Below are 57,671 nucleotides of genomic sequence, written 5' to 3' on the forward strand. Positions count from 1 at the left end.
TCCTCGACCAGCAGTTTGTCGCGCAGTTGGGCGAGCGTGCGGGCCAGCAGGCGCGACACGTGCATCTGGGAGATGCCCACCTCGGCGGCGATCTGAGACTGCGTCATGTTCCGGAAGAACCGCAGGACCAGGATCTTCTGCTCGCGCTGCGGAAGTTGGGCCAGCAGCGGCTTGAGCGACTCGCGGTACTCGACCCCCTCCAGCGCCTCGTCGGTGGCGCCCAGGGTGTCCGCCACGGCCGGCGACTCGTCGTCGCTGTCCGGCACGTCCAGTGAGAGCGTGGAGTAGGCGTTGGCCGACTCCAGGCCCTCCAGCACGTCCTCCTCCGAGATGCCCAGGTGCTCGGCCAGCTCGTGCACCGTGGGGGAGCGGCCGTGCCGCTGGGAGAGCTCACTGGTCGCGGTGGTCAGCGACAGCCGCAGCTCCTGCAGCCGGCGCGGCACCCGCACCGCCCAGCCCTTGTCCCGGAAGTGCCGCTTGATCTCGCCCACGATGGTCGGCGTGGCGTAGGTGGAGAACTCCACCCCGCGCTCGTGGTCGAACCGGTCCACCGACTTGATCAGGCCGATGGTGGCCACCTGGGTCAGGTCGTCCAGCGGCTCGCCCCGGTTGCGGAACCGCCGGGCCAGGTGCTCGACCAGCGGGATGTGCATCCGGACCAGTTGGTTGCGCAGCTCTACCCGCTCCGCGGAGCCCTCGGGCAGCGTGGCCAGCTGGATGAACAGGGCCCGGGCCGCCTCCCGGTCCGGGGCCGCGGTCCGGTGCCGGTCGGCGCCCTGGGCGGGCAGCGCGGCCCGCACCGCCTCGGCCAGCTCCTCGTCCGCGTCCCGCACCGCCCCTCCCGCCTGCGGGTGGGCGTCGTCGGACGCCGGGTCCGGCGTCGGGTCGGTGGGCTGGCTCATCCGCTGGGCGTCCTTCGGGTCAGCGTCTCGGGAGGCGGGCTCCGGCTCGGGCCCGCCGGACTGCGCCGGGACGGTGGGGCGCCGGGCGGCCGCTGGGCGCGCGGCCGGGCCACCGTCGGACGGGACGTCCGTCGGCAGGCCGTCCACGGGCCGGGGCCCGACGGCGGAGTTGCGATCCAGATCACTCACGGTGATCCCCCGTTCCGTTCCGGGAGTGCCCGGACCGCCGACGCGGCCGGGCCGTCACATCGATTGTTCCGCGACCCGGCCCCGTGACGGGAGTGACCGGGTCGCGGAACGTCCGGCCGCGGGCCGGACGCGCCGGTCGGTCCGGCCTCGCCCGGACGTTGCGGTTGGTCCGGCCCCGGGCCGGATCACGGTTCACGGCTGCAGCAGGGTTCCGCCGCGCTTCTTGCGCAGACTGATGCTGACCGTCTGGTCGTCGGCCACCGAGGACTCCACCTCGCCGGCCAGCGCCGAGAGCACCGTCCAGGCGAAGGTGTCCCGTTCCGGGGCCCGGCCGTCGGTGGTCGGCGCCGAGACGGTGACCCGCAGGGCGTCCCCGACCAGGCGGAACTCGCACGACAGCACCGATCCGGGCACCGCCTGCTGGAGCAGGATCGCGCAGGCCTCGTCCACCGCGATCCGCAGGTCCTCGATCTCGTCGAGAGTGAAGTCCAGCCGTGCCGCGAGACCGGCCGTGGCCGTCCGCAGCACCGAGAGGTACGCCCCCTGGGCCGGCAGCCGGACCTCCACGAAGTCGTTCGCCGCCGGCTCCTCGGGAGCGCCGTCGATCTGGGACACCCTCACCTCCTGGGTGACGCGCTGTGCTTGGGCCGGGGCCTGGGCACGTTCTGTTGCATGGCTCAACTGCTTCGCCCCAACTGTCTTGAGGGGTGGTGCGGTACGTCCCGTGTCCTACCCAGCCTGGTGGCGACGACGCGGGCCGTCCGCCGAGACGTTACCGCGATCGGCCGAGAGATGTCGCGACCCGCGACCCGATTCGCCCGCCCGGGGTCCATCGGGGGCGCTGGTCAGCCGCCGCCCAGCCCGCGCAGCGCGTCACCGGAAAGCCGGTGGACCGTCCACTCGTCCATCGGCTCGGCGCCCAGCGACTTGTAGAAGCCGACCGCCGGCTCGTTCCAGTCCAGTACGCTCCACTCGAACCGACTGTAGCCGCGCTCGACGGCGATCCGGGCCAGCTCGGTGAGCAGGGCCTTGCCGTACCCGCCGCCGCGGGCCCGCGGACGCACGTAGAGGTCCTCCAGGTAGATCCCGTGGGTGCCCGTCCAGGTCGAGAAGTTGCGGAACCAGAGCGCGAAGCCGACGGTCTCGCCGGTGGCGTCGTCCTCGGCGATCAGCCCGAAGACCGCGGGCGCCGGGCCGAACAGCGCCTCCCGCAGCTGCTCCTCGGTGGCCTTCGCCTCGGGCAGCGCCTGCTCGTAGTCGGCCAGTTCGCGGATCAGCTCGATGATGGTGGGTACGTCGTCGACGACTGCGTTCCGGATCATGCCGCCGAGGACGCGCGAGCGGGCTCAGGCCTTCTTGGTCTCCCAGAAGATCTTGTCGATCTCGGCGATCAGGTCGAGCAGGGCCTGGCCGGTGGCCGGGTCGTTGGACGCCTTGGTGGCCGAGGCGGCCTTCAGGGCGCGGTTGAACAGGTCGTGCAGCTCCGGGTACTTCTCGAAGTGCGGGGCCTTGAAGTAGTCGCTCCACAGCACCGACAGGTGGTGCTTGACGGCCTCGGCGCGCTGCTCCTTGATGATGATGGCGCGCGTGCGGAAGCCGGCGTCCTCGTTGGCCTGGTACTTCTCCTGAGTGGCCTTCACCGACTCGGCCTCGATCCGGGCCTGGGCCGGGTCGTAGACACCGCAGGGCAGGTCGCAGTGGGCGTGAGCGGTGACCCGCGGCGCAAACAGACGAGAGAACATGGGAGTCCTTCCTTAGATCGTCTTCCCGCGCCGAGATTACCCCGCCGGATGCGGGATCTCATGGTTGGGACGGGGTCCTAAGGCAAAAGGCCGATTCGGAACCGGTCGATAACGGGCACACGTTGTCGATGCGGGATGCTTTCCCTGGAACGGGTGACGGTGCTCGGCACGTTCCTGACATTGCCCGACGGGACGTGGCACGACGAGGAGGTGGGCAGCATGGCGGCACTGCGGCGGCGCGACACTGACGCAGGCCCAGAACCCGTGGTCCGCACGGGTGGCGGACTCTTGCCGTTCGGACTGGTCGACGTGGACGGGCCCTCGATGGTCCCGACCCTGTACGACGGCGACAAGGTGGTGGTGAAGTACGGCGCCCGGATCCGCGCCGGCGCGGTCGTGCTGGTCCGCCATCCGATGCGCCAGGACCTGCTGGTGGTCAAGCGCGCCGCCGAACGGCGCGCCAAGGGCTGGTGGCTGCTGTCGGACAATCAGTTCCTGGGCAACGACAGCCGGGACTTCGGCGCCGTGCCCCAGGAGCTGGTGCTCGGCCGGGTGCTGCTGCGGGTCAGCCCCAGCGTGGGGTGGCTGGCCCCGGCCCACTGGCTGGAGCGGCTGCTGTGCCGCTGGCCGCTGGGCCGGGTGCCGGGGCTGGCGGCCCGGTTGGGGGTGTTCCGGGGCCGGCTCAGTCCGTCGCGCTAGCGGCCCGGGCCTGCTCGGAGTCGGCCGGGGCCGGCTGCGCCGCCTGGGCGGCTTCCGCCCGCTTGCGCGCCCGGTAGGCCGCCACGTTGGCCCGGGTCGCGCAGCGGTCCGAGCAGTACCGCCGGGAGCGGTTGGTCGAGGTGTCCAGGTAGGCGTTGCGGCACGGCGTCGCCTGGCAGATGCCCAGCCGGTCCGCGCCCAGCTCGGTCAGGTGGATGGCCAGGCCCATGCAGGCCACCGCGGCGAAGTTGGCGACGGCGCTGGGCGCGTTGTCGGCCAGGTGCAGGTGCCAGCGGGGGCGGCCGCTCTCGTCGAGGTAGTCGTGCCCCGAGATCTGGGGGCTGACCGGGTAGTCGGCGAGCAGCCCGTTGAGCAGGCCGACCGCCACCAGCTCGTGACCGGCGGCGGCCTCCTCGAAGACGGCCCGCAGCCGGCTCCGCAGCTCCCGCATCAGCGGCACGTCGTCCGGGCCGGTGAGCAGGGCGGCACCGGACTCGGGGTAGCTGAAGAGGCCGCGCACGGCATCCACGCTGACCAGCGAGTCGGTGCCGCGCTCCGGCTCCTCGCTGTTGACCAGCCGGACGGCGTAATCGGCGTAACTGGAGAGCTCCACGGGTCCTCCGAGGGAGCGGTAACGGGTGAGTCGCCTCAAGCCTATTACGCCGTTCGGGTTCCGGGCACTGCGGAGGACTCTGGTCAGAGGACCTTGGAGAACGCCCTGGTCCTCTCGTGCCGCGGATCGGTGAGCACCCGACGTCCATGCCCTGGATGCGGCCGCTGTCGTCCTTGAACTCGTCGGGCGCGTAGGAGGCGTCGACACCGACCACCAGCTTGCCGCTGGGCTTGACCGCGGCCGGGACCTGGGCGGCCGGCGTGGGGACGGCGGTCGGATCGGGGATCGAGCCTCAGGCGGACTGCCGCGGTGACTGTGAGTGAGCGGTTGGGCCCACCCTCCGCCGAGGTGGTGCAGGAGACGGTCCCACCGCCGAACCCTTGAGCCGAGCACCAGTGCGGTCAAAAATGCGTAGAGGGAGCCGCTCGCCCGGGCGCGTTCCGCCTGGACGGATCCTCGGCGGCGGTCCGTTCCCGCCCGTCGGCAGACGTGGTCTTCGTCTCTCCGGGCCGGTCTGCCGGGCTTCGGGGCACTGTGTCAGAATCACCTATCGGGTGACCCCCGATACCAGCCAGTAACCGCCGGCTCGCCACAGAGCCGGGGTGTCGAGGACCGGAAGTCGACGACGCCGACTCCGTATCCGCGGCACCGAAGCGTCGTTCGGACCGCAGCGCGCAGCTGCATCCCCAAAAAATCCCTCATACGAGGGCGACCCGCTGGCGGCCGCCCGACCACCCGGCTCCGGGCCCGCTCGCGCGAGTCCCCGGTGTTTCAGCATCCCCCGGAACGGTCACCGGCCATCGGCTGCTCGCCCTCGCTGATCTACTAATGACGAAGAGGTCATCGTGGCAGCGGAGATCATTCACCCCCGTTCCTCGGATCCCGAGGATCCGGTCGACGCCGTGTTCGCACTCCATCGGGGCGGCAAGATGGCGGTCGCCGCGACCGTGCCGGTGCGCGACGCGGACGACCTGTCCCTCGCCTACACCCCGGGAGTGGCCCGGGTCTGCACTGCCATCGCCGAGCAGCCGGAGCTCGTCCACGACTACACCTGGGTGGCCAACACGGTCGCGGTGGTCACCGACGGCACCGCCGTGCTGGGCCTGGGCGACATCGGCCCGGCAGCCTCGCTCCCGGTGATGGAGGGCAAGGCCATCCTGTTCAAGCAGTTCGGCGGTGTCGACGCGGTGCCGATCGCGCTGGACTGCACGGACGTCGACGAGATCGTCGAGACCGTGATCCGGTTGGCCCCGTCGTTCGGCGGCGTCAACCTGGAGGACATCTCGGCGCCGCGTTGCTTCGAGATCGAGCGCCGCCTCCAGGAGGCGCTGGACATCCCGGTCTTCCACGACGACCAGCACGGCACCGCGATCGTCACCACCGCCGCCCTGTGGAACGCGGCCCGGGTGACCGACCGGAAGATCGGCGACCTGCGGGCCGTGATCTCCGGCGCCGGCGCGGCCGGCATCGCGATCGCCAAGATGCTGGTGGCCGCCGGGATCGGCGACGTGGCGCTGTGCGACCGCCGCGGCGTGGTCCACCAGGGGCGCGCCGACCTCACCGACGTCAAGGCCGAGATCGCCGCGCTCACCAACAAGAGCGGCAAGACCGGCTCGCTGGCCGACGCGCTGGCCGGCGCCGACGTCTTCATCGGCGTCTCCGGCGGCACCGTGCCGGAGGAGGTCGTGGCCACCATGGCACCGGGCTGCTTCATCTTCGCGATGGCCAACCCCAACCCGGAGATCCACCCCGAGGTCGCCCACAAGTACGCCTCGGTGGTCGCCACCGGCCGCTCCGACTTCCCCAACCAGATCAACAACGTGCTGGCCTTCCCCGGCATCTTCGCCGGTGCGCTCTCGGTGCGGGCCTCGCGCATCTCCGAGGGCATGAAGCTGGCCGCCGCCGAGGCCCTGGCCGGCGTGGTGGCCGAGGAGCTGACGCCGCAGAAGGTGATCCCCTCGCCGTTCGACGCGCGAGTGGCGCCTGCGGTGAGCAAGGCGGTCGCCGAAGCCGCCCGCCACGAGGGCGTCGCCCGGATCTGACGATCCGACGAGCTGACACCCGGTTGGCAGCGGGCCCGGGACACGCGGTGGAGGTCACACTCCGGCGTGGTTCCGGGCCCCGCCCGTCGGCGGCTAGTGTCCGGACCATGTTCGCCGCCTACGCCGCCCGCATCGACCCCGACGATCCCCTGACCGGACTCGAACTCGGGGAGCTCCCCGAGCCCGAGGCGCGCCCGGGCTGGAGCGTGGTGACCGTCAAGGCCGCCTCGCTCAACCACCACGACCTCTGGTCGCTGCGCGGCGTGGGACTGCCCGCCGAGCGGCTGCCGATGATCCTGGGCTGCGACGCCGCCGGGATCGACGAGCACGGCAACGAGGTGGTCATCCACTCGGTGATCGGCCAGAGCGGCCACGGGGTCGGCCCCGACGAACCGCGCTCCATCCTGACCGAGCGCTACCAGGGCACCTTCGCCCAGCGGGTCGCGGTGCCCACCTGGAACCTGCTGCCCAAGCCGGCCGAGCTCTCCTTCGAGGAGGCCGCCTGCCTGCCCACCGCCTGGCTCACGGCCTACCGGATGCTCTTCACCAACGCCGGCGTGGCGCCGGGCCAGACCGTGCTGGTGCAGGGCGCCGGCGGCGGGGTGGCCACCGCGCTGATCGTCCTGGGCAAGGCCGCCGGCCTGCGGGTCTGGGTCACCGGGCGGGACGCGGCCAAGCGGGACCGGGCGCTCGCGCTGGGTGCCGACGCGGTCTTCGAGAGCGGTGCCCGGCTGCCCGAGCGGGTGCACGCGGTGCTGGAGACGGTCGGCGCGGCCACCTGGTCGCACTCGGTCAAGGCGCTGCGCCCCGGCGGCATCATCGTCATCTCCGGCGCCACCTCCGGGCCGAACCCCAAGGCCGCCGAGCTGAACCGGATCTTCTTCCTGGAACTCAAGGTGGTGGGCTCCACCATGGGCACCAAGGAGGAGCTGGCCGGACTGCTCTCGCTCTGCGCCACCACCGGCATCCGCCCGGTGATCGATGCCGTCCACCCGCTCACCGAGGCCCGCGACGCCTTCGCCCGCCTGGCCAAGGGCGACGTCTTCGGCAAGCTGGTGCTGCAGCCCTGACACCGGGCCGGTCCGAGCGCCGGCGAGGTTCGAGCGCCGGCGAGGTCCGAGCGGCGCTCGGGCCGGTCAGGCCGACGGGTAGCGGACCAGGTCGGCGGTGTCGAAGGTCCACTGGCCCGCCGGCACCGGCTCGCCGAAGGCGTAGGGGATCGAGGAGCGGTAGCGCAGGCCGTCGGGGCCCTCCTTGGGCTCACTGTGCACGGTGACGCTGCCGTTGCGCGGATCCACCACGACGTAGACGGGGACGCCCATGCGCGGGTAGTCCTCCAGCTTCTCGCGCAGGTCGTTGTTCGGATTCCGGGGGGACACCACCTCGGCGACGAGCAGCAGGCGGCGGGAGTCGGCCTTCCGTTGGCTGTGGTCGAGATCGGCCTCCGCGATCGCCATCAGGTCCGGTACCTTGCTGAGCCCGGTGACGGGGTCCTCGGCGTCGGTGCCGTTGATGGCGAAGACGTGCGGGGTCTGCGCCTCGATCTGCCGGCGCAGTACCCGGACGTTGACTCCGTGCGGAAGGCTGGGGCTCCTCATCACGAAGGAGATCTGCCCCTCGGCGATCTCGACCTTCCAGCCGTCCTCCAAGCGCTCCGCGAAATCGGCGAGTTGATCGGCGACCTGGCGCAAGCGGCGGATCTCGTCGGGGTCCATCGGTGCTCTCCTCGCGGGTGGGAGTCTCCTCCGAGCATGCCGGGTGGGGCGGTCGGAGTTCCCGACCGCCCCACCCGGTCGCCCGTCAGAGCAGCCGGCGCAGCCGCTCGGCCGCGCCCGTCAGCACGGCGCGGGCCTCCCAGAGCTGCTCCTCGGTGACTCCGCCGCCGTCCCGGGCGGCGTCGCGCACCTGGTCGCGGAACCGGTCGAGGAGCCGGTCGAGTTCGCGGGCCGGGTCGCCGTCCGGCTCGGTGCGGGCCCAGTCGGGCAGGTCCTGCGGGGGCTCCTTGCCGAGGTCCACCTTGGCCTCGGCGGAGCCGGAGCCCCAGCGGGCCGGGTCGGCCAAGCCGGCCAGCCCGCGGGTGAGTTCGCCCAGGCCCTCGGTCAGGCCGGTCGGCCAGTCGCCGTTGCCGACGTGCTCCCGGAACTGCTGCTCCACCCGCTTCTTGATCCGCAATGCCTCCTGCTGGGCCGCCTGGCGGACCGCCTGGGACTGCTCACGGGCCTTGCGGGCCTCCTCCTTGGCCAGTTTGGCCTGCTCCTTGGCGGCCTTCTCCTGTTCCTTGGCCCGCTTGGCCTGGGCCTTGAACTCGGCGAACTCCTCCTTGGTGCGCTGCCAGCCGGCCGCGTCGGCCCAACCGGGGCTCTCGGGGCGGCGGGCGCTGCGGGCCGCGTTGCGCAGCTCCTCGCGCAGCTCCTTGGCCGAGTCCCGGACGTCCGCCCGGATCGCGTCGGCGAGTTGGGTCACCGAGGCGTCGATCTCCGCTTCGAGGCGGGCCAAGTCGGCCTGGCGGCTCATCAGTTCGTCGCGGCCGGTGTCGGTGATCCGGTAGACCTTGCGGCCGCCCTCGGTGGAGTGCTCCACCAGGCCCTCCCGCTCCAGCTTGGCCAGCCGGGGGTAGACGGTGCCGGCGGAGGGCGCGTAGTGGCCCTGGAAGCGCTCCTCCAGCAGGCGGATCACCTCGTAGCCGTGCCGGGGCGAGTCGGCCAGCAGCTTCAACAGGTAGAGCCGCAGGCGGCCGTGGGCGAAGACGTTACTCATGCCGGGTCACTCCGTCCGGTCCGAACCGTCGGTCAGTTCCTTGACCAGGCTCGGGCCCTCGTCATCCGGGCGGGCCAGCACCGAGACGGAGCCGGAGATGGTGGTCACCTCCAGCGAGCCGCTGCCCGCGCCGAGGGTGCCGGTGAGCCGCTGGCTGCCCCAGGTGCCGCCGAGCGTCAACTCCTCGAAGGCGGTGGAGAACTTGCCGCTGGTGCTGCCCGCCTCGACCTTGGTGTCGCCGGGGCGGGGGAGCCGGATCGCGACGTCGCCGCTGACGGTGTTGGCCCGCACGTCCGCCGGCGCGCCCCCGGCGAGGTCCAGGGTGACCGCGCCGCTCACGGTGTTGGCGCGGACCGTGGTGGCGGTGCCGGCCAGCACCGTCAGATCGCCGCTGACCGTCTTGACCTTCAGCTCGCCGCCGACCGACTGGGCGTCCACGTCGCCGGAGACCGAGTTGGCCTCCGTCTTGCCGGCCAGGCCGACCAGGGTGGTGGCACCCGTGATCGCGTACACCGCGGTGTCGGCCCGCAGGCCGGAGACGGTGGTGTCGGCGGAGACCGAGCCCAACTTCACCACGGCGTCGGCCGGCAGGGTCAGCGTCACCACGGCGCGGGACCGGCGCTTGCGCTTGAGGGAGCCGACCAGGTCCTTGAACCCGTCCTTGATCGCGTCCATCGTCTTCAGCTGGCCGCCGAAGCCGAAGTCACTCCAGGAGAGGTGCTGGTAGGTCACCGTCAGCACCCCGTCGACCAGGCTGATCTGCAGCGGCTCGCCCTTGAGCTCGGTGACCTCGATCCGGCTCGGACCCTCGGCGGCCACCACGTTGAGCGTGCCGGCGATCAACCGCACCTGCGCCGAGTGCACCGACTCGTCCAGGACGATGCCGTCCGGCTCGCTGACCGTCCACTGGTTCATCTCTGAAGCCTCCCGTTGGTGGGCGCCGTCGTACGCTGGAGTGGCGACGATCCGGCAAGTCGCGATGTATCGCGTCTTCCGAGAAACACGATATATCGCGTGGCGGTGGAGTCAAGTGCTCCGCCGCGCCGAATTGCGAAGGGCCCGGGAGGCGGTTGCCTCCCGGGCCCTCGTGCGTGCGCCGTGTCGCGCGGGTCGTCAGTCGTCGTCCTCGTCGTCCAGCCGGGCCAGCCAGGTGGCCAGCCGCTCGACGGGGACCTCGAAGTCGGGGTTGAGGTCGACGAACTCCCGCAGGCGCTCGGCCAGCCACTCGAAGGTGACCTCCTCGTCGCCGCGCCGGCTCTCCAGCTCCTCGATGCCGCGGTCGGTGAAGTACACGGTTCTGCTCCGGAATCTCAGGGTCGGCTACGGGGGCCAGGATAGACGCGCTCAGTCGCTGCCCTGCCAGGTGCTCACCGAGAGCTTGACCTCGCCGGTCTGCTCGTTGGCCACCTCGATCGCGGCGATCGCGATGTTGTGCGTCGAGCGGTCCCGGACGCAGAGCAGCCGGCCGGCAGCGGCGTGGCCGAAGGTCAGGTCGGAGTCGGGGTGGGTGTCGATCGCGGTGTTGCACTGGCTGGGCGTCACCGAGGCGTCGGTGATCACCGCGAAGTCCGAGTCGTCGTCACCGTCGCTGGCGAAGGTGTTGGCCCGGCTGCCGCTGGCGCTGCCGGTGTTGTGCAGCCCCAGCACCCACTTGCCACTGGTGCCGGAGGCGATCAGCTTGCCGGCGGTCAGGTCCACCCGGTAGGCGTCGCTGGCGTACTCGGTGGCCGGGATGTCCAGCTCCACCTTGCTCACCAGCGGCGACCAGCCGGCCGGGCCGCCGGTGGCCGAGACCCCGCCGCTGGGCGTGGCGGTGCCGTCGGGCGTGTCCGGGGCGGCCACCGGGGAGTCGCCGGCGGTCGGCGTGGCGGGGGCGTCGACCGTCTGCTGCGGCCCGCCGCCCGCGGGGTTGCCGGTGGAGCCGCCCGCCTTCGGGCCGGAGCTGCCCCGGGAGAGCAGCACACCGGTCAGCGCACCGCCGAGCGCCATCACCAGGGCGACCGTCAGCAGGGTCCGCCAGGAGACCCCGCGGCGCTTCCCGGCCGCCGCCGGCACCGGGGCGAGCGGCGGTGCGGGCAGCTGCACGGTCGGCCGCTGCCGCGCAGCGGTGAACGCCTCGGCGGCCGGGGCCTGCGGGGGCGGAGCGGTCGGCGGTTCGACCGCCGTGGCGACCGCGGTCGGCGGCACCACCGGCGGTGCGGGCGGTGCGCTCGGCACCGGCGGCGTGCTCGGCATCGGCGGCTGCGACCGCGGCGGGTTGCGCGGCAGGTCCGAGCGCCGGGTGATCTCGGTGTTCACCGGTGACGGCAGCCAGTCGTCGGCGAACCGCAGCTGTCCGCCCACCGCCGGGTGGTTGCGGGCCACCTCGATGATCTCGGCGGGTATCGGCCGCTCCCCGGGCGACTTGGCCAGGCAGCGCAGCAGCAGCTCGCGCAGCTCGCCCGGTACGCCGTCCAGGTCAGGCTGCTCGTGCACCACCCGGTAGAGCACCGCGGTCTCCGGCCCCTCGCCGAACGGCTGCACCCCGCTCGCCACGTAGGCGGTGAGCGCGCCGAGCGCGAAGACGTCGGTGGCGGGGGTGATCGCGCTGCCCTGGGCCTGCTCGGGCGCCATGAAGGCGGGCGAGCCGATCCGGTAGCCGGTGCCGGTCAGCGCGGTGGCGTCGGCGGCCCGCGCGATGCCGAAGTCGATCACCCGCGGCCCGTCCGCGGCCACCAGCACATTGGCCGGCTTGAGGTCGCGGTGCACCACGCCGACGCTGTGGATCGCCTGCAGCGCCTCGGCCACGCCGCCCAGCAGCAACAGCGCCGTGCGCACCGGCAGCGGGCCGTGCTCACGCACCACCTGTTGCAGCGAGGGGCCCGGTACGTAGGCGGTGACCAGCCAGGGCGCCTCGGCGGTGGTGCCGGAGTCGATCACCTGGGCGGTGTAGAGGCCGTGGATCCGCTGGGCGTTGGCCACCTCCTGGGCGAACCTGCGGCGGAACTCCGGGTCCTCGGCGAACTCGGGCCGGACCACCTTGAGGGCCACCGGCCGACCGCCGGGCGTGTACGAGAGGTAGACCCGGCCCATCCCGCCGGCGCCGAGTCGGGCGAACAGCCGGTAGCCGGCCACCTCGGCCGGATCGTCCGGCAGCAGCGGCTGGAAGACCGGCGGCGGGGGCATGGCGGAAGGCGACTGATCGGCAGGCATGGCGCAGAGATTAGCGCGGGGCCCGCTCCGTGGTCGGAGCGGGCCCCGCGGCCTCATTGACGTGACGTCAGGGCACGGCCCGTCAGATCGCGAAGACCTCGTCGATCACGGCCTGCTGCTCGACGGCGTGGCGCTTGGCCGAGCCGACCGCCGGGGCCGAGGCCGCCGGACGGGCCACCCGGCGCAGGCGGGCGGCGCCGGCCTTGCGGCCGATCACCACGTCCAGGTGGTCGACCAGGTTCATCGCGATGAACGGCCAGGCACCCTGGTTGGCCGGCTCCTCCTGGGCCCAGACGAACTGGACGTCCTCGCCGTAGCGGGCCAGCTCCTCCTGGAGCTCCGCGATCGGCAGCGGGTAGAGCCGCTCGACCCGGACGATCGCCGTGTCGGTGATGCCGCGCTCGGCGCGGGCCGCCTCCAGGTCGTAGTAGAACTTGCCGGCGGTGATGACCACCTTGCGGACCTGCTTCGGGTCCACCGTGGTGTCGCCGATCACCGGACGGAACGAGCCCGAGGTGAACTCCTCCGCCGAGCTGGCCGCGGCCTTCAGGCGCAGCATCGACTTCGGGGTGAAGACGACCAGCGGCTTGTGGTGCGGGTTGTGCACCTGCCAGCGCAGCAGGTGGAAGTAGTTCGACGGCAGCGTCGGCATGGCGACGGTGATGTTGTTGTCCGCGCACAGCTGCAGGAAGCGCTCCGGGCGGGCGGACGAGTGGTCCGGGCCCTGGCCCTCCATGCCGTGCGGCAGCAGCAGGGTGACACCGGAGTGCTGGCCCCACTTCTGCTCGGCCGAGGCGATGTACTCGTCGACGACGGTCTGCGCGCCGTTGACGAAGTCACCGAACTGCGCCTCCCACATGACCAGCGCGTTCGGGCGGGTCAGCGAGTAGCCGTACTCGAAGCCCATCGCCGCGTACTCGGACAGCAGGCTGTCGTAGACGGTGAACCGGGCCTGGTCCTCGGTCAGGTAGAGCAGCGGGGTGTAGTCCTCGCCGGTGACCCGGTCGATCAGCACCGCGTGGCGCTGGCCGAAGGTGCCGCGGCGGCTGTCCTGGCCGGCCAGGCGGACCGGGTGGCCCTCCATCAGCAGCGAGCCGATGGCGAGCATCTCGCCGGTGGCCCAGTCGATGGTGTTGTCCTCGATCGAGGCGGCGCGGCGCTGCAGCTGCGGCAGCAGGCGCGGGTGCACGGTCAGCCACTCGGGCAGGTTGGTCTGCGAGGCGGCGATCCGCTTGACCATCTCCTGGGAGATGCCGGTCTGGATGCTGACCGGGAAGTCCGCCACCGGGCGGCCGGCCGGGGCCGGGGCCTGGGCGGTGGCGGCGTCGCGGACCTCGGCGAAGACCTTCTCCAGCTGGCCCTGGAAGTCCTGGAGCGCCTGCTCCGCCTCTTCCATGGTGATGTCGCCGCGACCGATCAGGCCCTCGGTGTAGAGCTTGCGCACCGAGCGCTTCTTGTCGATCAGGTCGTACATCAGCGGCTGGGTGAACGACGGGTTGTCGGCCTCGTTGTGACCGCGGCGGCGGTAGCAGATGAGGTCGATCACGACGTCCTTGTGGAACGCCTGGCGGAACTCGAAGGCGAGCCGCGCGACGCGGACCACGGCCTCCGGGTCGTCGCCGTTCACGTGGAAGATCGGGGCCTCGATCATCCGGGCCACGTCGGTGCAGTACGTGGAGGAGCGGCTGGAGGCCGGGGCGGCGGTGAAGCCGACCTGGTTGTTCACCACGACGTGCACGGTGCCGCCGGTGCGGTAGCCGCGCAGCTGCGACATGTTCAGGGTCTCCGCGACCACGCCCTGGCCGGCGAAGGCCGCGTCGCCGTGGATCTGGATCGGCAGCACCGGGAAGGTCGTGCCGCCCTGGTCCAGGATGTCCTGCTTGGCCCGGGCGATGCCCTCGACCACCGGGTCCACCGTCTCCAGGTGGGACGGGTTGGCGGCCAGCGACACCTTGATGGTCTCGCCGTCCAGGCCGGTGAAGGTGCCCTCAGAGCCCAGGTGGTACTTCACGTCGCCGGAGCCGTGCATCGACTTCGGGTCCAGGTTGCCCTCGAACTCGCCGAAGATCTTGCCGTACGGCTTGCCGACGATGTTGGCCAGCACGTTGAGGCGGCCGCGGTGGGCCATGCCGATCACGGCCTCGTCGAGGCGGTGCTCGGCGGCCGCGTCGATGGTGGCGTCGAGCAGCGGGATCAGCGACTCGCCGCCCTCCAGCGAGAACCGCTTCTGGCCGACGTACTTGGTCTGCAGGAAGGTCTCGAAGGCCTCCGCGGAGTTCAGCCGGCGCAGGATGCGCAGCTGCTCCTCGCGCTCCGGCTTGGTGTACGGCTTCTCCAGGCGCTCCTGCAGCCACTTGCGCTGCTTCGGGTCCTGGATGTGCATGTACTCGATGCCGACGGTGCGGCAGTAGGTGTTGCGCAGCAGGCCGAGGATGTCGCGGAGCTTCATCATCTTCTGGCCGCCGAAGCCGCCGACCGCGAACTCCCGCTCCAGGTCCCACAGGGTGAGGCCGTGCGTGGTCACGTCCAGGTCGGGGTGCTTGCGCTGCTTGTACTCCAGCGGGTCGGTGTCGGCCATCAGGTGGCCGCGGACCCGGTAGGAGTGGATCAGCTCCATCACGCGGGCGGTCTTGTTGACCTCGTCCTCGTGGGTGGCGGCCACGTCGGTGGCCCAGCGGACCGGCTCGTACGGGATCCGCAGCGACTCGAAGACCTCGTCGTAGAAGCCGTTCTCGCCCAGCAGCAGCTGGTGGATCGCGCGCAGGAACTCGCCGGAGGCGGCGCCCTGGATGACCCGGTGGTCGTAGGTCGAGGTCAGCGTCATGATCTTGGAGACGCCGAGGCGGGACAGGGTGTCCTGCGAGCTGCCCTGGAACTCCGCCGGGTACTCCATCGCGCCGACGCCCAGGATGGTGCCCTGGCCCTGCATCAGGCGCGGGACCGAGTGCACGGTGCCGATGCCGCCCGGGTTGGTCAGCGAGACCGTGACGCCGGTGAAGTCCTCCATGGTCAGCTTGTTGGCGCGGGCCCGGCGGACGATGTCCTCGTAGGCCTGCCAGAAGCCGAAGAAGTCGAGGGTCTCGGCCTTCTTGATGGCCGCGACCACCAGCTGGCGGTCGCCGTTCGGCTTCACCAGGTCGATCGCCAGACCGAGGTTGACGTGGTCCGGCTTCACCAGGAAGGACTTGCCGTCCTTGACCTGGTAGCTGTGGTTCATCCCGGGGTTGGCCTTGATCGCCTGCACCATGGCGTAGCCGATCAGGTGCGTGAACGAGACCTTGCCGCCGCGGGCGCGCTGCAGGTGGTTGTTGATGACGATGCGGTTGTCGATCAGCAACTTGGCGGGCACGGCGCGCACCGAGGTCGCGGTGGGCACCTCCAGGGAGGCGTCCATGTTGGTGGCGACGGCCTTCGCCGGGCCACGCAGCGGGACCAGCTCGGGGCCGGTGCTCTCGGGAGCGGGCGCGACCGGCGCGGCGGCCGCCTTGGGCGCGGGCGGCGCGGCCGGCGGGGCTGCCAGCGGAGCGGCCGCGGCAGGTGCGGCGGCCGCCGGAGCGGGCGCAGCTGCCGGGGCGGCGGCGGGGGCAGCCGGCGCCGGAGCGGCAGCGGCGGCAGCAGGGGCAGGGGCGGCGACGGGGGCCGGCGCGGAGCCGGCCGGGGTCACGGCCTGGGTCACTGAGGTCACCTCGGTACCGGGCTTGTAGTCGGCGAAAAAGTCCCACCAGGCTCGGTCGACCGAGTTCGGGTCCTGGAGGTACTGCTGGTAGATCTCGTCGACGAGCCACTCATTGGGACCAAAGCCAGTGGAGCTTGCCGAGCTGTTGGGGTGTTCAGGGGACTGTGGCGACACGGCGGCAACCGCCCTCTTCCGCTTCCTTTTGGGATGTTTGGACAGCGGGGATTAAGGCTACGCCCCTGGCGAGTGATCGCGCAGTCCCCGGGGGGTCGGCGTCGCCCAGATCACAGTGCTTTGAGCGAGTTTGGCCGCAGAAACGCGTTAGAAGAGCGCTTCCACGGGGAAGAGGATGACGCCTTCTGGCCGGTTAAAACGGTACGGAACCGGACAAAAATCCCGCTGATCGGCCGTTTGTGGCCGATCAACTGCTGTCGACATCCGAGATGTCCCAATTGTGTGACAAAGCTGGCCGGGATGGACAGATCGCCTCGTCGGCGTGTCCACGGCGGCCGGGAGTCCTGGTGGTCCGGGCGGGGCTCACAGCCGCGGGTGCGGCACCGCGGACGCCTCACCCGGCAGCACCACCTGGATCAGGCAGCCGGTGCCGCTGTCGGCCACCGCGATCCGCCCGCCGTGCAGGTCCACCGCCCAGCGCGCGATCGCCAGGCCGAGCCCGGTGCCGCCGTCGCTGCCCGGGCCCTGCGCGGTCGCGGTGCCGGACCGGCTGAAGCGGTCGAACACCCGGGTGCGGTCCTGCGCCGGGATGCCGGGCCCCTGGTCCTCGACCTCCAGCAGCAGCGCGTGCGGGCCCTGGCCGGCCCGGGCCCGCACCGTGACCAGGCCGCCCGCCGGGGAGTGCTTGCAGGCGTTGTCCACCAGATTGGCCACCACCTGGTGCAGCCGCTCCGGATCGGCCACCGCGGTCAGGCACTCGGGCTGCACGTCCAGGCGCAGCCGCACGTCGTCCCGGCGGCTCCAGGCGCCGCCGGAGGTCGCGCCGTCCACGGTCAGCCCGCGCAGCACCCCCGCCAGGAACGGGGCCACCTCGAACTCCCGGGCGTCCAGCGGCACCACCCCGTCGTCCAGCTTGGACAGGTCGAGCAGATGGGTGACCAGCCGGCCGAGCCGCTCGGTCTGCTCCAGGGCCGCGCCGAGGGTGGCGCCGTCCGGGGGCACCACGCCGTCCACCATGTTCTCCAGCACCGCCTGCAGCGCCGCGATCGGCGTGCGCAGCTCGTGCGACACGTTGGCCACCAGCTCCCGGCGGTGCCGGTCGGCGGCCTCCAGGTCGGCGGCCATCCGGTTGAAGGTGGTCGCCAGCTCGCCGATCTCGTCCCGGGAGGCCGCCTTGACCCGGCGGCTGTAGTCGCCGCCGGCCATCGCCCGGGCCGCCGCGGTCATCTCGCGCAGCGGAGCGGTCAGGGTGTGCGCCATCACCTGCATGAAGAGGAGGGAGGCGATCACCGAGAAGACCAGGATCACCCGCACCTGGGTCTCGGAGTGGATCGCGATCACCATCAGGCCGGTGGCGATGGCCACCGCGATGATGACCAGCAGGCCCAGCTTGCCCTTGATGGAGCGGGCCGGGTCGAGTGGTCGGACCGCACGCCACAGGCGCGCGGTGAACCGGTCCGGTCGGCGCCGGCGGATGGCCGGGTCGTCGGGCTCGGTGCTACTGCTCGTCATCAGTACTTGGTTTCCGTGTCCTGTGCGCCCCCGTGGCCCCCCCAGGTACGGCGTCGCACTCGGGCCCCCACGCCCGGGTGCGCGGCCGTCAGCCCACGGGCGCCTCGAGCGCGTAGCCCACGCCGTGGACGGTGCGGATCCAGGTCGCGCCGATCTTCCGGCGCAGCGCCTTCACATGGCTGTCCACGGTCCGGGTGCCGGACGCGTCGGTCCAGTCCCAGACCTCGGCCAGCAGCTGCTCGCGGGTGAGCACCGCGCGCGGCTGGGCGGCCAGGCAGGCCAGCAGGTCGAACTCGGTGGGCGTCAGGTGCACGTCGCCCGAGCCCAGCCGGACCCGGCGCTGCACGTGGTCGATCTCCAGCTCGCCGAACCGCAGGCTGCCGAGCGCCGGGGTCCTGGCCGCCTGCTGGGCCCGCTCGACCCGGCGCAGCAGCACGTTCACCCGGGCCGCCAGCTCGCGCATCGAGAACGGCTTCGTCATGTAGTCGTCGGCACCCACGCCGAGGCCGACCAGCAGGTCCGTCTCGTCGTCCCGGGCGGTGAGCATCAGCACGGGCACCGGGCGCTGCGCCTGGATCCGGCGGCAGACCTCCAGCCCGTCGAAGCCGGGCAGCATGATGTCGAGCACCACGAGGTCGGGTTGCCAGGTGTGGAAGCCGTCCACCGCGCCGGGGCCGTCGTGCGCGACGGCCACCTTGAAGCCCTCCGCGCCCAGTCGGGCCGCGATCGACTCCGCGATGGTGGGTTCGTCCTCCACCACCAGGACGCGTCGCTGCGCAATCACACCGCTCGCACCGGTGTCTTGTTGAATCTCTGTCACGGTCACGCCACCGCCCCCAGGGCATGCGGGTCGCCACCTGTGGGAGTAGCGGGCCCGCTCGTAGTCTTGGTTCCGTCTTTGTGTTCTTCCGTGCCGAGGCGTCCCGGGTTCCGCCGTCCCGGCCGGGTGGCGGCAGTGCCGCCGGTCCGACAGCGGACACCTCGCAGCGTACGGACCGGGGCCGAGCCCCGACAGGCGGACCGCGGATTTCCGCGGGCACCGGTCGGCGCGCACGCCCCGGAGTGGGTACGGGGCGCTACCTTACCCGTCCATGTCGTCTGACGGTAACGGTGTGTATGCACGAACCCGGCGGCCGCCCGTGGGCCGGCGATTGGCGCGCATTGGTCCGGACCAACTTCTGAACTGCCGTTACGGGTAGGGCGACTGCGTTCTCACGCGGCTCTCAGGGCGGCACCGTACCGTGGACGCATCCGGTGGTTGATGGCACGGAGTGCACGCGCAGCGAGCGCGGCACCCGGCCCCGGCGCGGGGTCGGGGCGAGCGGCCCGGAAGGGAGGCGACATGGCTGGGGAGCGGTGGCCCGGGCGTGCGCCGGTGGCGCCCTACGCCGGTCTGCGGCTCGGCCTGCGGTCCGGCCCGCTGCAGTGGGCGCTGGACCGCTTGCCCACGCCCCGGCGCAATCCGTTCACGCTGCTCTACCTGGCCGTGCTGGCCGGCACCACCGTCCTCGCGCGCGACGCCGACCCGGCGCTGGTGCACCGGCTGCAGGAGCTGTCCAGCACCGACGGCCACCACCTGCTGCAGGCGCCCGTCCGCTCGCTGCTGCTGAGCGGACTGTGGCTGGCCGGGCCCGACTGGCTGCCCTACCTGTGGGGCTTCGCCTTCATAGTGGCGCCGCTGGAGCGGCTGGTGGGCTGGCGGCGGGCGGTCGGGGTGTTCGCGGCCGGGCACGTGGTGGCGACCCTGGTCTCGCAGGGCGCGGTGGCCGTCCTGGTGGCGACCGGGCACGCCGACCGGGGGCTGCTGGACGAGCTGGACATCGGGGTCAGTTACGGGGTGCTGGCCACCCTGGGAGCGCTCGCCGGGCAGTTCCGGTGGCCCGGGCGGCTGCTCGTGCTGGCCGGCGGCGCGCTGCTGGTGCTGCGCCAGCTGCAGAGCGACCCGGACCTGGTCACGGCGATCGGACATCCCACCGCGCTGCTGGTCGGCATCGGGCTCTGGTGGCCGCTGCGCCGCCGTCGGCGGCCCCGGCGCCCTGCCGCGCCCGTGCCCGGGGTCGGGGCGGCCGCGGCCGGGCAGCCGAAGCCGGCCGGCGGGCCGGTGCTCGACCGGGCCTGAGCCACCCTTCCGCCCTCTTCCCTGATCGCTCACGGCGAACAAGCGCCGGGGAACAATCACGCCTCGCCAAGCCTTAGCCATCTCGACTCAAGTTGACTGACTGGGGAGAGATCATGGCATCGACGTCCGCTCCGCTCACTCTGCCCGTGCTGCCGCTCGACGACGAGGTGGTCCTGCCGGGCATGGTGGTGCCGCTGGACCTCAAGGACACCGAGGTGCGGGCCGCCGTCGAGGCCGCCCGTGCGGCTGCCCGCTCGGTGAACGGCGGCAAGCCGCAGGTGCTGCTGGTGCCGCGGCTGGACGGCTCGTACGCGGCGGTCGGCACGCTGGCCACCGTCGAGCAGGTCGGTCGGCTGGCCGACGGCGAGCCCGCCGCGCTGGTCCGGGCGGTCCGCCGGGTGCGGATCGGCGCCGGTACCACCGGGCCGGGCGCCGCGCTCTGGGTGGAGACCGCGCCGTTCAAGGAGTCCTCGGTGGGCCTGCCGGTGGCCGGCCGGGCCGCCGAGCTGGTGAAGGAGTACAAGGCGGTCTCCACCGAGTGGCTGCGCAAGCGCGGCGCCTGGCAGATCGTCGACCGGGTGGCCGCCATCGAGGGCGTCGGCGAGCTGGCCGACAACATCGGCTACGCGCCGTTCGCCACCGCCCAGCAGAAGCTCAAGGTGCTGCTGGAGGCCGACCAGGTGGCCCGCCTGGAGTACGCGTTGCAGCTGCTGAAGGACCACCTCGCCGAGGAGGAGGTCAACGACACCATCCGCAAGGACGTCGAGGAGGGCGTCGCCAAGCAGCAGAAGGAGTTCCTGCTCCGCCGCCAGCTGGAGGCGGTGCGCAAGGAGCTCGCCGAGCTGAACGGCGAGTCGGTCGACGAGGAGGGCGACTACCGCGCCCGGGTGGAGGCCGCCGACCTGCCCGCGAAGGTCCGCGAGGCCGCCCTCAAGGAGGTCGACAAGCTGGAGCGCGCCAGCGACCAGTCACCCGAGGGGTCCTGGATCCGCACCTGGCTGGACACCGTGCTGGAGCTGCCCTGGAACGAGCGCAGCGAGGACACCTACGACATCGCCGGCGCCCGCGCCGTGCTGGACGCCGACCACGCCGGCCTGGCCGACGTGAAGGACCGGATCGTCGAGTACCTGGCGGTCCGCAAGCGGCGGGCGGACCAGGGGCTCACCCTGGTCGGCGGGCGCCGCGGGGGCGCGGTGCTGGCCCTGGTCGGCCCGCCCGGCGTGGGCAAGACCTCGCTCGGCGAGTCGGTGGCGCGTGCCATGGGCCGCGAGTTCGTCCGGGTGGCCCTCGGCGGCGTCCGCGACGAGGCCGAGATCCGCGGCCACCGGCGCACCTACGTGGGCGCCCTGCCCGGCCGGATCGTGCGGGCCATCAAGGAGGCCGGCTCGATGAACCCGGTGGTGCTGCTGGACGAGATCGACAAGGTCGGCTCGGACTACCGCGGCGACCCGGCGGCGGCCCTGCTGGAGGTGCTGGACCCGGCGCAGAACCACACCTTCCGGGACCACTACCTGGAGGTCGAGCTCGACCTGTCCGACGTGGTCTTCCTGGCCACCGCCAATGTGCTGGAGGCCATCCCGGAGCCGCTGCTGGACCGGATGGAGCTGGTCCGGCTGGACGGCTACACCGAGGACGAGAAGGTCGTGATCGCCCGCGACCACCTGCTGCCCCGGCAGCTGGAGCGGGCCGGGCTGTCCGCCGAGACCGTCACGGTGACGGAGGCGGCGCTGCGCAAGCTGGCCGGCGAGTACACCCGTGAGGCCGGCGTGCGGACCCTGGAGCGCTCGGTGGCGCGGGTCCTGCGCAAGGTCGCCGCGCAGAGCGAGCTGGGCGAGCGCGAGCTGCCCACCGCGATCGACGTGGACGACCTGCGCGGTCTGATCGGCCGGCCGCACCACACCCCGGAGTCGGCCCAGGAGCCGGCCGAGCGCCGCACCTCGGTGCCCGGCGTGGCCACCGGCCTGGCGGTGACCGGCGCGGGCGGTGACGTCCTCTACATCGAGGCCTCGCTGGCCGACGCGGAGACCGGCTCCACCGGTCTCACCCTGACCGGTCAGCTGGGCGACGTGATGAAGGAGTCCGCGCACATCGCGCTCTCCTACCTGCGCTCGCGCGGCGCGGAGCTGGAGCTGCCGGTCACCGGGCTGCGGGAGCGCGGCATCCACCTGCACGTGCCCGCCGGTGCGGTGCCGAAGGACGGCCCGAGCGCCGGGATCACCATGACCACCGCGCTCGCCTCGCTGCTCTCCGGCCGCAGGGTGCGCACCGATGTCGCGATGACCGGCGAGGTCTCGCTCACCGGTCGGGTCCTGCCGATCGGCGGCGTCAAGCAGAAGCTGCTCGCCGCCGACCGGGCCGGCATCACCACGGTGATCATCCCCAAGCGCAACGAGCCCGACCTGGACGACGTCCCGGCCGAGGTGCTGGAGCGCCTCACCGTGCACCCGGTCGCCGACGTCCGCGACGTGCTGGCGCTGGCCCTGGAGCCGGCGGCGGTGCTGGTGGGTGCGGCGGCGTAGCGGTCCGGAAGCGGTGGCCGGCCGGGTGCTTCCCCACGGGGAGCGCCCGGCCGGCCCTTTTAGCACGTGCCTCCGGCCGGCAGTGGGAGGCACGCGCGCGTCGCGGTCCGGGGAGTCGGGTGACACCGACTCAGCATCCTGTGCGACACTGCGCCAATGCCATCGCCTACACAGAGAGCCCTGGCCAAGGTGCCGGGGCCGTTGCGCCCCTTCCTGGTGCAGCACCGCAGCCTCGTCAAGTTCCTGCTGGTCGGTGGCACGTGCTTCCTGCTCACCCTGGCGATCAACTACGGGCTGAAGTACACCGTCTGCCAGAGCAAGCCCGTGGTGGCGCAGACCGTCGGGGTGGCGGTCTCGACCGTGCTCTCCTACCTGCTCAACCGACAGTGGTCCTTCCGCTCGGAGGGCAGCCACGAAGAGGCGATCCCGTTCATCGTGGTCAGCGCGCTGGCGGTCGGCGTGAACGACCTGCCGCTGCTGGTCAGCCGCTACGTCTTCCACCTGCGCGAGCCCAGCGTCAGCCACTTCACCCAGGAGGTCGCCGACTTCGTCAGCGGCATGATCGTGGGCACCCTGGTGGCGATGGCGTTCCGCTACTGGGCGATGAAGAAGTGGGTCTTCACCAACACCAAGTACCACGAGCCGCAGGACAACTCCGCCGAGCCGCCGGCGCGGGTCGGCTGACCCCCTCGAAGGGGCGGGCGGGCCCGGCTGCCCGTCAGGCGGCGTCGCCCGGAGGGGCGGCGCCGTCCGCCTGGGTGGGGCCGGCCGCCCTCCCGCCGGCCGGTCGCAGGGCGACCGCGGTCAGCGTGATCGCCACGCCCGCCACCGCCCAGGCGGAGAGCACCAGCAGCGGCACGGTGATGCCGGTGGCGCCGAAGTAGGCCACCGAGCGGATGGCGTCGGTGCCCGCGCCGTTGGGCAGCCAGGCGCCGATGGCCCGCCAGAACGACGGCAGCAGCGGCGGCGGGTAGACGCCGCCGGCGCTCGGGTTGCCGAGCACCACGAAGAGCACCACGGCCAGCCCGATGCCGACGATGTCGAACAGGCACTGCAGGGCCATGGTGAACGCGCCGACCGCGAACACCACCAGGCTCCCCACGCCCCACAGCGCCGCGACGCCGCCGGGCAGCGCGTTCAGGACCGGGCCGGTGATCAGCGCGCCGCCGAGCCCGGCCGCGATCGAGTAGAGCGCCAGCACGCCGATGCGGATCAGCGCGCGGTGCCGGCCGGCGGGGCGGGCACCGGCGCTGATGGCGAGGATCGCGGCCACCAGGTAGCCGCCGACGCACCAGCCGATCACCAGGTAGAACCCGGAGAGCCCCTTGGCGTCTCCGGCGGCGAGCGGCACCACGTCCTCGACCCGCACCGTGCGGCCCTGGCCCTGGTCGAGCCCGGTGGTGATCTGCTCGGCGGCGGTGGCGGCGGCCGGACCCCGCGCGTTGGCCACCAGCAGGGTGTCCTGGGTGCCGGACGGGTCGACCAGCAGCGCGGCGTAGAGCTCCTGGTCCTTGATCCGGTCGACGGCGGCGGCCCGGTCGGTGACGGGCACCGGCTCCACCGCGTCGTTCGGCACCTGCGCCAGGGAGCTGACCACCCGGGGCTGCAGCTGCGGTGGTGCCACCACGCCGATCGAGAGCCGGTGCGGCGTCGGCTGGTGCAGCGCGCCCACGTACGAGGTGATGAAGGCCAGTTGGATCAGCAGGGTGCCCAGCACCAGGACGGCGGCGCGGCCGGAGACCGCGTCCTTGAGTTCGCTGACGAATCCCGGCATCGGGCGCCCCCTCGTCCAGATCGGATGAAAAGTATGCCAATCGGACACTTCATAGCAGGATTGCCACGCCGGGTGGCTCTCCCGCGCCGAAGCGGCGCCCCGCGGCGGCTGGTGGATACTGATCGCGCGCCGGGGGCCGGCGCGTTCGCGGTCGACGGGTGGTGGGTGTGAACGAGGACCAGGCGGCGGGTCAGGAGCGCGTCTTCCGGGCGGTGGAACGCGAGGTGGCGGTGATGTTCCGGCGCGGCCGGGCCCGCTCGGCCGAGATGTCGCGACTGGTCCATCCGCAGTTGGAGGGTGGCGTGGCCTACTCGCTGCTGGCGCACCTGTACGACGTCGGCCAGGTCCGGGTCACCGACGTGGGCTGCCACTTCGGGGTCGGCAAGGCGACCATCAGCCGGCAGATCAAGGCGCTGGAGGAGCTCGGGCTGGTGGCCCGGGAGCCGGATCCGCAGGACGGCCGGGCCTCGCTGGTGTCGCTCACCGAGGAGGGCGGCGCCCGCTACCGCCGGGCCCACGAGGCCCGGCTGGCCTCGTTCCGGGAGATGCTCGCGGGTTGGGAGCCGGTGGACCTGAGCAGGTTCGCCGAACTGCTGGCCCGGTTCAACGAGTCGGTGGCCGCAGCGCCGCGGCTGGCGGATCCGTTCGACTGATGGCGGCCGGGGTCGTCCCGGCGAGAAGGTTGCCTGAGTCAACTAAACGGGTATGGTAGTTGCCCAAGGCAACAATCTCCCCTGCCCAAGGACCGCCCCCATGACCTCCGCAGCAGCGGCGCGCCCGCATTCGCACGGCAGCGCCCAGGACGACCGCCAGATGACCCACCGGGAGGTGCTGGAAGCCCTCTCCGGCCTGCTCATCGGGCTCTTCGTGGCGGTCCTCTCCTCGACCATCGTCTCCAACGCGCTGCCGACCATCCTCAACGAGCTGCACGGCGGCGAGTCCGCCTACACCTGGGTGATCACGGCCGCGCTGCTCTCGCTCACCGCCTCGACCCCGATCTGGGGCAAGCTCTCCGACCTGGTGAGCAAGAAGCTGCTGGTGCAGATCGCACTGGTGATGTACATCGTCTCGTCGGCGCTGGCCGGCCTCTCGCAGAACACCGGGGAGCTGATCGGCTGCCGGGTGCTGCAGGGCATCGGCGCCGGCGGCGTGGTGGCGCTCGGGCAGATCTGCCTGGCGGCGATGGTCCCGCCGCGCGAGCGCGGGCGCTACAGCGGTTACTTCGGCGCCGTCTTCGCGCTGGCCACCATCGGCGGCCCGCTGATCGGCGGGGTCATCGTGGACACCTCCTGGCTCGGCTGGCGCTGGTGCTTCTACGTCGGCATCCCGTTCTCGGTGCTCGCCATCGTGGTGCTGCAGCGCACCCTGCACCTGCCGGTGGTCGAGCGGGCCGCGAAGATCGACAAAGCCAGGATCGACGTTGGCGGCGCGCTGCTGGTCGCGGGCGCGGTGAGCCTGCTGATGGTGTGGATCACCCTGGCCGGCAAGGACTACGCCTGGGGCTCCTGGCAGACCGCGGCGATGGTCGGCGGCGGGCTGCTGCTGGCGCTGCTCTTCGTGCTGGTCGAGCGCCGGGCCGCCGAGCCGGTGATGCCGCTGGGCCTGTTCCGGTTCCGCACCGTCAGCCTGTCCGCGGTGGCCGGCGCGTTCGTCGGCATCGGGATGTACGGCACCACGACCTTCCTCAGCCAGTACTTCCAGCTGGCCCGCGACAGGACGCCCACCATGGCCGGCGTGATGACGCTGCCGATGATCCTGGGCCTGGCCGTCTCCTCGGCGGTGGCGGGACGGCTGATCACCCGGTCCGGCAAGTGGAAGCGCTACCTGGTGGCCGGGACCTTCCTGCTCGCGGTCGGCCTGGCGCTGCTCGGCACCGCCCGGGCGGACACCGGCTACGGCCTGCTCTCGGTCTACATGGCCTGCACCGGCATCGGGCTCGGCCTGACCTCGCAGAACCTGGTGCTGGCGGTGCAGAACACGGTGCCGGCCAAGGAACTGGGCACCGCCAGCTCGACGGTGACCTTCTTCCGCACCATGGGCGGCGCGATGGGCGTCTCCGCGCTGGGCGCGCTGCTCGGCAACCGGGTGAGCCACTACCTGGCGCTGGACCTGGCCGCCGCGCACCTGCCGGTGCAGGGCGGGGCGGCGGGCGGCGGTGAGCTGCCCGACCTGCACACCCTGCCGGCGCCGCTGGTCCCGCTGGTCGAGGACGCCTTCGGGCACGGCATCGGCACCGTCTTCCTGTTCGCCGCGCCGGCCGCGCTGCTGGCCTTCCTGGCGGTGCTGTTCATCCGCGAGGTGCCGCTGCGGGCCCGGGCCGCCGCCGAGCCGCCGGCCGTCGAGCCGGTGGCCGAGCGCGCCTGACCGGGCGGCGGCGGAGCGGGGGACGGCGAAGGGCCCGCAGGTCAAGAGACCTGCGGGCCCTTAGGGCAGGCTGCGGCCGGCTCAGCCGGCGATCAGGTTGAGCCCGTAGCCGACGGCCGCCGCGCAAGCGGCGAAGCAGACACCCGCGCCGGCCAGCGCCAGGGTGCCCCGGCCCGCGCCGGAGCCGCTGCCGGCGGCGACGGCGGCCTCCCGCCTGGCCAGCGCCATGGTGCCCAGGGCGAAGGCGGCGACCACGGCCACCGTGACCAGGAAGCTGATGCCCGCGGTCTGCCCGAGGGCGCTCCAGTTGATCTTCATGACCGGCCTCCTCAGGCGGCGACGGTGGTGGTGGCGGGGGAGGGGGTGGCCGCGGCGGTCTGGGTCGGTGCGACCTCCACCGGGGTGACCTCGTTGACGTTGGCCGCGGTCACCGGAGTCCGGCGGGAGATCAGCCACATGGCGCCGGCGCCGAGCACCAGCGCGGCACCCACCACCAGCACGCCCCAGGTGCCCTGGTCGGCCACGAAGGCGGCCGCACCGGAGACCGCGGCGGCGGCCGGCAGGGTCAGGCCCCAGCTGTAGACCATCCGGCGGGCCATGTTCCAGCGCACCTTGCCGCCCGAGCGGCCGAGGCCGGCGCCCATCACGCCGCCGCCGACCACCTGGGTGGTGGAGAGGCCGTAGCCCATGTGCGAGGAGGTCAGGATGACGGCGGCGGTGGCCGTCTCCGACGCCAGGCCCTGCGGCGGCCGGACCTCGGTCAGGCCCTTGCCCAGGCTGCGGATGATCCGCCAGCCGCCCATGTAGGTGCCCAGCGCCATGGCCGCACCGGCGGCCACGATCACCCAGGTGGGAGGCATCGAGTGCTTGGGCAGCGCGCCGGCCGAGATCAGGGCCAGGGTGATGATGCCCATGGTCTTCTGCCCGTCGCTGGTGCCGTGGGCGAGCGAGACCAGCGAGGACGAGGCGATCTGGCCCTTGCGGAAGCCCTTCTCGGTCGCCGCCTCGCCGGCCTTGCGGGTGATCAGGTAGGCCGCCTTGGTGGCGCCCCAGGCGGCCAGGCCGGCCACGACCGGGGAGGCGACCGCCGGGATGAGGATCTTGGTGACCACGACGCTGAAGTTCACCGCGTGCAGTCCGGCGCCGACCACGGTCGCGCCGATCAGGCCGCCGTAGAGCGCGTGCGAGGAGCTGGACGGCAGGCCGCGCAGCCAGGTCAGCAGGTTCCACAGGATGGCGCCGGCCAGCGCGGCGAAGATCACCTCGGGGTGCAGGCCGGTCTTCTCGTTGACGATGCCGCCGGAGATGGTGCCGGCCACCTTCACCGACAGGAAGGCGCCGGCGAAGTTGAGGATCGCGGAGATGGTGACGGCGACCTTGGGCCGCAGGGCGCCGGTCGCGATGGAGGTGGCCATCGCGTTGGCGGTGTCGTGGAAGCCGTTGGTGAAGTCGAAGGCCAGGGCCGTGACGATCACCACCGCCACCAGGAACGTGATGTGTTCCATAACCAAACAATCGTCGTAGGTGTCGGACTGACGTGTGTTCTTCAGCTGTCGTCAGCCGTGACGGTAGGGAGACCGAGTGAACAGCAGGTTAACGGGTCACGGATTTGGAGGGTTGTTCGTGGCCGATATCTTGAGTCCACGCGTCCAACAGGTGACGTGGGCCCGTGTGACCTGGCCTGATGCGGAGAAAGTCCATATTGCTACTGGTTTGGTGAGATCTGCGTCACTCATCGGCGGCAGCTGAGAATCCATCAGTTCGACGGAGGCGCCCTGCCGCTTTCGGGGTTGGCATGGCAGGATCGACCGGGGCTCGCAGCCGGCGAGCCGACCATGGGCGAGGGGGGCCGATGCGGGCCGTGACGGGTGACCAGTCGACCATGAGCAAGCCTTGGCTGCGGGCCGCGCTGCGCTGCTCGGCGGTGCTCGCGGCGGCGGCGCTGGCCCTGCCGGTCGCCGCCTCGACGGCGTTCGCCGCGCCCGCCCCCGACCCGGCCGCCACCGCCATCACCCCGCCGGGCACCGACCCGCTGGCCGCCGCCAAGGCCACCCTGGGCCCGCTGCTGGACCAGATCCACCAGCTCTACCAGAACGCCGAGGCCGCCACCGAGCAGTACAACGCCACCACCCAGAAGCTCGCCACCAAGCAGAACGACGTCAACGCCGTCAACGCCAGACTGGCCCAACAGCAGCAACTGGTGGACGCGGGTCTGGACGTGGCCGCCGAGCTGGCCGCCGACCAGTACCAGAACGGCAACCTGTCCGCCTACGGCCAGCTGCTGCTCACCAACGACCCGTACCAGGCCGTCCACATGGGCGAGCTGCTCGCCGCCGCCGGTCGCTCCCAGGCCGCCTTCATCGCCCAGCTCAAGTCCGAGCAGGCCGACCTGCAGCAGCTCAAGGGCCAGGCCACCGCCGCGCTGGCCGACACCCGGACGCTGCTCGGCCAGCAGGACCAGAACAAGGCCCAGATCGCCCGCCAGCTGGCCACCGTCGAGCAGATCGTCTCCAGCCTCACCGGCGTCCAGCAGGCCCAGCTGGAGGCGCTGGAGCAGCAGCAGGAGAACCAGGACCAGCTGGCCTTCCTGGCCTCCGGTGCGCTGGGCCAGGGCGAGCGCGCCCCGTCCGCGGCCGGCCGGCAGGCGGTCGCCTTCGCACTGGCCCAGCTGGGCAAGCCCTACCTGTGGGGCGGCATCGGCCCCGACGCCTACGACTGCTCCGGCCTGACCTCGCAGGCCTGGCTGCACGCGGGCGTGCAGATCCCGCGCACCAGCGAGGACCAGTGGGCCGGCCTGCAGCACGTCCCACTGAATCAGCTGCGCCCGGGCGACCTGGTGGTCTACTACGCCAGCGCCGAGCACATCGCGATGTACATCGGCGGCGGTTACGTGGTGCAGGCGCCGCACACCGGCGCGGTGGTGCGGATCTCGCCGATCGGCATGGCCCCGATCCTCGGCGCGGTGCGGCCCGACCCGCAGAGCGCGTCGGACGGCGGCGGCTGGCAGGTGCCGGACGCGGTCAAGAACGCCGACACGGTCACCCCGGTCGCACCGGGCTCGACGGCCCCCGGCCTGCCGACCGTGGCGCCGCTGCCGACCGGCCCGGTGGTCCCGGTGGCGCCCCCGGCGCCGAGCGCCGCCCCGCCGGCCCAGTCCGGCACCGCCTCGGGCAGCCCGTCCGGCAACGGGTCGTCGCCGCACCCGTCCGGCCCGCCCGCGCCCGGCGCGTCGCCGACACCGGGCGCTGGGAGCGGCTCCGGCAGCCCGTCGGCCCCCGGTTCGCCGCACCCGTCCGGCTCGTCCTCCGGCAGCTCCTCGCCGACCGGCAGCCCCGCACCGTCGACCTCGGGCAGCGCGCCCGCTTCCGGCGCCCCCGGGACGTCGCCCACCCCGACGCCCTGACGCCCCGGCGCCCCGGCGCCCTGACGCCCCGGCGCGCCGGGGCGGCTCGGCAGCGGCGGCCGGTCCGGAGGTCCGGATTCGGCCGCCGCACCGTTGTCAGTGGGTGCCGAGCGGCCCGGAGTCGGCCTCGAACCGGACCACCACGGCCTTGGAGGTCGGCGTGTTGCTGATCTCGGCGGTCGAGTCCAGCGGGACCAGCACATTGGTCTCCGGGTAGTAGGCCGCCGCCCCGCCGCGGGCCACCGGGTAGTGCACCACCTTGAAGTGCGGGGCGCGGCGCTCCACGCCGTCCCGCCACTCGCTCACCAGGTCGACGTAGCCGCCCTCGGTCAGGCCCAGCTCGGCCGCGTCCGCCGGGTTGACCAGCACCACCCGGCGGCCGCCGGTGATGCCGCGGTAGCGGTCGTCCAGGCCGTAGACGGTGGTGTTGTACTGGTCGTGCGAGCGCAGCGTCTGCAGCAGCAGCCGCCCGGCCGGCACCTCGGGGGCGGTCAGCGGGTTGACCGTGAAGTTGGCCCTGCCGGTTGCGGTCGGGAAGGTCCGGTTGTCCCGGGGGCCGTGCGGCAGCGCGAAACCACCGGGCCGGCGGACCCTGGCGTTGAAGTCCTCGAAGCCCGGCACCACCCGGGCGATCCGGTCCCGGATCAGGTCGTAGTCGGCGGCGAACTCCTCCCAGGGCAGCTGGTCGGCGCTCCCGAGCACGGCCCGGGCCAGTCGGCAGACGATCGCGGTCTCGGAGAGCAACCCGTCGGCCGGTGGCCGCAGCCGCCCCTGCGAGGAGTGCACCATGCCCATCGAGTCCTCGACGGTGACGATCTGGTCGCCCTTGGCGGTGCGGTCGCGGTCGGTGCGGCCCAGGGTCGGCAGGATCAGCGCCCGGGCGCCGGTGACCAGGTGCGAGCGGTTGAGCTTGGTGGAGACGTGCACGGTCAGCCGGCAGCGGCGCATCGCGGCCTCGGTCACCAGGGTGTCGGGAGTGGCCGCGACGAAGTTGCCGCCCATCGCGAAGAAGACCTTGACCCGCCCGTCCCGCATCGCCCGGATCGTCTCCACCGAGTCGAAGCCGTGGTGGCGCGGCGGCGCGAAGTCGAACTCCCGCTCCAGCGCGTCCAGGAAGGCGGCGGTCGGCCGCTCGAAGATGCCCATGGTGCGGTCGCCCTGCACGTTGCTGTGGCCGCGCACCGGGCAGACCCCGGCACCCGGGCGGCCCACGTTTCCGCGCAGCAGCAGGAAGTTGACGACCTCCCGGATGGTCGGCACGGAGTGCTTGTGCTGGGTCAGGCCCATCGCCCAGCAGACGATCACCTTGCGGGACTTCAGCACCAGCTCGGCCAACTGCTCGATCTGCGCCCAGGGCAGGCCGGTGGCCGCCAGCACCGCCGTGCGGTCGGTGGTCCTCGCCTCGGCGGCGAACTCCTCGAAGCCGTGGCAGTGTTCGTCGATGAACGCCCGGTCGATGCCGTTCTCGGCGTCCAGCAGCAGCTGGTTGACGGCCCGGAACAGCGCCAGGTCGCCGCCGAGCCGGATCTGCAGGAACAGGTCGGTCAGCTTGGTGCCGCCCCCGATCAGGCCGCGGGCGTGCTGCGGGTTCTTGAACCGCTCGAGGCCGGCCTCCGGCAGCGGGTTGACGCTGACGATGGTGGCGCCGGCCCGCTTGGCCCGCTCCAGCGCGGAGAGCATCCGCGGGTGGTTGGTGCCCGGGTTCTGCCCGGCCACGATGATCAGGTCGGCCTGGTGGATGTCCTTGAGGCTGACGCTGCCCTTGCCCACCCCGAGGGTCTCCACCAACGCCGAACCGGACGACTCGTGGCACATGTTGGAGCAGTCCGGCAGGTTGTTGGTGCCCAGCTTGCGGGCGAACAGCTGGTAGGCGAAGGCGGCCTCGTTGCTGGTCCGCCCCGAGGTGTAGAAGGCGGCGCCGTCCGGGCCGTCCAGGGCCCGCAGCTCCTCGGCGACGATCTCGAAGGCGCGCTCCCAGGAGACCGGCGCGTAGTGGTCGGCGCCCTCCTCCAGCAGCATCGGCTCGGTGAGCCGGCCCTGCTGGCCCAGCCAGTAGCCGGACCGCTCGGCCAGCTCGCTCACCGGGTGGGCGGCGAAGAAGTCGGCGGTGATCCGGCGCTCGGTGGCCTCCTCGGCCACCGCCTTGGCGCCGTTCTCGCAGAACTCGGCGGTGTGCGGCTTGTCCGGCTCGGGCCAGGCGCAGCCCGGGCAGTCGAAGCCGCCGTGCTGGTTGACCTTGAGCAGGGTGGCCATCGAGCGCCGGGCGCCCATCTGCTCGCCCGCCATCCTCAGGCTGTTGACGACGGCGGGCAGGCCGACCGCCGAGTGCTTCGGCGCACCGATCGCCGGGGCGTCCTGCGCCGGGTCGCTCTGCGGGGCCTGCTTGGCCATGACTGCGCTCCTTCGTCGGTCAGTCCAGGACTCGTCGGTCCCTCCGGGGCCGCGCCGTCGACAGCCCCGCGCCATCCTTTCACCCGGCGCGACCCGGCACAGGGCCCGAGACCGGCCGAAACCCTGCTGCCCAACCCGTCCTTCGCACCTTGCCAAGGGGCCTGAGATGGCTGACGATATCGCTGGCGCGGCATGCCGGTCGGCTGTCTCAAGGCGCCGGCCGGGCACGTTCTGGGGGAGTCATGAGAGCCGGCGACGTACTGGGGGAGCGCTACCGCCTGATCGGGGAGCTGGGCCGCGGCGGCTTCGGGGTGGTCTGGGAGGCCTACGACCAGCGGCTCGGCCGCCAGGTGGCGGTCAAGACGCTGCGCCACCGCGGCACCAAGGAAGCGGCCACCGATCTGGCCCGGCTGCGCCGGGAGACCGAGGTGCTGGCCAAGCTGGTGCACCCGAACATCGTGCTGGTGCTGGACCTCGGCGAGGACTCCTCGGAGGGCGAGCGGTTCAGCTACCTGGTGATGGAGCTGCTCAACGGCCTGACCCTGAAGCAGGTGCTGGCCGACGGGCGCCCGGAGCTGCCGCGCGCCCTGGACTGGGCCCGGCAGCTCTGCGCGGCGCTCGCCGCCGCCCACGCCGCCCAGGTGATCCACCGGGACGTCAAGCCGGAGAACATCATGTTCACCGCGCCGGACCGGAGCGTGCTCAAGGTGCTGGACTTCGGCATCGCGCAGATCGGCGACAACCGGGACGCGCTCACCACCGAGGGCGCGGTGATCGGTTCCACCCCGTACCTGGCGCCCGAGCGGTGGCGCGGCGAGCCCGGCTCGGTCCGCTCCGACCTCTACGCGGTCGGCTGCGTGCTCTACGAACTGCTCACCGGGCAACGGCCGTTCACCGCCGGCAACACCTACGGGCTGATGGTGCAGCACCTGGAGGAGGAGCCGCCGCGGCCGTCCGCGCTGCCCACCGGGCCGGCCGAGCTGATCGCCGAACTGCTCGCCAAGGACCCGGCCGAACGCCCCGACAGCGCCGCCGTGGTGGCCGAACGGCTGGCCCGCGCCCTGGAGGCGATCCGCGACCTGCGGCGCCGCGCGGACGCCGCCTTCCAGGCCGCCGAGGACGGCAGGGCCGCCGAGGCGGTCGACCAACTGCGCCCGCTGATCGAGCAGTTCGCGCTCGCCTTCGGCCCGGACGATGCCCGCACGCTGCGCACCTGCCACGATCTGGCGGTGGCGCTGGCCCGGCTCGGCCGGCCCGACGAGGCCTACTGCGTGCTCGCCGAACTGGCCCCGCTGGCCACCGCCGCGCTCGGTGACGGCCACCCCGAGGTGGAGGCGATCCAGCGCCGGCTGGCCCGCACCCCGGTGCCCGAACGGCTGTGCCCGCCCGGCCTGCTGGCGGCGCTGCTCGGGGCCGTCAACCGTACCGGCTGCTGAGCCGGCCCCGGTCGGCGTGACGGCCGCTCAGTCGACGGTCCGCGGGGCGGCGAGCCGCTCCAGCAGGCGGGCCGCCCGCCCGTCCGGTCCGTCCAGCGCGAGCAGGCCGGCCAGCACCTCGGCGGTCTGCTCGTCATGGGCGGCGGTGGCGGCGGTCATCACCACGAACTCGTCCACCAGCCAGTCGCACAGCTCGGCGGGCGGCAGTTGGCGGCCCTCGTCCAGCCAGCTGAGCGAGCAGGCCTCGACCACCGAGATCCAGGACCGGACCAGCAGGGTCAGTCGGGGGCCGGGCTCGCGCACGCCCATGTAGCGCACGGTGCGGCGCAGCGCGGTGCGCCGCACCTCGTCGACTATCGCGCCGGTCCGCGCGGTCGCCACCACCGAGCCGCCGCGCAGCAGGGCCGCGTAGCCCGCGTCGTGCTCGGCGACGAACGACAGGTAGCCGGCCAGCACGGCGCCCAGCTGCTCGGTCGGGGTGCCCTGGGCGGGCACGGCGAACCGGCTGATCAGCTCCTCGGCGGCGCTGCGCAGCGCCGCCTCGTAGAGCTGCTGCTTGCCGCCGGCGAAGTAGCGGTAGACCAGTGGGCGGGAGGCGCCGGAGGCCTCGGCCACGTCGTCCAGGCTCACCTCGTCCGGCGGCCGGGCGGAGAACAGGGCCAGCGCCACGGCGATCAGCTGCTCGCGGCGCTGTTGCACGGGGAGCCGTCGGTAGCCGGACCGCTTGCGGCCGGCGGGGGCAGCGGGTGGTGCCGGCTCCGTGTCGCTCATGGCGGTCAGCGTAGTGGCCGGTGCACGGGCGCCACAGCCTGGCGGAGGCCGCCGCGCGCGGGCGCACACGCCGGTAAATCGCAACCACCCGTTCCGGAAAGGGGATTGCAAAGCGACCCGGTTGCGAAAAGATGTCCTAATGGCTTCCGAAGTGAATTCCCCCACCGGCACCCCGCGGAGCATCGCGGACGCCTATGTGCAGGCCCTTGCCGACCTCGACCCGCTGACCGCGGTCTACCTCGGGCTCAACCCGGAGGACGACCGCCTCCCCGATCTCTCCCCGGCCGGCCAGGACGCCCTCGCCGAGCTGGCCCGCCGCACCCTGGCCCAGCTGGACGCCGCGGAGGCGGCCGGTGCCGTCGATGCCGCCGCCGACCCGCCTGCCGAGCGGCGCTGCGCCCGGCTGCTGCGCGAGCGGCTCACCGCGGAGCTCGCCGTGCACGAGGCCGGCGAGCACCTGCGCGCGGTCCGCAACCTCGGCTCGCCGCTGCACAACACCCGCGAGCTGTTCACCCTGCTGCCGACCGACACGGAGGACGACTGGCGGCGGCTCGGTCGCCGACTGGCCCGGATCCCGCAGACCCTGCGCGGCTACCGCGAGCTGCTGGAGGCGGGCGTCGCCGCCCGGCTGTTCTCCGGGCCGCGCCAGGTGGTCACGGTGATCGGACAGCTCGACGAGTGGCTGGCCCCGGACGACTCGGCGGTCGAGGAGGCCCGGCCGGCCGGCTGGTTCGGCGTGCTGGTCAGCCCGGCCCCCGAGGCGGTGCGCGCCGAGCTGGTCGGCCACGCCCGCACCGCCGCCGAGGAGCTCGCCGCGCTGCGCGACTGGCTCTCGGACGTCTACCACCCGGCCGCCGCCGACGCCCCCGACGCGGTCGGCCGCGAGCGCTACGGCCGCTGGGTGCGCTTCTGGACCGGTGCCGACCTGGACCTGGACGAGGCCTACCGGTGGGCGTGGACGGAGTTCCACGACCTGGACCGCCAGATGCGCGTCGAGGCCGAGAAGGTCCGCCCGGGCAGCACGCCGATGCAGGCGATGAAGTGGCTGGAGACCGAGGGCGAGGCCATCGAGGGCGCCGGGACGGCCCGCGAGTACCTGCAGGGCCTGATGGACCAGGCGATCAGCGACCTGCAGGGCGTGCACTTCGACCTGGCCGAGCCGGTCACCCGGGTGGAGTCGCGGATAGCCCCCGCGGGCAGCGCGGCGGCCCCGTACTACACCGCCCCCTCGCTGGACTTCACCCGCCCCGGCCGCACCTGGCTGCCGGTGCTCGGCCGTGAGCGGTTCCCGGTCTGGGACCTGGTCAGCACCTGGTACCACGAGGGCGTCCCCGGTCACCACCTGCAGCTGGCGCAGTGGAACTACGTGGCCGGCAGCCTCTCCACCTACCAGGTCAGCCTGGGCGGCGTCAGCGCCAACCTGGAGGGCTGGGCGCTCTACGCCGAGCGCCTGATGGACGAGCTCGGCTACCTCACCGACCCGGGGCACCGCCTCGGCTACCTCAACGCCCAGATGATGCGGGCGCTGCGGGTGATCGTGGACATCGGCATGCACCTCGGCCTGGAGTTCCCGGCCGACTCGCCGTTCCGCCCGGGCGAGCCGATGACCCCCGAGCTGGCCCGGGAGTTCTTCGGCGAGTACTGCGGGCTGTCCGCGGCCTTCCTGGACAGCGAGCTGGTCCGCTACCTGGGCATGCCCGGGCAGGCGATCGGCTACAAGCTGGGCGAGCGGGCCTGGCTGCGCGGCCGGGCGGCGGCGCGGGCGGCGCACGAGGCGCGCGGTGCGGAGTTCGACCTCAAGGCCTGGCACATGGCGGCGCTCTCCCAGGGTTCGCTGGGCCTGGACGACCTGGTGGCGGAGCTCTCGGTGCTCTGACCTGCTCCGACCTGCTCTGATGCACTGACGGAGGGCTTCGGCCGGGCACCCGGGACCACCTCGCGGCGGCGTGGTCCCGGGGCGTCGCCACCCGGGCACCAGGGGCGGCAGGGCTCGGCATAATCGGGGACTTATTCCCCGTTTGTCCTGGTTTTTGGCTTGCCTTGTCTGACTCAGCGAGCTTCGCTGGAGAAAGGCCGTCCGCGCACGCCGGCGGCACCCCGTCCGGAAGGCTCCTCCCGTGTCCGCCCAACACGCGATGAGCGACCCGGTGCCGGACCCCCGCCGCTGGCGGGCACTGGCCGTGATCGCCATCGCCCAGCTGATGATCGTGCTCGACATCACGATCGTGAACATCGCGCTACCGTCCGCCCAGAAGGACCTGGGGATCTCCACCGGCGACCGGCAGTGGGTGATCACCGCGTACACCCTCGCCTTCGGCGGGCTGCTGCTGCTCGGCGGCCGTCTCGGCGACCTGTTCGGCCGAAAGCGCACCTTCATGACCGGTCTGCTCGGCTTCGCCCTCGCCTCCGCGCTCGGCGGCGCCGCGGTCTCCCCGGAGATGCTCTTCCTCGCCCGGGCGCTGCAGGGCGGCTTCGGCGCGCTCCTGGCCCCCTCGGCGCTCGGCCTGCTCTCCACCACCTTCACCCAACCGCGTGAACGCGCCACCGCCTTCGGCATCTTCGGCGCCATCGCGGCGGGCGGCAGTGCCGTCGGCTTCATCGCGGGAGGGCTGCTCACCGAGTACCTCAACTGGCGCTGGTGCCTGTTCGTCAACGTGCCGATCGCACTGGTCGCGGCGCTCGGGGCCTACCGGTTGCTGAAGCGCGACCACATCGCCAAGGGCCGGCGGATCCCACTCGACCTCCCGGGCGTGGCGTTGGGCTGCGGCGGGCTGCTGGCCATCGTCTACGGCACCTCGGAGGCCGAGTCGCGCGGCTGGGGCAACTGGCTGGTGCTGGCCTGCCTCTGCCTGGGTGCGGCCCTGGAGGTCTGCTTCGTGCTGTTCGAGAAGTACTCCACGCACCCGCTGCTGCCGCTGCACATCGTGCGCGACCGCAACCGCGGCGGCGCCGCCCTGTCGGTCGGCCTGGCCGTGATCGGGCTGTTCGGGATGTTCCTGTTCCTGACGTTCTACCTGCAGACGGTCAAGGGGTTCTCGCCACTGAAGACCGGTGTGGGGTTCCTGCCGATGACCGCGGCGATCATCTTCGCCTCGACCGGCATCGCGGCCCGGTTGATGACCCGGGTGCCGTCCCGGTACCTGATCGTGCCCGGACTGCTGCTCGGCGCCTCCGGCATGGCCTGGCTGTCCCAGATGAGGGTGGACAGCCCGTACGCGGCCATGGTGCTGCCCAGCGAGCTGCTGCTCGGCCTCGGCATGGGCCTGGTCTTCATGCCGTCCATGAACCTCGCCACCCTCGGCGTCGCGCCACGCGAGACCGGCGCGGCGGCGGCCACCATCAACACCGCCCAGCAGGTCGGCGGCTCGATCGGGACCGCGCTGCTCAACACGATCGCGGCCAGTGCCACCACGGCCTACCTGGTCGGCAAGAACGTGGCCAGCAAGGCGGTCCAGGACGCGGGCGCGGTGCACGGCTACAGCGTCGCCGCCTGGGTCGCGCTCGGGATCTTCCTGCTCGCGGCATTGGTCGCGGCCGTCATGGTCGACCACCGGCCGGGCCCGCAGGACCAGGCCGCCGAACAGGAGGGCCGGGCCCGGCAACCCGCGACCGGAACGGCGGCCGCCGCCGGGGGCACGCCCCGTCCGGAACCCGGGGGAGAAGCCACCTGACGGGATGGTCGGGGAGCGGGCCACCTGACGGGCCGTCCAATCGCTGCGGCAGTCCCTCTTCCTCCCGGCGCGAACCGTCGGTCATGATGTCTGCGCAGTCCACCGGGCGGACACGTCCTCGACTCCTGCCTTACCCCGGCCGGTGGATTCTCAGACGGCTCTCAGCCCAGCATCACCTGACGACCAGTGCGCCGGGTAATAGTCGGTAGGGGCCACGGCGCCGCACCCCGGCGTCGAGCAACCGGCCGACCGGGCCATGAGCACCGACCGATCGTGGGCAGGAGTCACGTCCTGATGACCAGTGAGCAGCAGCGCGGGGCACGCCGCGTCCGCAGGGTCCGTCCGGTGGTCATGATGGCCACGCTCGCCGTGGTGCTGCTCGGGGCGATAACGGGGGTCAGCATGCTCACCCCCGACGCCGCCGCGTTCACCGGGCTGACCGGCGGCTCGGTGACGCACAAGGCGGCCGGGCCGGCCAAGAGCGTGAGGCGGGCCCAGCCGTCCGCCGGCTCGGCCACCCCGAGCTCACCCGCCGTCGACCCGGCCGGCCCGGCCACCGTCGCCGGGCCCTCCAGCAGCTCCCCGGTGGCCCAGCTGCCGCCGCTGAACTCCCCCTCCCCGACGCCCACCCCGAGCCCGAGCCCGAGCGACACGCCGCCGGCCCCCGCGCCGTCCGGCTCGCCGACCCAGGCGGCCCCCTCCTCGCCGACCCCGCAGGACACCGACAGCCGCTCGGCACCCACCACCCAGACCGCCCCGCCCGGCCCCGAGGCCAACCGGGTCGGCGCCCTGTTCAGCGCACCGGTCGGCCCCGGCAACCACTTCTGCACGGCCAGCGTGGTGCACAGCGCCGCCCGCGACCTGCTCCTCACCGCCGCGCACTGCGTCTCCGGCGGCGCGAGCGGCGTCACCTTCGCCCCCGGCTACCGCGACGGCAAGGCGCCGTTCGGCACCTGGCAGGTCACCAAGGTCTTCACCACCAACGGCTGGTCCCAGAACGGCGACCCCGACCAGGACTTCGCCTTCCTCCAGCTCGCGCCCAACAGCAGCGGCCAGCAGGTCGAGGACGTGGTCGGCAGCGAGAACCTGGGCCTCAACGAGCCCTTCACCGCCACCGTCCGCCTCTACGGCTACCCCAACGCCACCGACGAGCCGATCGTCTGCAGCAACGCCACCACCCAGCAGTCCGCCTACCAGCGCCGCATCGACTGCCCCGCCTACCCCAACGGCACCAGTGGCGGCCCCTGGATCTCCACCGCCACGGGCAACGTCATCGGCGTCATCGGCGGCTACCAGCAGGGCGGCGACACCGACGACACCTCGTACAGCGCGTACTTCGACTCGACGATCGGGAACCTGTACTACTCGGCGACGGGGTCGTGACCGGCCGGTAGGGTCTCGCCCCTGCACGACGGATCGGCCGGTCCGGTCCCGCCCCGCTCGAAGCGCGTCCACCTCCAGGGCCTGCCCCCGGGGGTGGCCGTGCTGTCGGTCCCCGGGGTCGGGACCGACTGGTACCGGCGCGGCTTCAGGTACTGGGTGGCGCGGGCGCTCTGCTGATCCTGGTCACCGGCTTGATGGTCATCCAGTGCCTCTTCCACGAGTCGGTCCTTGCGGACGACCCGCACACGACCCGCTTCGGCGCCGAGTGGTGGGGAGTGGTGGCCTTCGGCACGCTCGCGACCGGTGAAGGCTTCCGGACGGCCTCCTTCAGCCGGACCCTCCCGTTCGCCGGGCCGCGGCAGCGTCAGCCGGAGCCTGTCCGCAAGCTGCTGGCCCTGGCCGTGCTGGTCTACGTCATCAGCGGCGGTCGACCTGATCAGCAGGCCTCGAACTCGTACTCCAGCACATAGGCTCCGGCGTCCAGCACCATCTCGTTGAGCTCCACCGCCCGTCCGTCTTCGGCGTATGCCGTACGGCACACCAGCACCACCGGAGTCCCCGCCGCCAACTCCAGAGCCGCCGCCTCCTCGGCATTGGGCATCCGCGACCGGATCTCCTCCCGGAACCGCACCGGCTTCGCCCCGATCTCGGCCAGCCGCGCATAGCTCCCGCCGGGCCCGGTGTCCGCCTCGGTGATCCGGGTGCCGGTGACCAGGGCAGCGGGGAAGTGGGAGGTGGAGAGCAGGATCGGCTTGCCGTCGAGGAGGAAGCGCCGGTGCCGCACGCAGACAGCCTGGCCGGGCTCGATGTCCAGCGCGGTGGCGATGTCGGCCCGTGCGGACGCCTCCGCGACGTCGACGTGGTCGACTTCCAGCGACCGGTTTCCGACGTCCGCCGCCCAGATCGATTTGCCGGCGCCCCATTGACTCTCCGCCAGGCGCGGAATCCCCCGCCGTCGCAGTGGCCGGAAGTCCCGGAGGAACACCCCGGCGCCCTTGCGCGCCTCGGCCAGTCCTTCGCTCTGCAGGACGCCGAGGGCCTGGCGTGCAGTCATGCGGGCGACGCCGTAGGTCTCCATGAGGTCGTTCTCGCCCGGCAAACGATCGCCCGGCGCGTACTGGCCCGCGTCGATGGCCGCTTTGAGTTCTTCGGCGATCCGACGGTATTTGGGCTGCTTCGCGCCGTTCTCAGTCACGGGACTCCTCTGTGATCTCTAGACAGCAGCCATCGTAGGGGCGGGTCCAGGAAGCGGCGAGTGCGAGACCGCCCGTTGACATCTCTAGAGATGAGTAGTTCTCTAGAGATGTTGACTGATCGGTCGGAAGGAGCGGCGATGAGCGCTGCGGGTCGTGGATTCGTGCCGTACATCAGCAGTTGGAGCAGTGAGGGCGTTCTCGCTTCGGAGTTGGGCGTTCTTCCGGGTGGCAGGCTCGCCTATCGCGACGAAACCCCCTGCGACCGCGACTCGGACGGCATCCTGTGGCGTCGCGTCAGCTCCCGTCCTGGCCAAGGCACACCGGAGCTCGGTCGCGTTCACAGCGGCCGCCAGCGACGGGCGATGCTCCGGCTGCTCTGCCAGGTCTGCGGCGGTCCGGCTGACCGCAGCGGCGACGGCGTGCTCTGGCTGCTCAAGGACGACCGTGACGACTGGCCTGGCTGGCCCGAAGGGATGGCGGCCACTCATCCGCCGGTGTGCATGCCCTGCGCGCACGTGTCCGCCCGGATGTGCCCGCACCTGCGCGGGGGCCACATTGCCGTGCGGGTGCGCGATGCCCGCCGGTGCGGTGTGTACGGGAGCCTCTACTTGCCGGGGCGTCCGGCCCAGGAGGTCATCACCACCCCCGATGACCCTCGCGCCCGCTGGCTGGTCGCCGCCCAGATGGTGAGGGTGCTGCACGGGTGCTCTGCTGTGGATCTTGCGCCGCTACGATCACCGCGAAGTGCCTAGGGGGAGACATGACTGCTGCCGGTGCGGTCGTCCTGTTCGGCGCGGTGCTGGTTGCGCCGTCGCGCTCGGCTCCTCCGCCGTGTTGCGGCAGCGCGGGACACCGGGGGCCGGGCGGGCCGGGTGGGTGTGTCTGGGGGTGGGGGTGTTGGCGGGCCTGGTGCCGGTGCTCGCCCTGCTGTTGAGGCTGTTCGTCCCCGTGTGCGCCTGATCCGCGTGGGAGCGCGGGCGGCTCTGAGCGTGGAGTCGCCCCCGGGAAGGCGAAAGGCCCAGGTCCGCTGGACCTGGGCCTCGCTCAAGCACTTCGTGCGAAGTGCCCCCGGTAGGATTCGAACCTACGCACCCGCCTCCGGAGGGCGGTGCTCTATCCCCTGAGCTACGGGGGCTTGCCTGTGTCGCCTTCGCTTGCGCGTTCCGGCGACGTGGAGAACATTACCAGCTCCACGGGGCACTCCGTGCACGGGTTTTCGCAGGACCGCGGCAGGGCGGCGGTGCCGGTTCGGTCCGGGTGGGGGAAAGCCCGGACGGGAGCGGGTGGGCGGGCCTAGGCTCGGTGGGGTGTCGGGTGTGTCCAGGCGGGTCCTCGTGGTGGACGACAGCGAGGTGATCCGTCAGCTGATCAGGGTCAACCTGGAGCTGGAGGGCTTCGAGGTGGTGACCGCGGCCGATGGCGCCGAGTGCCTGGAGGTGGTCCGCCGGGTGCGTCCGGACGTGGTGACGCTTGACGTGATGATGCCCCGGCTGGACGGGCTGCGGACGGCGGCCCGGCTGCGGGCGGACGCGGGCACCGCCGGGCTGCCGATCGCGATCGTGAGCGCCTGCACGCCGGCGGACCTGGAGAAGGGCGAGTCGGTCGGGGTGGACGGCTACCTGGCCAAGCCCTTCGACCCGGCGGACCTGGTGGCCCTGGTGCACCGCCTGCTGGTGCTGCGGGGCCGGCCGCGGGCGGGGTTCACCTTCGGCACGGGGGAGGCGGGCACCCTGTTCGCCCAGAGTGAACAGGATCTCGATGGGCGGCCACCGCGCGGTCCGCATCGCCCTCTCGCCTAGGCTTGGGCGCGTGACACCCGCAGAGCTCTCCCAGGCAGTCCAGGTCGCCGTGCGCGCCGCCGTCGAGGCGGGCGAGCTGTCCGTCGACGTTCCCGAGCAGGTGACGGTCGAGCGACCGAAGAACCGCGACCACGGCGACTACGCCACCAATGTGGCGCTCCAGCTGGCCAAGCCGGCCGGCAAGCCGCCGCGCGCGGTGGCCGAGCTGGTCGCCGGCCGACTCCGAGAGCTGCCCGGCGTGGCCAAGGTCGACATCGCCGGCCCGGGCTTCCTCAACATCACGCTGGACACCGCCACCCAGGGCGAGCTGGCCCGCACCATCGTCGAGGCGGGCGCGGCGTACGGCCGCAACGAGGCGCTCAAGGGCCTGAAGATCAACCTGGAGTTCGTCTCCGCCAACCCGACCGGCCCGATCCACATCGGCGGCGTCCGCTGGGCGGCCGTCGGCGACTCGCTGGCCCGCATCCTGCGCGCGACCGGCGCCGACGTGTCCACCGAGTACTACCTCAACGACGCGGGCGTGCAGATCTCCAAGTTCGCCGCCTCGCTGATGGCCGCCGCCAACGGGCAGCCGGTCCCGGCGGACGGCTACGTCGGCGAGTACATCAACGACATCGCCAAGGCGATCACCGACGGCGTGCCGGGCATCCTCGACCTGCCCGAGGACGAGCAGCTGTCGGCCTTCCGCGCCCACGGGCTGCAGCTCATGGTGGCCGAGATCAAGCGCTCCATGGACGAGTTCGGCACCCACTTCGACACCTGGTTCTCGGAGAAGTCGCTGCACGACTCCGGCGCCGTCACCACGGCCATGGAGCGGCTGCGCGAGCAGGGCCACGTCTTCGACCGGGACGGCGCGATCTGGCTGCGCACCACCGACTTCGGTGACGACAAGGACCGGGTGCTGATCAAGGCCGACGGCGAGACCACCTACTTCGCCGCCGACGCCGCCTACTACCTCTCCAAGCGGGACCGCGGTGCCGAGGTCAGCGTCTACATGCTGGGCGCCGACCACCACGGCTACGTCGGCCGGCTCAAGGCCATCGCGGCCTGTGCGGGCGACGACATGAACCGCAACATCGAGGTCAAGATCGGCCAGTTCGTCAAGATGCTGCGTGATGGCGAGGAGGTCCGCATGTCCAAGCGGGCCGGCAACATCATCACCATCGACGACGTGGTCGACTGGATCGGCGTGGACGCCGCGCGCTACACCCTGAGCCGCTCCTCCACCGACTCCACGATCACGCTCGACATCAACATCCTGACCAGCCAGACCAACGAGAACCCGGTCTACTACGTGCAGTACGCGCACACCCGGATGTGCGGCGTGGCCCGCAAGGCCGCCGAGCTGGGCGTGGACAAGGGCACCGCCGCCGAGTTCAAGCCGGAGCTGCTGGCCACCGAGTGGGAGAACGACGTCCTCGGCTACCTGGGCGAGTTCCCGCGCATCGTGGCCCGCTCCGGCGAGCTGCGCGAGCCGCACCACGTCGCGCGCTACCTGGAGGAGCTGGCCGGCAAGTACCACCGGCTCTACGAGAACTGCCAGTTCCTGCCCAAGGGCGACGAGGAGCTGACGGACACGCACCGGGCCCGCCTCTGGCTGGTCGAGGCGACGCGCACGGTGCTCGCCAACGGTCTGACGCTCCTGGGGGTTTCGGCCCCCGAGCGGATGTAGCCGCCAACCGCCTTGCTCGACAGGGGCGGTGACGGTTCATCGGAACCGTCACCGCCCCTGTCCGCTAGTAGAGCCAGCAGAGCACAAGGAGAAGCACCATGAGCCGCTCCGCGCACCCCGCCGGTCCGCGCTACGCAGACGTGCTGTCCGAGGGTCACCGCCCGGCCCCGCCCGGCGACTTGAACAGGCTGGACCCGAAGATCTGGTCCCGCACCGTCGCCCGCGACGCCGCCGGCACCGCCACCGTGGGAGGCATCCCGGTGACCGAGCTGGCCGAGGAGTTCGGCACCCCGGCCTACCTGCTGGACGAGGCCGACTTCCGGGCCCGGGCGCGGGCCTGGCGGGATGCCTTCGGCGCCGGGGCGGACGTCTACTACGCGGGCAAGGCCTTCCTCTGCAAGGCGGTGGTCCGCTGGCTGCACGAGGACGGGCTCAACCTCGACGTGTGCAGCGCCGGGGAGTTGGCGGTGGCGCTGGCCGCCGGAATGCCCGCCCGGCGCCTCGCGCTGCACGGCAACAACAAGTCGGCCGAGGAGCTGGAGCTGGCGGTCAAGACCGGGGTCGGCCACGTCGTGCTGGACTCGTTCCAGGAGATCGACCGGCTGGCCGCCACGGCCCGGGCCCACGGGGTGCGCCAGCCGGTGCTGATCCGGGTGACGGTCGGCGTCGAGGCGCACACCCACGAGTTCATCGCGACGGCCCACGAGGACCAGAAGTTCGGCCTCTCCTTGCCCGACGGCGCCGCTGCCGAGGCGGTCCGGCGCGTCCTGGCCGAGTCCGACGCCCTGGAGCTGCGCGGCCTGCACTCGCACATCGGCTCGCAGATCTTCGACACCGCCGGCTTCGAGGTGGCGGCCCGCCGGGTGGTCGGCCTGCTCGCCCGGATCCGCGACGAGCACGGCGTGGAACTGCCGGAGATCGACCTGGGCGGCGGCCTGGGCATCGCCTACACCGCCGAGGACGACCCGAGCGAGCCCGCCGAGATCGCCGTCTCGCTCACCGAGATCGTCCGCCGCGAGTGCGCGGCGGCCGGGCTGGCGGTTCCCCGGCTCAGCGTGGAGCCGGGCCGGGCCATCGCCGGCCCGACCACCTGCACGCTCTACCGGGTGGGCACAGTCAAGCCGCTGCCCGGGCTGCGCAGTTACGTCAGCGTGGACGGCGGGATGTCCGACAACATCCGCACCGCGCTCTACGACGCCGCCTATTCGGTGGCCCTGGTCTCCCGGACCAGCACGGCCGATCCGATGCCGGCGAGGGTGGTCGGCAAGCACTGCGAGTCCGGCGACATCGTGGTGAAGGACGCCTACCTGCCGGCCGATCTGGCCCCGGGCGACCTGATCGCGGTACCGGCCACCGGCGCCTACTGCCGCTCGATGGCGAGCAACTACAACCACGCGCTCCGCCCTCCCGTGATCGCCGTTTCGGACGGCGCGGCCCGGGTGGTCGTGCGGCGCGAGACGGAAGAGGATCTGTTGCGCCTGGATATCGGATGACGAAAATCCTGTCTCAGATCCTGAAACGCCGATAGATCTTTACCGATCGTCCCCGAGACTTGACCCCAGGGCCGGATCCGAAAGCCGGATCCCCAGGGCCCGGAATACCCGAATGGAATGAGCGGAGTCGGATGATGCGTACTCGGCCGCTGAAGGTGGCGTTGCTGGGCTGTGGTGTGGTGGGCTCCGAGGTGGCGCGCATCATGACGACGGACGCCGCCGACCTCGCCGCGCGCATCGGCGCGCCGGTCGAGCTCGCCGGCATCGCGGTCCGCCGGGCCGGCCGGCCCCGCCCGGGGGTGCCCGAGCACCTGATCACCACCGACGCCGAGGCGCTGGTCAACCGCGGCGACATCGACGTGGTGATCGAGGTGGTCGGCGGCATCGAGCCGTCCAAGGGCTTGATCCTCTCCGCCTTCGGACAGGGCGCCTCGGTGGTCAGCGCCAACAAGGCGCTGCTCGCCAAGGACGGCGCCGAGCTGCACCAGGCGGCCGCCGAGGCCGGCGTGGACCTGTACTACGAGGCCGCGGTGGCCGGCGCGATCCCGCTGATCCGCCCGCTGCGCGAGTCGCTGGCCGGCGACCGGGTGAACCGGGTGCTGGGCATCGTCAACGGCACCACCAACTTCATCCTGGACAAGATGGACACCACCGGCGCCGGCTACTCGGAGGCGCTGGAGGAGGCCACCGCGCTGGGCTACGCCGAGGCCGACCCGACCGCCGACGTGGAGGGCTTCGACGCCGCCGCCAAGGCCGCGATCCTGGCCGGCATCGCCTTCCACACCAAGGTCACCGCCGCCGACGTCTACCGCGAGGGCCTGACCGAGGTGACCGCCGCCGACATCGCCAGCGCCAAGCAGATGGGCTGCGTGGTCAAACTGCTGGCGATCTGCGAGCGGGCCGCCGACGGCGAGTCGGTCACCGCCCGGGTGCACCCGGCGATGATCCCGCTCAGCCACCCGCTGGCCAGCGTCCGGGAGGCCTACAACGCGGTCTTCGTGGAGGCCGAGGCCGCCGGCCGGCTGATGTTCTACGGGCCGGGCGCGGGCGGCGCGCCCACCGCCTCCGCGGTGCTCGGCGACCTGGTCGCGGTCTGCCGCAACAAGCTGAACGGCAGCACCGGGCCGGGCGACTCGGTCTACACCCGGCTGCCGGCCAAGCCGATGGACGAGGTCGTCACCCGCTACCACGTCAGCCTGGACGTGGACGACCGGGCCGGCGTGCTGGCGCAGGTGGCCTCGGTCTTCGCCGAGCACGGCGTCTCCATCGACACCGTGCGCCAGCAGGGCCGCGACGGCGACGCCTCGCTCGTCGTGGTCACCCACCGGGCCACCGACGCCGCGCTGTCGGCGACCGTTGAGAAGATCCGCGCGCTGGACAGCGTGCGGGATGTGGCCAGCATCATGCGGGTTGAAGGGGAATGAGCATGAACGCCGTGATCGACCGCGTCGGCGGGCACACCCACCAGTGGCGGGGCCTGATCGAGGAGTACCGCGACCGCCTGCCGGTGTCCGAGACCACTCCGGTGGTCACCCTGCTGGAGGGCGGCACGCCGCTGGTCCCCGCCCAGGTGCTCTCCGAGCGCACCGGCTGTGACGTCTACCTCAAGGTCGAGGGCGCCAATCCGACCGGCTCCTTCAAGGACCGGGGCATGACGATGGCGATCTCCAAGGCCAAGGAGGCCGGCGCCCAGGCCGTGATCTGCGCCTCCACCGGCAACACCTCGGCCTCGGCCGCCGCCTACGCGGTGCGGGCCGGCCTGGTCTGCGCGGTGCTGGTGCCGCAGGGCAAGATCGCGCTCGGCAAGATGGGCCAGGCGCTGGTGCACGGTTCGCGGATCCTCCAGGTGGACGGGAACTTCGACGACTGCCTCACCCTGGCGCGCGAGCTGTCCGAGGACTACCCGGTGGCGCTGGTGAACTCGGTCAACCCGGTACGGATCGAGGGCCAGAAGACCGCCGCCTTCGAGATCGTGGACATGCTCGGGGACGCCCCCGACATCCACGTCCTGCCGGTCGGCAACGCGGGCAACATCACCGCCTACTGGAAGGGCTACCGCGAGTACCGGGCGGACGGGCTCGCCACCCGCACCCCGCGGATGTGGGGCTTCCAGGCCGCCGGTTCGGCCCCGATCGTGGACGGCGCCCCGGTGCTGAAGCCGCAGACCATCGCCACCGCGATCCGGATCGGCAACCCGGCCTCGTGGGCCTTCGCCGAGGCCGCCCGGGATGAGTCCGGCGGCCTGATCGACAAGGTGACGGACCGTCAGATCCTCTCCGCCTACCGGCTGCTGGCCTCCCAGGAGGGCGTCTTCGTGGAGCCCGCCTCGGCCGCCGGGGTGGCCGGGCTGCTGGCCAAGGCGGAGGCCGGCCTGGTCGACCCGGGCCAGCGCATCGTCTGCACCGTCACCGGGAACGGCCTGAAGGACCCGGACTGGGCGGTGGCCGGCGCCCCGCAGCCGCAGACCGTCCCGGTGTCCGCCGCGGCCGCCGCGCAGCGCCTGGGCCTGCTGGGCTGACCCCGCGGCCGGTCCCGACCGGTCCGCGGCCTGAGAGGTCGTCACACCGAGGTGTTGCCCCGCCGGTCCGGGGCGACGCCTCGGTGTCGCTTTCGTTGTCCCTGGCATGTTCGCCGCGCTGTCCCCACCGGTGCGGAATCGGCATGAATTCCGGCCATAACCTGCAACACGGCAGATCGAAGGGGAACGGGGTGTACCGCTGTGGAACCTCTCTTCGATACGCTGAACCCTGGTGGTGTGGCACATGCCAAGAGCTGTTCAGTGACTGACCCGCTCGCCGTGTCCTGACACCCCCCTCGCCCCCAGTCTCGAATCACAGCACCGCCGGCCCCCGATGACGGGCCTGCCCAGTTCCCCAGGAGAGTCCACCGCATGGCCGGTCCCGCGTTCCGTGCCGCCGCCGTCCGGGTGCGGGTCCCCGCGACCAGCGCCAACCTGGGCCCCGGGTTCGACGCCTTCGGACTCGCGCTGGGCCTCTATGACGACGTCGTGGTCCGGGTCGCCGACTCGGGCCTGTCGGTGGACATCGCCGGAGAGGGCGCCGACACGCTGCCCAGGACCGAGGACCACCTGCTGGTCCGCTCGATGCGGGCCGCCTTCGACCGGCTCGGCGGGCAGCCCCGCGGCCTGGAGGTGGTCTGCGCCAACCGGATACCCCACGGCCGCGGCCTGGGTTCCTCGTCGGCCGCGATCTGCGCCGGTGTCCTCGCCGCCCGTGCGGTGACCATCGGCGGTCCGGCGGCGCTCGACGACGCCGCCGTGCTGGCCCTCGCCTCCGAGCTGGAGGGCCACCCGGACAACGTCGCGGCCTGCCTGGCCGGCGGTTTCACCATCGCCTGGACCGACGAGGACTCGGCCAGGGCGGTCCGGCTGGACCCGCACGAGGGTGTGGTCCCGGTGGTCTTCGTCCCCGCCACCGAGGTGCTCACCAAGACGGCCCGCGACCTGCTCCCCAAGACCGTCCCGCTGGCCGACGCCGCGGTCAACGCCGGCCGCTCGGCGCTGCTCGTGGAGGCGCTGACCCGGCGCCCCGAGCTGCTGCTGGCCGCCACCGAGGACCGGCTGCACCAGGACTACCGGGCCGCGGCGATGCCCGACAGCGCCGCCCTGGTGGCCGCGCTGCGCGCGGAGGGCGTGCCGGCGGTGGTCTCCGGCGCCGGTCCGACCGTGCTCGCGCTGACCGACGAGGCCGGCGCCGAAAAGCTGCTGCAGTTCGCCGGTGAGCGGTTCGCCGCGCACCGACTGCGGCTGGACCGTGACGGAGCGGGCATCCGACCGTTGGACGGGTGACCGTTCCCGACCGGATTCGACCGTGTGCTGAGCACGGTCGCTTCCGCACGGCCGTGCGCCCACCGCGCGACCGGGCGGGAGGGACGGACACGATTGGCAAGCTCGAGGCTGGGGAATGTGTGAGGGGGTCGGTAGTGTTAACCTCATGTCTGCATCAGGCGCCCCGCGGGGCCCGGTGCACCGCGTCCCCCTCCCCAGGACCCGACACCACGGGCCCGAGGCGTTGTCGGGGACCACGATTCTCCGGGAGCCCGCCACAGCGCGTACGCAGCCTGCCTGCGCGATTGCGGCCGCATCCCGAAGCCGTGTCGAATCCTGACCCACACCCGCCGCAACTGGTCGAGGACCAGCCGGGCGGGAGCGCGGGAGAACGTCACGCGACGGGGGCCCGGGTTTCGCAGGCAGCGCGGTCGGCATGAGACGGCCCGCCGTGCCCTTTTGCACCATGGTGCCCCGTGCACCGCACCTCGCACCTCTTCCGCCACCTTGCACCTAGCGGTGGCGGGACCCACCGCATCGGACCTGTGCACCGCAGAGCGCAGGTCAGACAGCACAACCGGTCGCCGAGCCAGACAGGCCGACGTCCGCTCCAGGGAAGGACCCTTAGTGAGCGACACCACCGATCTGATGGGCGCGCGCCCGGACGCCGACGCGACGGACACGCCCGCCGCCCCCGCGGCGCCGGCCAAGCGCCGCCGTACCGCTGCCGCAGGCCTTGACGGTCTGGTCCTGGCCGAGCTGCAGAAGCTCGCCTCGACGCTCGGCATCAGCGGCACCGGGCGGATGCGCAAGAGCCAGCTGATCGAGGCGATCAAGGAGAAGAGCGGCGGCGACCCGCTGCTCGCCTCCGCTCCGGCCGCCGCGGCGCCCGCGCGCACCGCTGCCAAGGAGACCGCCCCGGCAGCCGAGAAGCCGGCCCGTCGGACCCGGGCCGCCGCCGCTGCCGCCGAGCCGGCCGAGGCCCCGGCCCAGATCGAGATCCCGGGCCAGGCCGCCCCCGAGGCCGCCACCGCCCCGGCCCGTGAGCGCGGCCGCCGCCGCGCCACCGCCGCCGCCGGTGCGCCGAGCGCCGTCGAGGCCGCCACCGCCACCGCGGTGGACACCGCCGAGCCGACCGCCGCCGAGCCCAAGGCCGAGGCCAAGACCGAGACCCGCGAGGGCCGCGAGGAGCAGCGCGAGGGCCGTCGGGACCGCCGGGACCGGCGCGACCGGGCCGACCGCGGTGACCGCGTCGAGGGCGGCGAGGGCGACGGCGAGGGCCGCGAGTCCCGCCGGGAGCGCCGCAACCGCCGGGAGCGGGCCGACCGCCGCGGCGAGCAGGGCGCCCAGCCGGCCCAGCAGCCGGCCGGCCAGCCCGCCGCCGCCCAGCAGGGCGGCTTCGAGGACGACGAGTTCGGCGACGGCCGCCGCGGCCGCCGCGGCCGCTACCGCGACCGCAACCGCCGGGGCCGCCGCGAGGGCTTCGACGGCGTGGCCGAGCCGCAGGTCGGCGACGACGACGTGCTGATCCCGGTCGCCGGCATCCTGGACATCCTGGACAACTACGCGTTCGTCCGGACCTCCGGCTACCTGCCCGGCCAGAACGACGTCTACGTCTCGCTGGCCCAGGTCCGCAAGAACGGCCTGCGCAAGGGTGACGCGATCACCGGTGCGGTGCGCCAGCCGCGGGACGGCGAGCGCCGCGAGAAGTTCAACGCCATGGTGCGGCTGGACTCGGTGAACGGCATGGACCCGGAGAGCAGCCGGGGCCGTCCCGAGTTCGGCAAGCTCACCCCGCTCTACCCGCAGGAGCGGCTGCGCCTGGAGACCGACCCGGGCGTGCTGACCACCCGCATCATCGACATGGTGTCGCCGATCGGCAAGGGCCAGCGCGGTCTGATCGTCGCCCCGCCGAAGACCGGCAAGACGATGATCATGCAGGCGATCGCCAACGCGATCACCCGCAACAACCCCGAGTGCCACCTGATGGTCGTCCTGGTCGACGAGCGTCCGGAAGAGGTCACCGACATGCAGCGGTCGGTCAAGGGCGAGGTCATCTCCTCGACCTTCGACCGCCCGGCCGAGGACCACACCACCGTCGCCGAGCTGGCCATCGAGCGTGCCAAGCGCCTGGTGGAGCTGGGCCACGACGTGGTGATCCTGCTCGACTCGATCACCCGTCTGGGCCGTGCCTACAACCTGGCGGCCCCGGCCTCCGGCCGCATCCTCTCCGGTGGTGTCGACTCGACCGCGCTCTACCCGCCGAAGAAGTTCTTCGGTGCCGCCCGCAACATCGAGAACGGCGGTTCGCTGACCATCCTCGCCACCGCCCTGGTGGAGACCGGCTCCCGGGCCGACGAGGTGGTCTTCGAGGAGTTCAAGGGCACCGGCAACATGGAGCTGCGCCTGGACCGCAAGCTCGCCGACAAGCGGATCTTCCCGGCGGTGGACGTGGACGCGTCCAGCACCCGCAAGGAGGAGATCCTGCTCGGCAGCGAGGAGCTGGCCATCACCTGGAAGCTGCGCCGGGTGCTGCACGCGCTCGACTCGCAGCAGGCGATCGAGCTGCTGCTGGACAAGATGAAGCAGACCAAGTCGAACGCCGAGTTCCTGATGCAGATCGCCAAGACCACTCCGGGTTCGGGCGACTGACGGGACGTCGCCTGACGACGCGCTACCAGGGCCGCCCGGCCTGCCAACCCTCGGAAGTCCTCCGGGGCGGCAGGCCGGGCGGCCCTCGGCGTTCCGGGATGCCGCATGGCTGGTACGCGAACCGGACATACGCTCGCATATGCTCAAAAGGTGTCCGAAACGGATCAGCAGAGCGAGAACCCCCGACCCGCGCACCGGCACCGCAGGGTGCGCGGCCGCAGGTCCAGCCTGCTGCGGATCGGCGCGTTCGCGGCGGCCGGCCTGGTGCTGGCCGGCGGCGGCGCGGCGGCCTACGCGTACTGGAGGCTGAACGGCAACATCAAGAGCGTCGACATCGACGCCCAGCTCGGCACCAACCGCCCCAGCGCGCCCAGCGGCGGCTCGTTCAACGTGCTGGTGCTCGGCTCCGACTCGCGGGCCGGCTCCAACAGCGCGCTGGCCGGCGGAGCCACCGACGGCACCGCGCGCGCGGACACCGCGATGGTGGTGCACGTGGCCCAGGACCACCGGAGCGCCACCGTGGTCTCCATCCCGCGCGACACCCTGGTCTCCCGGCCCGCGTGCACCGCCAAGAACGGCAGCGCGGTGCCCGCGGCGAAGGGCGCGATGTACAACAGCGCCTTCGAGGCCGGCGGGGCGGCCTGCGCGGTGAGGACCACCGAGCAGCTGACCGGCATGCGGATGAACCACTTCGTGGAGATCGACTTCAGCGGGTTCGCCGGTTTCATCGACGCGATCGGCGGCGCCACCGTGACCACCACGGTGAACATCCACGACAAGGACAGCGGGCTGGACCTGCCGGCCGGCACCCACCACCTCAACGGCACCCAGGCCCTCGCCTTCGTGCGCACCCGGCACGGCGTCGGCGACGGCAGCGACCTGGGCCGGATCGAGCTGCAGAAGCAGATGGTGAAGTCGATCGTCAAGCAGGTGTCGTCGATCGGGCTGTTCGGCAACCCGGTCAAGCTCTACGCGGTCGGCTCCACCCTGACCAAGTCGATCACCACCGACTCCGCGCTGGCCTCGGTCTCGGCGCTGACCGGGCTGGGGGAGGAGCTGAAGGCGATAGGGACCGACCAGCTGACCATGGTCACGCTGCCGGTCTCGACCGCGCCCAGCGACCCCAACCGGGTGGTGGCCAAGACGCCGGACGCGGACCAGCTGTGGGCCGCGCTGCGGGCCGACCGGCCGGCCCCGGACCGGGTCGTCAGCAGCCAACCGGCCGACCCGGCCAACCCGACCGACGCGTCGAGCCCGGGTGCGGCGGCTCCCGACCCGGTGCCCGGCGCCGCCCGGAGCCGCTAGCGTCCCGGTCCGCGACGTGCCCCGGAATTTCTGGAGCACCGGGCCGGTTTGGGAAGAAGCGGCCGGTGCTGGCACACTGGTCCGTCGGTCCCGGTTCACGAGCGGCTCCCCGGCCGCCGACCCGGTGCCCTCCCGATACCTAGGAGATCCCCTTGAAGCGCGACGTCCACCCCGAGTACGTGGTCACCTCGGTGACCTGCACCTGTGGCAACGAGTTCACCACCCGCTCGACCGAGACCTCCGGCGTCATCCGCGCCGAGGTGTGCTCGCAGTGCCACCCGTTCTACACCGGCAAGCAGAAGATCCTCGACACCGGTGGCCGCGTGGCCCGCTTCGAGGCCCGCTTCGGCAAGCAGCACAGCGCGAAGGCCTAGCGCTCACGCGGCGCCGGTCTCCGGCGTCCCCGTTCCACGGGGGCGCCGGGGGCCGGCGCCGTTCGCGTCTGCCCCGTCCGTCCTCCTCAGTCATCCACGTACTCCCGGGAAAGTAGGCCCCCCATGTTCGAGGCAGTCGAAGAGCTCCTCGTCGAGCACGCCGCCCTCGAAGAGCGGCTTGCCGACCCGTCCGTCCACGCGGACCAGGCCAACGCGCGCAAGCTGTCCAAGCGCTACGCCGAACTCACCCCGATCACCCGCACCTACCGCGCCTGGAAGCAGGCCGGCGAGGACATCGAGGCGGCCCGCGAGTTCGCCGCCGAAGACCCCGGCTTCCTGGCCGAGGCCAAGGCCGCCGAGCAGCGCCAGGGCGAGCTGACCGAGGAACTGCGGCTGCTGCTGGTCCCGCGCGACCCCAGCGACGACAAGGACGTGATCCTGGAGATCAAGGCGGGCGAGGGCGGCGAGGAGTCCGCGCTGTTCGCCGGCGACCTGCTGCGGATGTACCTGCGGTACGCCGAGCGGGTGGGCTGGAAGACCGAGCTCATCGACTCCAACGAGTCGGACCTCGGCGGCTACAAGGACGTCTCGGTGGCCGTGAAGACCAAGGGCGGCGCCGAGCCCGGCCAGGGCGTCTGGGCCCGGCTGAAGTACGAGGGCGGGGTGCACCGGGTGCAGCGGGTGCCCGCGACCGAGTCGCAGGGCCGCATCCACACCTCGGCGGCGGGCGTGCTGGTCACCCCGGAGGCCGAGGAGGTCGAGGTCGAGATCAACGCCAACGACCTGCGGATCGACGTCTACCGCTCGTCCGGCCCGGGCGGCCAGTCGGTCAACACCACCGACTCGGCGGTCCGGATCACCCACCTGCCGACCGGTATCGTGGCGTCCTGCCAGAACGAGAAGAGCCAGCTGCAGAACAAGGAGCAGGCGATGCGCATCCTGCGGTCCCGGCTGCTGGCCGCGGCGCAGGAGGCGGCCGAGCAGGAGGCCTCGGACGCCCGGCGCAGCCAGGTCCGCACGGTCGACCGCTCGGAGCGGATCCGGACCTACAACTTCCCGGAGAACCGCATCTCCGACCACCGCACCGGCTTCAAGGCGTACAACCTGGACCAGGTGCTGGACGGCGATCTGGGCGCGCTGATCCAGTCGGCGGTCGACGCCGACGCGGCGGCCAAGCTGGCCGCCGCGCAGGAGAACTGAGACTGAGGGGTCGGGTCGGATGAACCTGCTGCTCGCCGAGGTGGCCCAGGCCACCCAGCGGTTGGCCGCGGCCGGGGTGCCGTCGCCGCGCTTCGACGCGGAGGAGCTGGCGGCGCACATCCACCACGTCAAGCGCAGCCAGCTGCACACCGTGCAGGACGCCGACTTCGACGCCCGGTACTGGGAGGCGGTCTCCCGGCGGGAGGCCCGCGAGCCGCTGCAGCACATCACCGGGCGGGCGTTCTTCCGCTACCTGGAGCTCGAGGTCGGCCCCGGGGTCTTCGTGCCCCGGCCGGAGACCGAGACCGTGGTGGAGTGGGCCATAGAGGCCGTCCGCGAGATGGACGTGGCCGAGCCGCTGGTGGTCGACCTGTGCACCGGCTCCGGCGCCATCGCGCTGGCCCTGGCTCAGGAGCTGCCGCGCTCCATCGTGCACGCCTTCGAGCTGGACGAGGGCGCGATGCGGTACACCCGGCGCAACATCGCGGCCAGTGGCGACCGGGACCGGGTCACCCTGCACGCCGGGGACGCCACCAAGGCCTTCGCCGACGACCCGTCCTGGAACGGCCGGTTCGACCTGGTGATCAGCAACCCGCCGTACATCCCGCTCACCGAGTGGGAGTACGTGGCGCCGGAGGCCCGGGACCACGACCCGCAGCTGTCGCTCTTCTCCGGCGAGGACGGCCTGGACACCATCCGCGGCATCGAGCGGGTGGCGGCCCGGCTGCTGCGGCCCGGCGGCGCGGTGGTGATCGAGCACGCCGACACCCAGGGCGGTCAGGTGCCGTGGATCTTCAACGAGGAGGGCGGCTGGACGGACACGGCCGACCACCGGGACCTGAACGGCCGGCCCCGCTTCACGACAGCCCGGAGGGCGAGGTCGTGAACCGTCGGCGCAGTACCACTGCCCGTAAGACGTCGCTGTAATTCGAAGAGGAGAGTGCTCCGATGAGCCGCCGTTACGACTGTGCCGACGCCGGCGACCGTGCCACCGGTCTGCGTGAGGCCGCCTCGGCGATCCGCCGCGGTGAACTGGTCGTCATGCCGACCGACACGGTCTACGGGATCGCCGCGGACGCCTTCAGCGCCGACGCGGTGGCGGGCCTGTTCGCCGCGAAGGGCCGCGGCCGCCACATGCCCTCCCCGGTGCTGGTCGGCTCCCCGACCACGCTGCACGGCCTGGTCACCGACTTCTCCGAGAAGGCATGGGAGCTGGTCGACGCGTTCTGGCCGGGCGGCCTGACCCTCGTGGCCCGTCACCAGCCGTCGCTGCGCTGGGACCTGGGGGAGACCCGCGGCACCGTCGCGGTGCGGATGCCGCTGCACCCGGTCGCCATCGAGCTGCTCAACACCACCGGCCCGCTGGCCGTCTCCAGCGCCAACAAGACCGGCCAGCCGGCCCCCGCCGACTGCGAGGACGCCGAGTACCAGCTGGGCGACTCGGTGGCGATCTACCTGGACGGCGGCAAGACCGAGCACGGCCAGGCCTCCTCGATCGTCGACGTCACCGGGAAGACCCCGGTGCTGCTGCGGGCCGGTGCGGTCAGCCTGGAGCAGCTGAGGGAGGTCGTCCCCGACCTGGAGGCCGGCAGTTGACGGCCTCGCTCCACCCCGGCCCGGCGCACGCCCGCCCGGCGGTGCGCCGGGCCCTGCCGCCGCGCACCGCGGACAACTTCAAGATCCTGTTCGTCTGCACCGGCAACATCTGCCGCTCGCCGATCGCCGAGCGGCTGACCCGGCATGAGTTGGACACCCGCCTGGACTGGCGGGCGGCCGGCCGGATCGTGGTGGAGAGCGCCGGCACCTGGGGTCACGAGGGCGCCCCGATGGAGGCGCACGCCGCCACCGTGCTCGACGAGTACGGCGTGGACAGCGGCAACTTCGCCGGCCGCGAGCTGCTGGACGAACACGTGGTCGAGGCCGATCTGGTGCTGACCGCCACCCTGGACCACCGCGCCCAGGTGATCTCCATGGGGCACGCGGCGGGCCTGCGCACCTTCACGCTCAAGGAGTTCACCCGGCTGGTGCGGTTGATAGACCCGGCCACCCTGCCGGCCGTCGGCCAGGGCGCCGAGGTGACCGAGCGGGCCCGGGCGCTGGTCCGGGCGGCGGCCGCGCTGCGCGGCTGGCGGCCGTCCGCCGACCCGGACGCGGACGAGGTGGACGACCCCTACGGCGCGCCGATCGGCATGTTCCGGCACTGCGGCGAGGAGATATTCGACGCGCTCGATCCGGTGCTGACCGCCCTGACGGGTGTATCCGGCCCTCGCCCCCAGGACAGCCACGGCATACGGTCCTAGGCTGGGCCCCACCAGCCCAGTAGCCCCGGAGCGCCGCCATGACCCTCACCGATGCCGCGCACGGTTCCGTCCAGCACCGTCACTGGGAGCCCGCCGGGGCCCTGCGCACCGCCGACCCCGAGGTGGCCGACCTGCTGGCCGCGGAGGCCGAGCGGCGGGCCGGTGGGCTGCAGCTGCTGGCGGGGGAGAACCTCGCCACCGAGGCGGTGCTGGCGGCCCTGGCCGGCCCGCTGGTCGACAAGTACGCCGAGGGTTACCCGGGCCACCGGCACCACACCGGCTGCGCCGTGGCCGACGCCACCGAGCTGCTCGCCGTCTCCCGGGCCCGCGCCCTGTTCTCCGCCGAGCACGCCAATGTCCAAGCCAGGTCCGGCACTTCGGCGATGCTGGCGACCTGTGCGGCGTTGCTGCGGCCGGGCGACGCGGTGCTGGCGATGTCGCTGGGGCACGGCGGCCACCTCTCCTGCGGCTCCCGGGCCAACTTCTCCGGCCGCTGGTTCGACTTCATCGGCTACGGGGTGCGCGAGGAGGACGGCCTGATCGACCTGGACCAGGTGCGCGAGC

The 57,671-nt window shown here is 72.5% G+C and carries 47 protein-coding genes and 1 tRNA gene (1 of these 48 running past the window's edge); 28 read left to right on the top strand and 20 right to left on the bottom strand.

Going from position 1 to position 57,671, the window contains the following annotated elements; all coding sequences use genetic code 11:
* The 4 genes from LN042_RS07005 to sodN form a co-directional block, all read right to left on the bottom strand.
* The coding region (locus LN042_RS07005; RefSeq protein WP_372495692.1) for an RNA polymerase sigma factor SigF at positions 1–902 on the bottom strand (902 nt) is incomplete at its 3' end.
* Between the two features lie 381 nt (positions 903–1,283).
* A complete protein-coding gene (locus tag LN042_RS07010; RefSeq protein ID WP_230049518.1) occupies positions 1,284–1,706 on the bottom strand; it encodes an ATP-binding protein in 423 nt (140 codons plus the stop codon).
* Positions 1,707–1,936: 230 nt separating this feature from the next.
* Entirely contained in the window at positions 1,937–2,413 is a 477-nt protein-coding gene (locus tag LN042_RS07015; RefSeq protein WP_230049519.1) for a GNAT family N-acetyltransferase, read from the bottom strand.
* Positions 2,414–2,437: 24 nt separating this feature from the next.
* A complete protein-coding gene (sodN, locus tag LN042_RS07020; protein ID WP_141634109.1) occupies positions 2,438–2,833 on the bottom strand; it encodes a superoxide dismutase, Ni in 396 nt (131 codons plus the stop codon).
* Between the two features lie 219 nt (positions 2,834–3,052).
* On the opposite strand from sodN, the gene sodX reads away from it, so the two are divergent.
* A complete protein-coding gene (gene sodX / locus LN042_RS07025) occupies positions 3,053–3,532 on the top strand; it encodes a nickel-type superoxide dismutase maturation protease (protein WP_308191776.1) in 480 nt (159 codons plus the stop codon).
* On the opposite strand, the gene LN042_RS07030 is transcribed toward sodX, so the two are convergent.
* Positions 3,516–4,145, bottom strand: a complete 630-nt coding sequence (locus LN042_RS07030; protein ID WP_230049521.1) for a CGNR zinc finger domain-containing protein — start codon at positions 4,143–4,145, stop codon at positions 3,516–3,518. The two genes, sodX and LN042_RS07030, sit on opposite strands and share 17 nt — an antisense overlap.
* 845 nt (positions 4,146–4,990) lie before the next feature.
* Between LN042_RS07030 and LN042_RS07035 the strand changes: the two genes are divergently transcribed.
* Complete coding sequence (locus LN042_RS07035; protein ID WP_308191774.1) at positions 4,991–6,187, top strand: NAD(P)-dependent malic enzyme; 1,197 nt, start codon at positions 4,991–4,993, stop codon at positions 6,185–6,187.
* A 107-nt stretch (positions 6,188–6,294) separates the two neighbouring features.
* A complete protein-coding gene (locus tag LN042_RS07040) occupies positions 6,295–7,257 on the top strand; it encodes a zinc-binding dehydrogenase (protein WP_230049523.1) in 963 nt (320 codons plus the stop codon).
* A gap of 66 nt (positions 7,258–7,323) precedes the next feature.
* Here the strand turns inward: LN042_RS07040 and LN042_RS07045 are convergent, their stop codons facing one another.
* The 8 genes from LN042_RS07045 to LN042_RS07080 form a co-directional block, all read right to left on the bottom strand.
* Positions 7,324–7,902: a Uma2 family endonuclease gene (locus LN042_RS07045; RefSeq protein WP_230049525.1), complete on the bottom strand. Its 579-nt coding sequence runs from the start codon at positions 7,900–7,902 to the stop codon at positions 7,324–7,326.
* Between the two features lie 85 nt (positions 7,903–7,987).
* Positions 7,988–8,944 (bottom strand): PadR family transcriptional regulator, encoded by a 957-nt coding sequence (locus LN042_RS07050; protein WP_230049527.1) that lies wholly within the window; start codon positions 8,942–8,944, stop codon positions 7,988–7,990.
* Positions 8,945–8,950: 6 nt separating this feature from the next.
* A complete protein-coding gene (locus tag LN042_RS07055; protein ID WP_230049529.1) occupies positions 8,951–9,859 on the bottom strand; it encodes a DUF4097 family beta strand repeat-containing protein in 909 nt (302 codons plus the stop codon).
* 198 nt (positions 9,860–10,057) lie between these two features.
* Positions 10,058–10,237, bottom strand: a complete 180-nt coding sequence (locus tag LN042_RS07060) for a DUF6104 family protein (protein ID WP_230049531.1) — start codon at positions 10,235–10,237, stop codon at positions 10,058–10,060.
* A gap of 51 nt (positions 10,238–10,288) precedes the next feature.
* Positions 10,289–12,136, bottom strand: a complete 1,848-nt coding sequence (locus LN042_RS07065) for a serine/threonine-protein kinase (protein WP_230049533.1) — start codon at positions 12,134–12,136, stop codon at positions 10,289–10,291.
* Between the two features lie 82 nt (positions 12,137–12,218).
* Entirely contained in the window at positions 12,219–15,986 is a 3,768-nt protein-coding gene (locus LN042_RS07070) for a multifunctional oxoglutarate decarboxylase/oxoglutarate dehydrogenase thiamine pyrophosphate-binding subunit/dihydrolipoyllysine-residue succinyltransferase subunit (RefSeq protein ID WP_230049535.1), read from the bottom strand.
* 363 nt (positions 15,987–16,349) lie between these two features.
* Positions 16,350–17,498, bottom strand: coding sequence for a sensor histidine kinase (locus LN042_RS07075; RefSeq protein WP_230049537.1), 1,149 nt, complete (start codon positions 17,496–17,498; stop codon positions 16,350–16,352).
* 88 nt (positions 17,499–17,586) lie between these two features.
* A complete protein-coding gene (locus LN042_RS07080; RefSeq protein WP_230049539.1) occupies positions 17,587–18,318 on the bottom strand; it encodes a response regulator transcription factor in 732 nt (243 codons plus the stop codon).
* Positions 18,319–18,840: 522 nt separating this feature from the next.
* Between LN042_RS07080 and LN042_RS07085 the strand changes: the two genes are divergently transcribed.
* The 3 genes from LN042_RS07085 to LN042_RS07095 all read left to right on the top strand — a co-directional run bounded on the left by LN042_RS07085 (position 18,841) and on the right by LN042_RS07095 (position 22,820).
* Positions 18,841–19,617, top strand: a complete 777-nt coding sequence (locus LN042_RS07085) for a rhomboid-like protein (protein ID WP_230049541.1) — start codon at positions 18,841–18,843, stop codon at positions 19,615–19,617.
* A gap of 113 nt (positions 19,618–19,730) precedes the next feature.
* Positions 19,731–22,136: an endopeptidase La gene (gene lon, locus LN042_RS07090; RefSeq protein ID WP_230049543.1), complete on the top strand. Its 2,406-nt coding sequence runs from the start codon at positions 19,731–19,733 to the stop codon at positions 22,134–22,136.
* 156 nt (positions 22,137–22,292) lie between these two features.
* Positions 22,293–22,820, top strand: a complete 528-nt coding sequence (locus LN042_RS07095) for a GtrA family protein (RefSeq protein WP_230049545.1) — start codon at positions 22,293–22,295, stop codon at positions 22,818–22,820.
* A gap of 34 nt (positions 22,821–22,854) precedes the next feature.
* Here the strand turns inward: LN042_RS07095 and LN042_RS07100 are convergent, their stop codons facing one another.
* On the bottom strand, positions 22,855–23,910 hold the full coding sequence (locus LN042_RS07100; RefSeq protein ID WP_230049547.1) for an ABC-2 transporter permease: 1,056 nt from the start codon (positions 23,908–23,910) through the stop codon (positions 22,855–22,857).
* 167 nt (positions 23,911–24,077) lie between these two features.
* On the opposite strand from LN042_RS07100, the gene LN042_RS07105 reads away from it, so the two are divergent.
* Both LN042_RS07105 and LN042_RS07110 read left to right on the top strand, forming a co-directional pair.
* The gene (locus LN042_RS07105; RefSeq protein WP_230049549.1) at positions 24,078–24,563 is read left to right on the top strand and encodes a MarR family winged helix-turn-helix transcriptional regulator; all 486 of its coding nucleotides are present in this window, start codon (positions 24,078–24,080) and stop codon (positions 24,561–24,563) included.
* 100 nt (positions 24,564–24,663) lie between these two features.
* Positions 24,664–26,274, top strand: a complete 1,611-nt coding sequence (locus LN042_RS07110; RefSeq protein ID WP_230049551.1) for an MDR family MFS transporter — start codon at positions 24,664–24,666, stop codon at positions 26,272–26,274.
* Between the two features lie 81 nt (positions 26,275–26,355).
* Here LN042_RS07110 and LN042_RS07115 read toward each other — a convergent pair whose 3' ends face one another.
* Positions 26,356–26,592, bottom strand: a complete 237-nt coding sequence (locus LN042_RS07115) for a hypothetical protein (protein ID WP_230049553.1) — start codon at positions 26,590–26,592, stop codon at positions 26,356–26,358.
* An 11-nt stretch (positions 26,593–26,603) separates the two neighbouring features.
* Positions 26,604–27,779, bottom strand: a complete 1,176-nt coding sequence (locus LN042_RS07120; RefSeq protein ID WP_230049555.1) for an inorganic phosphate transporter — start codon at positions 27,777–27,779, stop codon at positions 26,604–26,606.
* A gap of 377 nt (positions 27,780–28,156) precedes the next feature.
* On the opposite strand from LN042_RS07120, the gene LN042_RS07125 reads away from it, so the two are divergent.
* On the top strand, positions 28,157–29,677 hold the full coding sequence (locus tag LN042_RS07125) for an NlpC/P60 family protein (protein WP_230049557.1): 1,521 nt from the start codon (positions 28,157–28,159) through the stop codon (positions 29,675–29,677).
* 96 nt (positions 29,678–29,773) lie between these two features.
* Here the strand turns inward: LN042_RS07125 and LN042_RS07130 are convergent, their stop codons facing one another.
* Entirely contained in the window at positions 29,774–32,068 is a 2,295-nt protein-coding gene (locus LN042_RS07130; protein ID WP_230049559.1) for an FdhF/YdeP family oxidoreductase, read from the bottom strand.
* 242 nt (positions 32,069–32,310) lie between these two features.
* Between LN042_RS07130 and LN042_RS07135 the strand changes: the two genes are divergently transcribed.
* Positions 32,311–33,504, top strand: coding sequence for a serine/threonine-protein kinase (locus tag LN042_RS07135; RefSeq protein ID WP_230049561.1), 1,194 nt, complete (start codon positions 32,311–32,313; stop codon positions 33,502–33,504).
* 27 nt (positions 33,505–33,531) lie between these two features.
* Here LN042_RS07135 and LN042_RS07140 read toward each other — a convergent pair whose 3' ends face one another.
* Complete coding sequence (locus LN042_RS07140) at positions 33,532–34,275, bottom strand: TetR/AcrR family transcriptional regulator (RefSeq protein WP_230049563.1); 744 nt, start codon at positions 34,273–34,275, stop codon at positions 33,532–33,534.
* Positions 34,276–34,414: 139 nt separating this feature from the next.
* On the opposite strand from LN042_RS07140, the gene LN042_RS07145 reads away from it, so the two are divergent.
* The 4 genes from LN042_RS07145 (at position 34,415) to LN042_RS07160 (ending at position 39,799) form a co-directional block, all read left to right on the top strand.
* Entirely contained in the window at positions 34,415–36,151 is a 1,737-nt protein-coding gene (locus tag LN042_RS07145) for a DUF885 domain-containing protein (RefSeq protein ID WP_230049565.1), read from the top strand.
* A gap of 259 nt (positions 36,152–36,410) precedes the next feature.
* Positions 36,411–37,946: an MFS transporter gene (locus tag LN042_RS07150; protein WP_230049909.1), complete on the top strand. Its 1,536-nt coding sequence runs from the start codon at positions 36,411–36,413 to the stop codon at positions 37,944–37,946.
* 294 nt (positions 37,947–38,240) lie between these two features.
* Positions 38,241–39,329, top strand: coding sequence for a trypsin-like serine peptidase (locus LN042_RS07155; protein WP_230049567.1), 1,089 nt, complete (start codon positions 38,241–38,243; stop codon positions 39,327–39,329).
* A 191-nt stretch (positions 39,330–39,520) separates the two neighbouring features.
* Positions 39,521–39,799, top strand: a complete 279-nt coding sequence (locus LN042_RS07160; protein ID WP_230049569.1) for a hypothetical protein — start codon at positions 39,521–39,523, stop codon at positions 39,797–39,799.
* Here the strand turns inward: LN042_RS07160 and LN042_RS07165 are convergent.
* Entirely contained in the window at positions 39,766–40,524 is a 759-nt protein-coding gene (locus LN042_RS07165) for a GntR family transcriptional regulator (protein ID WP_230049571.1), read from the bottom strand. The two genes, LN042_RS07160 and LN042_RS07165, sit on opposite strands and share 34 nt — an antisense overlap.
* 1,064 nt (positions 40,525–41,588) lie before the next feature.
* Positions 41,589–41,660: transfer RNA gene (locus LN042_RS07170), tRNA-Arg, on the bottom strand.
* Positions 41,661–41,841: 181 nt separating this feature from the next.
* On the opposite strand from LN042_RS07170, the gene LN042_RS07175 reads away from it, so the two are divergent.
* From LN042_RS07175 to glyA, 14 genes are all read left to right on the top strand, one after another.
* Positions 41,842–42,324: a response regulator gene (locus tag LN042_RS07175; protein WP_230049573.1), complete on the top strand. Its 483-nt coding sequence runs from the start codon at positions 41,842–41,844 to the stop codon at positions 42,322–42,324.
* Positions 42,325–42,334: 10 nt separating this feature from the next.
* Positions 42,335–43,996, top strand: coding sequence for an arginine--tRNA ligase (argS, locus tag LN042_RS07180; RefSeq protein WP_230049575.1), 1,662 nt, complete (start codon positions 42,335–42,337; stop codon positions 43,994–43,996).
* 98 nt (positions 43,997–44,094) lie between these two features.
* Complete coding sequence (gene lysA, locus LN042_RS07185; protein ID WP_230049577.1) at positions 44,095–45,489, top strand: diaminopimelate decarboxylase; 1,395 nt, start codon at positions 44,095–44,097, stop codon at positions 45,487–45,489.
* 131 nt (positions 45,490–45,620) lie between these two features.
* Positions 45,621–46,913 carry a homoserine dehydrogenase gene (locus LN042_RS07190; protein WP_230049579.1) on the top strand — a complete coding sequence of 431 codons (1,293 nt, stop codon included), beginning with the start codon at positions 45,621–45,623 and terminating at the stop codon, positions 46,911–46,913.
* A 2-nt stretch (positions 46,914–46,915) separates the two neighbouring features.
* Positions 46,916–48,007 carry a threonine synthase gene (thrC, locus tag LN042_RS07195; protein WP_230049582.1) on the top strand — a complete coding sequence of 364 codons (1,092 nt, stop codon included), beginning with the start codon at positions 46,916–46,918 and terminating at the stop codon, positions 48,005–48,007.
* Positions 48,008–48,379: 372 nt separating this feature from the next.
* Entirely contained in the window at positions 48,380–49,297 is a 918-nt protein-coding gene (gene thrB / locus LN042_RS07200; RefSeq protein ID WP_230049584.1) for a homoserine kinase, read from the top strand.
* 606 nt (positions 49,298–49,903) lie between these two features.
* Positions 49,904–51,928, top strand: a complete 2,025-nt coding sequence (rho, locus tag LN042_RS07205) for a transcription termination factor Rho (RefSeq protein ID WP_230049586.1) — start codon at positions 49,904–49,906, stop codon at positions 51,926–51,928.
* Between the two features lie 150 nt (positions 51,929–52,078).
* The gene (locus LN042_RS07210; RefSeq protein WP_230049588.1) at positions 52,079–53,233 is read left to right on the top strand and encodes an LCP family protein; all 1,155 of its coding nucleotides are present in this window, start codon (positions 52,079–52,081) and stop codon (positions 53,231–53,233) included.
* Between the two features lie 152 nt (positions 53,234–53,385).
* On the top strand, positions 53,386–53,607 hold the full coding sequence (gene rpmE, locus LN042_RS07215; protein WP_230049590.1) for a 50S ribosomal protein L31: 222 nt from the start codon (positions 53,386–53,388) through the stop codon (positions 53,605–53,607).
* A 123-nt stretch (positions 53,608–53,730) separates the two neighbouring features.
* Positions 53,731–54,807, top strand: a complete 1,077-nt coding sequence (gene prfA / locus LN042_RS07220) for a peptide chain release factor 1 (RefSeq protein ID WP_230049592.1) — start codon at positions 53,731–53,733, stop codon at positions 54,805–54,807.
* Positions 54,808–54,826: 19 nt separating this feature from the next.
* A complete protein-coding gene (gene prmC, locus LN042_RS07225) occupies positions 54,827–55,693 on the top strand; it encodes a peptide chain release factor N(5)-glutamine methyltransferase (RefSeq protein WP_230049594.1) in 867 nt (288 codons plus the stop codon).
* A 62-nt stretch (positions 55,694–55,755) separates the two neighbouring features.
* Positions 55,756–56,403 carry an L-threonylcarbamoyladenylate synthase gene (locus LN042_RS07230; RefSeq protein WP_230049596.1) on the top strand — a complete coding sequence of 216 codons (648 nt, stop codon included), beginning with the start codon at positions 55,756–55,758 and terminating at the stop codon, positions 56,401–56,403.
* Positions 56,404–56,444: 41 nt separating this feature from the next.
* Positions 56,445–57,107: an arsenate reductase/protein-tyrosine-phosphatase family protein gene (locus LN042_RS07235; RefSeq protein WP_230049911.1), complete on the top strand. Its 663-nt coding sequence runs from the start codon at positions 56,445–56,447 to the stop codon at positions 57,105–57,107.
* A gap of 38 nt (positions 57,108–57,145) precedes the next feature.
* Positions 57,146–57,671: the 5' end (the start) of a serine hydroxymethyltransferase gene (gene glyA / locus LN042_RS07240; RefSeq protein ID WP_230049598.1), read on the top strand. It continues 746 nt past the right edge of the window; 526 of the gene's 1,272 nt are visible here — the first part of the coding sequence; it begins with the start codon at positions 57,146–57,148; its stop codon lies beyond the right edge, outside the window.

Origin of the sequence: Kitasatospora humi (assembly GCF_020907985.1) — a bacterium.
Classification (GTDB): domain Bacteria; phylum Actinomycetota; class Actinomycetes; order Streptomycetales; family Streptomycetaceae; genus Kitasatospora; species Kitasatospora humi.

Excerpts from the sequence above, each read along its gene's own strand:
- LN042_RS07015 (WP_230049519.1), bottom strand. The coding sequence starts at position 2,413 with ATGATCCGGAACGCAGTCGTCGACGACGTACCCACCATCATCGAGCTG.
- sodN (WP_141634109.1), bottom strand. The coding sequence starts at position 2,833 with ATGTTCTCTCGTCTGTTTGCGCCGCGGGTCACCGCTCACGCCCACTGC.
- sodX (WP_308191776.1), top strand. The coding sequence starts at position 3,053 with ATGGCGGCACTGCGGCGGCGCGACACTGACGCAGGCCCAGAACCCGTG.
- LN042_RS07040 (WP_230049523.1), top strand. The coding sequence starts at position 6,295 with ATGTTCGCCGCCTACGCCGCCCGCATCGACCCCGACGATCCCCTGACC.
- LN042_RS07045 (WP_230049525.1), bottom strand. The coding sequence starts at position 7,902 with ATGGACCCCGACGAGATCCGCCGCTTGCGCCAGGTCGCCGATCAACTC.
- LN042_RS07050 (WP_230049527.1), bottom strand. The coding sequence starts at position 8,944 with ATGAGTAACGTCTTCGCCCACGGCCGCCTGCGGCTCTACCTGTTGAAG.
- LN042_RS07055 (WP_230049529.1), bottom strand. The coding sequence starts at position 9,859 with ATGAACCAGTGGACGGTCAGCGAGCCGGACGGCATCGTCCTGGACGAG.
- LN042_RS07065 (WP_230049533.1), bottom strand. The coding sequence starts at position 12,136 with ATGCCTGCCGATCAGTCGCCTTCCGCCATGCCCCCGCCGCCGGTCTTC.
- LN042_RS07075 (WP_230049537.1), bottom strand. The coding sequence starts at position 17,498 with ATGACGAGCAGTAGCACCGAGCCCGACGACCCGGCCATCCGCCGGCGC.
- LN042_RS07085 (WP_230049541.1), top strand. The coding sequence starts at position 18,841 with ATGGCTGGGGAGCGGTGGCCCGGGCGTGCGCCGGTGGCGCCCTACGCC.
- lon (WP_230049543.1), top strand. The coding sequence starts at position 19,731 with ATGGCATCGACGTCCGCTCCGCTCACTCTGCCCGTGCTGCCGCTCGAC.
- LN042_RS07095 (WP_230049545.1), top strand. The coding sequence starts at position 22,293 with ATGCCATCGCCTACACAGAGAGCCCTGGCCAAGGTGCCGGGGCCGTTG.
- LN042_RS07100 (WP_230049547.1), bottom strand. The coding sequence starts at position 23,910 with ATGCCGGGATTCGTCAGCGAACTCAAGGACGCGGTCTCCGGCCGCGCC.
- LN042_RS07110 (WP_230049551.1), top strand. The coding sequence starts at position 24,664 with ATGACCTCCGCAGCAGCGGCGCGCCCGCATTCGCACGGCAGCGCCCAG.
- LN042_RS07115 (WP_230049553.1), bottom strand. The coding sequence starts at position 26,592 with ATGAAGATCAACTGGAGCGCCCTCGGGCAGACCGCGGGCATCAGCTTC.
- LN042_RS07120 (WP_230049555.1), bottom strand. The coding sequence starts at position 27,779 with ATGGAACACATCACGTTCCTGGTGGCGGTGGTGATCGTCACGGCCCTG.
- LN042_RS07125 (WP_230049557.1), top strand. The coding sequence starts at position 28,157 with ATGAGCAAGCCTTGGCTGCGGGCCGCGCTGCGCTGCTCGGCGGTGCTC.
- LN042_RS07130 (WP_230049559.1), bottom strand. The coding sequence starts at position 32,068 with ATGGCCAAGCAGGCCCCGCAGAGCGACCCGGCGCAGGACGCCCCGGCG.
- LN042_RS07135 (WP_230049561.1), top strand. The coding sequence starts at position 32,311 with ATGAGAGCCGGCGACGTACTGGGGGAGCGCTACCGCCTGATCGGGGAG.
- LN042_RS07140 (WP_230049563.1), bottom strand. The coding sequence starts at position 34,275 with ATGAGCGACACGGAGCCGGCACCACCCGCTGCCCCCGCCGGCCGCAAG.
- LN042_RS07145 (WP_230049565.1), top strand. The coding sequence starts at position 34,415 with ATGGCTTCCGAAGTGAATTCCCCCACCGGCACCCCGCGGAGCATCGCG.
- LN042_RS07150 (WP_230049909.1), top strand. The coding sequence starts at position 36,411 with ATGAGCGACCCGGTGCCGGACCCCCGCCGCTGGCGGGCACTGGCCGTG.
- LN042_RS07155 (WP_230049567.1), top strand. The coding sequence starts at position 38,241 with ATGACCAGTGAGCAGCAGCGCGGGGCACGCCGCGTCCGCAGGGTCCGT.
- lysA (WP_230049577.1), top strand. The coding sequence starts at position 44,095 with ATGAGCCGCTCCGCGCACCCCGCCGGTCCGCGCTACGCAGACGTGCTG.
- LN042_RS07190 (WP_230049579.1), top strand. The coding sequence starts at position 45,621 with ATGATGCGTACTCGGCCGCTGAAGGTGGCGTTGCTGGGCTGTGGTGTG.
- thrC (WP_230049582.1), top strand. The coding sequence starts at position 46,916 with ATGAACGCCGTGATCGACCGCGTCGGCGGGCACACCCACCAGTGGCGG.
- thrB (WP_230049584.1), top strand. The coding sequence starts at position 48,380 with ATGGCCGGTCCCGCGTTCCGTGCCGCCGCCGTCCGGGTGCGGGTCCCC.
- prfA (WP_230049592.1), top strand. The coding sequence starts at position 53,731 with ATGTTCGAGGCAGTCGAAGAGCTCCTCGTCGAGCACGCCGCCCTCGAA.
- prmC (WP_230049594.1), top strand. The coding sequence starts at position 54,827 with ATGAACCTGCTGCTCGCCGAGGTGGCCCAGGCCACCCAGCGGTTGGCC.
- LN042_RS07230 (WP_230049596.1), top strand. The coding sequence starts at position 55,756 with ATGAGCCGCCGTTACGACTGTGCCGACGCCGGCGACCGTGCCACCGGT.